Source organism: Pseudomonas sp. FW305-3-2-15-E-TSA4 (assembly GCF_058787295.1).
This window is the reverse complement of sequence record NZ_JBYSZP010000005.1, coordinates 56,130-113,257: the sequence shown is the minus strand read 5'-3', so window position 1 is coordinate 113,257 and position 57,128 is coordinate 56,130. Positions and strand designations below refer to the sequence as shown.

Here is a 57,128-nt window from a genome sequence, read left to right as displayed (position 1 = left end):
AATTCAGGCCAAGCTGAAAGATCTGAAAGTCGGGCAGAGCGTAGTTGTCACTTATACCGATGTATTAAAAGTGACCAGTCAGCATGAAAGCTGAGTATTAACTCTACAAGATGATTGTTCTTGTACAAATTATTGTATGAGAACAATCATCTGAAATGAGCTGAGCTGTGCTTTGAAAGTTTCACGAAAGGATTTCGTCGATAAATATCTATTAACTTTTTCGTACATAAAATTTACCTTTGTGTATGACGACATATCTGCCAACTTCTATTAAAATCCTTACCGTTCGCCCAGTGTCAGGGCTCTTTACCGGTGCATGGATTGCCAGGCCATTACACTGGGCGAACACCTCTTCGGAGCGGATGTATACAATTTCAGATAAAAAAAGGGCGACTTTGCAGTCGCCCTTTTTTGTGTTCGCAATTATGCCGATGCCTGCCCCGCAAAGCGTTTGAGGGTGGCTTCATACATCTTGGTGCGGCGGTGGTTTTTGCCGTACGTGCCAGCGGCGGCGACGGTTCCTGCCTGGATGTGATCCAGATAGCGGAAAATCTTGCGTGGTGACAGCAGCTTGATGCCATAGCCCAGACCGACCATTCGATCCTGCAGGGTATAACCGGGCACTCGGTCATCCATGCAAAAGTGCAGTCCATGGGACTTCATCAACTTGGCGTTCCACAAAGTGCAGAAACTCTTGAGATGAGTTTCCCGATAAGGTTTCGGCTCTTTGCTGCGCAAACCCAACGCAGTTTTCGCCCGGCGAATATAGTGTTTGCAAAACCGCGAAGTTAGTCGCCAGGTGTCTCTCAGAATCCCTCGATTGATTTGCTCGACACACCCGACTGCGGCGATGTCCGCAGACTTTGTACACTCACGCAGCATCATCGCGAAGACTTCCTTATCGTAGACAAAGGTGTCGGTGTGCAGCAGAAACAGATAGTCGGTTTCAACTTTTTCCAGCGCCAGATCCAGCGCCTTGCCATGCGCAATATGTCCCGCTTCTTTGCCGGGGGAGGGACGTTCAATCAGATTGATCCAGTCCAGCGAACGCAAGTAATCCAGGCTGGCATCCGCCGAATCATTGTCCACCACCCAAACCGGAATGCGCTGCGCCTGAACGTGCTGACGCAATAACTCCAGGCACATCCGGGTGATGTCCGGGGTTTTGTAATTTACCAATACAAGACTAAAATTCGGCTGCGTAACGGCTGGTAAATCAAACTGGCTCATTCGGTAAGCTCATCCGCGGTTGATCGGCGACAGGTATCTCTCGGGCCGGGATGCTAGCGACGCAAGCTTAGTTGAAGCTTAATTTGCCGTTCAGCAAGCCATTCGAAGTGTGTCGAGCCACGACATCTCGCGCACGACGCAAGCCGGCCCACAGGCTAAACTGCGCGCCCCTAACACGCTTCAAGGACAAAACGGCGCCTGCCGTTGCCTCACGGATGAAACCACTTTCCCTCTACCACCCGGCCCTGTACTGGCTGCGAGTGTGGCAAAAAAGACTGTTCCGCCAGATCGCTTGGCACTGTTCCAGCAAACGCTACGCACGCCTGGTTGCCGACGCTGACCGTCTGCCATTCCGCTACCTCAAACACACCTCGAAACTCATCCGCAAACTCGGCGACTCCGACCTCGCCCTGCAACACAACAAAGTCATCAACCTCAAACTCGCCGTCGCCGCCATCGACGGCCTCATCATCGCCCCCGGCGAACACTTCTCCTTCTGCCGCCTCGTCGGCCGCCCAACCCGCAAACGCGGCTACGTTGAAGGCATGGAACTGTCCTTCGGCGAAGCACGACGGGGTATCGGCGGCGGAATCTGCCAACTGAGCAACCTGATCCACTGGATGGCGATTCACTCGCCACTGATAGTCGTTGAACGCTCCAACCACAGCTTCGATCCCTTCCCGGACGAAGGACGAGTCCTGCCATTCGGTTCCGGCGCGGCGATTTTCTACAACTACGTTGATCTGGTACTGCACAACCCGACGGATCGGACGTTTCAGTTGAAGTTGAATGTGGGGGACACGCAGCTGGAGGGGGAGTTGTTGTGCGATCGGGTGCGGGAGTATCGGTATCACGTGTTTCAGAAAGGTCACCGGTTTGTGCGGGAGGGGGAGCGGGTGTATCGGGAGAATGAGATCTGGCGGGAAGTGCGGGAGAAGGGGCAGGTGGGGGAATTGGTGGAGAGGGTGAGGTTGTATCGGAATCGGGTGGTGGTTAAGTATGAGGTGATGGACGAGTTGATCGGGTAGGGCGCACCAATAGCAACATGATATTGGCGCCCACTGGTCAGTTTCTGAAATAAAGCTCATCCAGTTGGCGTTTGCGTATGGACAGATACTCTTCCCATACCTTGGGGAAGTCTTCATCTTTGGTCAGCGGGAAGGTCAGATAGATGTGCCTTCCAACCACACTGATGTATTGCCTCACACGCTTGAAGGCGGGTTGTTCGTAAGCTGCCACGCTTTCGTCATAGGCGTCATGGTAGTGATGGATGCTCACTCGGTGCGGGGCGATCATGCACCGCGAGAAATCGATCACCCAGCAGCTGTCAACGGCTGTGCTCAAATAACCGTAGACACCGTCGCTGGATAGACGAATGCACGAATTAGCCTGGGTGCCGTCGTCATCGTTGACCAAAATGATCTTGTCCGCGAAGTAATTGATATTTCTGCCGTCAGGTCCTTGCAGGAGCAAGCTCCAGCCTTCGGCTCCCATGCGGAACTCACCGTTGTTTTCGAAGGTGGCGGTCCAGTTGTTGGCGAGTGTGATTTGATGTTTATTCATGGGTGCTCATGTAAACAGAAGGGCCACAAAGTAATGGGTATAGTTTCTGCCTAGAACCAAGGAGCTCACGAGCCAGGTTTATGAAAGCATTTAGGTTGTGAGGTAATCACATCTATGTAATAAGAAACTATGATCTGTTCCCGATATCGTCGGTAGTGTCTGAATGCACTACTGTCTATAAAAGTGTCAGTGAGCGCATTGCGCTACACTGCGCCGTCATTATTGTATGCTGTAATATTGGCTATACTAATATTTTTTGCTTGGCATGTGACTGCACAGTTATTTTCAAATTTAATTGTGACTTTGTAGTCTAAGGATTTTCCCTCGATTGTTAAGGCGGTGGTGCCGCTGAAGTTAAAATTCTCTACATTAAAATTTTCTATCTCTACTATGTAGAGCTGAAACGCATACTCGTTGTAATTCTTTGTCAGCCACTTTTTAGGGGCTGCTTGCTCTATTTTGCTGGATAATTTTATGCATATAGAGTTTCCGTCCAGCATTACGTATGACGTACGCATGCTTGAGGGGGAATATGTTTCTCCGAAAATAGACGTCCACTGCTTTTTGTTCGATATTGCTGATGTCCACATGTTAGATTTCTCAAAATGCTTAGTGATCTCTACTAGATTCTTTGCTTTTACTAAGTTTTAAGTTGGTCGTAGATTTAAGTTTAGCAAAAGGGAAGTATTTGTTTTTAATGTCTTTTGAGGTATCTGTGGAATATGAATTTGTCCCCTTCGTCTCTTGATTCTTCTTCATTTATTCGATGTCCATAGCTTTTCTATATTTTTCGAATGTGATAACGCATGCTTCATCTTCATCGATTAACTTTTCATAAAAGCTGTCGTCATCAGCCCATTCGCAAAAAACGAGCTGTGTCTTGACTTTTTTGTTGTATGTGTCTTTTGAGTTTAGGACCCAATAAGAAGAAAGTTTTTGTTCGGTGATTTCAAAAAAATCTAGTGCGAACGGTTTGGGGTATTCATCGTAAGAGTCTGCGCATATATAAATCCATGGGCAATTATCCCAGAACTCTATACCGTAAACCGTATATTCTTTTCCAATTTCTATGTCTAGTTCACTGTCGCTGATCGAGATGTAACGCTCCAGTCTTGTTGCAGTATCTTGCGTAAAGCTGTTGTCTATTTTGTTTGTTTTGCATCTGACTTTCATTTTTCTTTATAGTCCCCAGGTGGCACGGATGGGTTGTTACCCCATGGTTTTATATCATCAGTGCTGTGTTTTTTTCAAAAAGGTGACAGATTTGTTTTTCAATATCTTTGAGTGCTATGGAAAATAATCTGTTTCCTTTGATCGCTGTCCTTATAGATGTAAGCGTATGGAAACTTCGCTGCTGATTATATCTATAAAAGTCTGTTGAGAATTATATGTTTGAAAATTTATTTAAGGTTTCCAAAATTTAATCCCTTCCATGTGGCGCTCAATGTCATCCATGTCATCATCTCCTAGTGTCGAATCAAAATTCTTGCTTATGATTTTTCTTACTTTGGCAAGTCGTTGGGTGACTCCTTCGTTATCAATGAAGTTAGTGGTGGCTTTTTGGTAGTTTTCGATTGGCTTGTCGGAGTAATAGCTACCCATTTTGTGCAGTGAAATTAATATGAACTCGATATCTGCTAGGACTTCGAGAGCATCTTCTCCGTTAAGAATAATTTTTTTGTTGGTTTCTAACATTATTTCCGCCGATTAAATGTGGGGTTTTCAAGCGTCACATTTCCTTTGGGTGTAAGATTTTTATGCCGTATCTACAGTTTTTTTATCCATTCAGGTTTAATAACGGGAAGTGATTTAAAGAGCGGGGTGGATTTGTTTTAGTGTTTTTTTGTAAAGTGTGAAAAATAAATTTTCCCTCTCGCTTTATTTGCTTTTGCTATATTGGTAGGTACTGGGTTTAGATGTCTGTATTTCACGATTCGATCATGAGTGATTCAATTTTTTTATAAATTCAATCTTGCTTTTGGTTCTGAACTCACCAAGAAAGACTTCGGAGTTTTTAACAGGTTTTCCTTTTTGGTCGTGATCGATTTTCAGAAAATCAATTACGAACTCTCCGTTGGGGTCGCCATCAGGTTCTACTCTAGAATCGAAGCAGTGCCCGCTACTTCGACGTACCCCGCCCAATAGTACTGAGCAGGTAAACCAGTCGGTGGTTTCTGGTGTAAATTCAACTTCAAAAAGGTTGTTGATTGTTACTGTCCAACCGCTTGGGACTCGAATCGGTTGAAGTTCATATTTGAGTTTTGGTCTAATTTTACATTGCCCATGTATTTTTTAATTAATTGAAAAAGTCGGCGGATTTATTTCCTTCAACAAAAAAATTAGCTCCCCTCTGATTGCAGTTCGGCAACTAGAACGGGTATTCACACCGCCATGGAGTGGTGAAAAGTTCTGGGTCGATGTCATACTTCTCAAGAAGGGCGTTGATTTCCGCCTCAGAGTTCATGGTTTCTATTTTTAAGAGATTGATGTCTCGGTCGTCCACGCCGTCACTTATTTAAAGTGTTTCGGTTGGGATTGTAAATATCACTGTTGCATATCGGAAATTTTTCGATTGATGGATAAAGTCGTAATACTGATATGGATCACTGGTAAAGGGGTATTTGTAAATGGCGTATACTGAAATCCATTTTCTTAGTGAAGGATCTTCGGATTTTAGCTCTTGCGCAATGTTGTTGTAACCTGTTCCGTCGAGCCCATACCATACGCTTCGTGGGATACATTTTTGTGTTGTCATTTTTGCCCCTCGAACGGATTTTGGTATTGCTTGCTCATATGTTGGTTGGGTGGATGGAGATTTCTTTTGCAATAATATCTACGTATATGGGTAGGGTATGTTTTTTTTGCTCAAGAGAAATTAGTATTATCGCATCCCCAATTTTTAATACACCGCAACCGTCGTCCTCAATAACGATTAACTCTCCTGTGATGTATGTGAATCCTAGTTCGAAGGATATGGAAGGCGTGTTTTTTGAGGAGGGGGTCAAGTTTTCTCCCCAAATGAACTCATCATCTATATTGATTTCGACATCAAGTGTTTGATTTGCGTTAGGGGGCGAACCTGTAAATACTGATAAGCCTTTTCCATAGGGTGTTGAATACTCGACAAGTATTTTATTGTGCGTACTTTTAACTATGCTTGCTATCGTAATATTCATTTATTTTGTTCCTAGTGGTACTCGTATTACGGTGTTGTCGACGTTCATTACATTGTTTATTAGATCTAGTGTCCACGTCTCTTCATGGTAGTGATGCTTATTCGGTTTGCTACTCATTTCGTGGTTACCATACCGAATACTTCTCTTGCCGTCGGCAGACACAATTCTATCGTTGTCTGGTAACCCAGTCCTAGGATGAATATTTGTATACGGCCCCTCACCTAAGAAATCTTCCCATCGTTTTACTGCATCTTGTGGTTTTACTGGTTTACTTCCATAAACCTCATTGTGATATCCCTGACCGATAGGTGGTGGTTCTGGGGGAGCGGAAGGTCCTGCGTCTTTGACTGTATCCCCTGAAGTAGACCCAGGGGTTGCACCTTGCGGTAATTTCTTATCCGCATCAGGACAGTTACCGCTCAAACCCAACGGATCCACCCACCCCGTAGGGTTAGGCACGTACTGGTAGTTATTCAACCCGCCCGCAAGCTTGATCGGGTCCGGCGTCAAAAACCGCCCAGTGCCCGGATTGTAGTAGCGGTGCCGGTTGTAATGTAACCCTGTCTCGGCGTCGAAATACTGACCCTGGAAGCGCAGCGGGTTATCGATTTCGCTGACGTCCAGCGCAGCGAGGTTACCGTAGGCGCGGTACTTCGCGGACCACATGATCTCGCCACTGTAGTCGGTGAGTTCCTGCGGTGTGCCGAGGTGGTCGAGTTGGTAGTAAAACGGCGTGGCTTTGCGCGGGCCTTCGCCATCAAGCATCGCCAGTGGACGGAAGCTGCCCGGCTCGTAAATGTAGCTGCGATAGCGATTGTCTGCGCTTTCGGCGATCAGCCGTTCGCCTTGCCACAAGAACTCGGTGGTCTGACCATCGACAGTTTTTTCGATACGACGACCGAAGGCATCGTATTTGTAGAACGCGGTGCTGCCACCCGGCAGGCTGACGCCGATTAGGCGATGCTGGCAGTCGTAGCGGTATTCGGTAACGAGTTTCTGGCCCGTGCCGCGACGTTCGCGGATCAGGTTGCCATAGGCGTCATAGTCGTAATGACGGTCGCCCTGCATCAGCAAGCGGTTGCCTTTGACGTTGGCGAGGTTGGCCGTGCCTTCGTTGTTCTGACCGAGCAGGTTGCCCGCCGGGTCGTGGGCGAAGCTTTCCGGTGTCGTGCCGCGTACGCTGACCAAGCGATCGAGCGGGTCGTAATGGTAGCTGCGATTGCCTTTGCGGCTGTCGTCAATGCCGGCGAGATTGCCGTTGGCGTCGTAGTTGTAGCGCCGCTGGAACAGGTTTTTATCACGCTGGCCGACGGTGTGTGCTTGCAGGCGGCCTTGTTCGTCGTATTGGTATTGGCTGAGCAACAGGCCTTGCTGGCGCTGTTGTTCGCGACCGGCGCTGAACTGGTGGCTGGTCAGGCGTGAGCCGTTGAGGTCGATGCTGCTCAGGCGTCCGCCGGACAGGTGACGGTAGTCGAGTGTGCTGCCGTCAGGGAGACGGCAGTGACTCAGTTGGCCAACGCTGTCGTATTCGTAACGCGTGGTGCCCCAGCCCTGGTGTTCGGTGATCAGGCGATCCTGCACGTCGTATTCATAGGCGAGCGGCCAGTGGCCGTCGTCGACATTCACCAGACGACCCAAAGCGTCGTAGCTGTAATGAATCTCTTCGCCATCGGCGAGGGTTTTTACCAGCAGACGGCCAGCGGTATCGCGCTGGTATTCGGTAACAAGTTCGCTGCCGTCATCACCGAATTCGGTTTTCTTCAGCAACTGGCCGTTGAGGTCGTATTCGTAGGCCGTGCGACGGCCGTCGAAGCCGGTTTCCTGTTGGATCAGGCCGTTCGAGTAGTAATCGAGCTGGTAATGTTCGCCGCGCTCGTTTTCGATGTCGGTGAGTAACAGACGCGAGTTGTCGTAGCGATAGCGCAGTTGGCTGCCGTCCGGATTGATGCGGCGGCTGACCAGGTGTAGGTTTTCCGCATACTCATATCGCGTGACGCGACCGAGTTCGTCGCGTTCGGCGGTGACGTTGCCATAGGCGTTGTAGGTGAAGGCACGTGTTGCGCCGCCCGGCAGCGTGACTTGTGCCAGGCGGTTGGCCGCATCCCATTGGTAGTGGGTGATGGCGCCGGATTCTTCCTGACGGGTAATCTGCCGACCCAGTGCATCGTAGCGATATTTACGCTGGCCGCCGTCCGGCAGGCGTTCTTCCAGTAACTGCCCGAGGTTGTTCCAGCCGAGTTGATGGCGGCTGCCATCGGGGTGGCGGATCTCCAGCAGGCGACCCTGGGCATCGTAGCTGTATAGCGTGGCATTGCCGTCCGGGTCGATTTGTTGGGTGATGTCGCCCTGACGGTTACGTTGGTACTTCCAGCTGGCTTTGCCGCGATGAACATCGCTGACGAAACCATTGATGTATTCATACGTGGTGGCTTCGTCTTCCGGCGGGATGACGGCAGTCATCAGTCCGTTGTCGTCGTACCGGTATTCGGTGACGGCACCCAACGGATCCTTTTCCGCGATCAACTGACCTTTGTCGTTGTACGCCTTGAGGTGTTCGGCGCCGTCCGGGTCGACCTTGCTGATCAGTCGCGCCTGGTCGTCGTGGGTGTAGACCTCTTCGCTGCCATCGGCGTTGGTTACCGTTACGCTGCCTTTATCGTCCCAGGCGTAATGCGCTTCCATCTGCGAGAAGTTGGCCCAGTGACGGATGCAACGAGACAGTTTGCCTTCGTTCTCCCACTCCCAATAGAAGGCCGCGCCGCCCGCCAGTTGGCGCTCCAGAATCACGTGCTGTTCGTTGTAGCGATAGCGCTCGGCTTCGCCGGCCGCGTTCTTCGCTTCGATCAGACGGTGCTGTGCGTCATAGCTGTACGTCACCAGCGTTTGAACGGTATTCCAGGCATCTTCCAGGTTGTCCGCTGGCAGGAACTGTTGATAGTCCACAGCGATAATGTGTTAGCGGTCGTAACGCAGCAGCAGGGCGCGACCGGCACCGTTATCGAGGCGCTTGATTAGACCGTGGATATCGCGCGTGACGTGCAGCCGATTGCCATAGCTGTCGCTGATGGCGATCAGGGTGGCGCCTTTGCTGTTGAAGCGGAAATGGTAGACGGATGAATTTTTGCCGTCTGGGGCCAGAATCAGAAAAGTGACAGATTTATTCTTGTAAGAAAAAACTGTCACCTAAGCTCGGTTCTCTTTTGTTTGCGTGTCTGTGGCGCTGAGAAGCGAAAAAGAGACAAGAGGTTAGTTTTATCATCATGGGTATATAAAATATACCTGTCAGTTCTCTTATTTCTTAATCATCTACACAGATGGAGTGAAAATTGAATGGTTCTAATTTTTTTCTGACAGAGTCTACTGCTTGTTCACTGGGTTTCTGTGTGCTGACAGATGCGTAGATGTCGTTTATGACTAAATCTGAATCGGTCTTGTTAATTTCTGAAATCAAGGAGGCTAGATTTCTATCAGAAAAATACTCATAAAGAAGAGTCAGTACAGGAAAGTAGTCTGGGGCGGATATACCTTCTGGGTAAGCCTGTTTCAACATGTGAAAAGCATCTAATAAGGACTCATCTAAATCACTTTTTGTCTTCACCTTTTACTCTCCTTTCAAAGGTACTGGGTCGTGAATGTGGACATCAAAATCAACGCCTTGACTGGATGCTCCTCGAACAAATTTGGCATCCGATGTCATTGTTTTAGCACCGATTTTATCTCCAGTACCAAAAATTATTTTATCGTTTTCGCCGACTTTTTTGGTCGTGGTTAACTTGATGGCCCTTTCAGATGGGTCGTCTGGAATGATCTTCACTTTTTCCATGAAACGTTCAGCCCGAGCTTTTTCTTGGGGGCCAGCAATTTTACTGGTGATGTTTTTAAATTCTCCAGCAGCTGTTTCAGTCATAACCATCTGTTTGCCTTGGACTTCGGCTTTCAGACCATGCCTGATAGGCGAGTTCTGCGAGACAAAGGCGTTCGCCGTTCCTGTATCGATATTAATTGGTGTTGGCTGCCCTTCATCTACTTTCACCTTTTCCGGCGGACTTTCGACCTTTCCTGACGATTGGGATGTGCTTTTAAGGCACTCGTTATTCAGGCCCAAAGGATCTACCCAGCCGGTAGGGTTGGGCACGTACTGGTAACTGTTCAGCCCACCTGCAAGCTTAATTGGATCAGGCGTCAAAAACCGTCCAGTGCCTGGATTGTAGTAGCGGTGCCGGTTGTAATGTAACCCTGTCTCTGCGTCGAAATACTGACCTTGGAACCGCAGTGGGTTATCGATTTCACTGACGTCCAGCGCTACCAGATTGCCGTACGCACGGTATTTCGCCGACCACATGATCTCACCGCTGTAGTCGGTGAGTTCTTGCGGTGTACCAAGGTGGTCGAGTTGGTAGTAAAACGGCGTGGCCTTGCGCGGGCCTTCACCATCGAGCATCGCCAGTGGGCGGAAGCTGCCAGGCTCATAGATGTAACTGCGGTAGCGGTTTTCTGCGTTTTCGGCGATCAGCCGCTCGCCTTGCCACAGGAATTCGGTGGTGTGACCGTCGACGGTTTTTTCGATGCGGCGGCCGAAGGCGTCGTACTTGTAACTCGCGGTACTGCCGCCCGGCAGGCTGACGCCGACGAGGCGGTGCTGGCAGTCGTAGCGGTACTCGGTGACGAGTTTCTGGCCTGTGCCGCGACGTTCACGGATCAGGTTACCGTAAGCGTCGTAGTCATAATGGCGGTCGCCTTGCATGAGCAGGCGGTTACCTTTGACGTTGGCGAGGTTTGCCGTGCCTTCGTTGTTCTGACCCAGTAGGTTACCCGCCGGATCGTGGGCGAAACTTTCCGGGGTTGCGCCGCGTACGCTGATCAAGCGATCCAGTGGATCGTAGTGATAGCTGCGGTTGCCTTTGCGGCTGTCGTCGACGCCGGCGAGGTTGCCGTTGGCGTCGTAGTTGTAACGACGCTGGAAGAGGTTTTTGTCACGCTGGTTGACGCTGTGTGCTTGCAGTCGGCCCTGTTCGTCGTACTGATATTGGCTGAGCAGCAGGCCTTGCTGGCGTTGCTGCTCGCGACCGGCGCTGAACTGGTGAGAGGTCAGGCGAGAACCGTTGAGATCGATGCTGCTCAGACGTCCACCGGACAGGTGACGGTAATCGAGCATACTGCCATCGGGCAGGCGGCAGTGACTCAATTGACCGACGCTGTCGTATTCGTACCGGGTGGTGCCCCAGCCCTGGTGCTCGGTGATCAAGCGGTCCTGCACGTCATATTCGTAGGCAAGCGGCCAGTTACCGTCGTCGACGTTGACCAGGCGACCTAGGGCGTCGTAGCTGTAGTGGATTTCCTTGCCGTCGGGCAGGGTCTTTACCAGCAGGCGGCCTGAGGTGTCGCGCTGGTACTCGCTGACCAGCTCACTGCCGTCATCGCCGAACTCGGTTTTCTTTAGCAACTGACCGTTGAGGTCGTACTCATAAGCCGTGCGGCGGCCGTCGAAGCCAGTTTCTTGCTGGATCAGGCCGTTGGCGTAGTAATCGAGGTGGTATTGCTCGCCGCGTTCGTTCTTGATTTCAGTGAGCAACAGACCTGCGTTGTCGTAGCGATAGCGCAGTTGGCTGCCGTCCGGGTTGATACGGCGGCTGACCAGATGCAGGTTGTCAGCGTATTCATAACGGGTGATGCGTCCGAGTTCATCGCGTTCGGCGGTTACGCGGCCGTAAGGGTTGTAAGTAAACGCGCGCGTGGCGCCTCCGGGCAGGGTGACTTGGGTCAGGCGATCAACAGCATCCCATTGGTAATGAGTGATGGCGCTGAATTCGTCTTGCCGGGTAATCAGCCGGCCCAAGGCGTCGTAGCGGTACTTGCGTTGGCCACCGTCCGGCAGACGTTCTTCGAGCAATTGACCGAGGTTGTTCCAACCTAATTGATGGCGGCTGCCATCGGGGTGACGAATTTGCAGCAGTCGGCCCTGACGGTCATAGCTGTACTGGGTTTCATTGCCGTGCGGATCGATTTGCTGGGTGATGTCGCCTTGCGGGTTGTAGTCGTACTGCCAGCGACCTTTGCCTCGTCTGACCTCGATCAGTTGGCCGTTGTAATAGTTGTAACGCGTGGGCTCGTCTTCTGGGGGAATCACGGCCAGCAACCGGCCAGCGTTGTTGTACTGATACTCGGTGATGGCGCCCATTGGGTCTTTTACAGCGATCAAACGGCCCTGATCGTCGTAGGCTTTTTGAGTTTCTGCGCCATCCGGAGCGGTTTCGCTGATCAGACGCGCATTTTCGTCATGCACGTAAACCTGTTCACTACCATCACCGTTGTAAACCGTTACCGTACCGTTGTCGTCCCACTCATAGCGTGTTTCCAGTGGCGAGTAGTTTGCCCAGTGGCGGACGCAACGGGAAAATTTGCCATCACGCTCCCACTCCCAGAAGAAGCTGGCGCCGCCTGCCAGTTGCCGCTCGAGAATCACGTGCTGCTGGTTGTACCGGTAATACTCGGTTTCACCGGCGGCGTTAGTTGCCGAAACGAGTTGATGTTGAGCGTTATACGCGTATGAGACTAGCGTCTTCAGGGTTAGCCATGGATCCTGGCGTTTCCCGGACTCGTCATATTCCGAACGTTGTTGCTGTTGATCCACGGCAATGATATGCCGGTCGTCGTAGCGCAGCAGTAAAGCCCGGCCGGCGCCATTGTCGATGCGCTGAATGCGCCCGACCAAGTCATAGCTGATGTGCACCTGGTTTTCATACGAATCACTGATGGTGGTCAGCCGGTTTGCGCGGAAATGATAGAAACGCGGTTTTGCCCCGGCCTGCGTAAGAATCAGTTCACCGGGTGCATCCCCCAGGAAAATCGCTGCTTGAGCAAGGCTGTTCGTGATGGCAGGTCTTTGCTCGGTCGGTATCGGGAACCGGGTTTGACGGTTTTCGTTGTCCGTCCACAGCACGCCTTCATCATTGATCTGCAGGCGATGAGAAAACGAGTGGCTCCAGCCCGGCCCCATGCGGTTATCGATTTCGACGGCGCTGCTGCGGTAGAGACGGGTCCACTCCAGGGGTAACAGGCCGCCCAGCTCACCGTCGGTGAGGGTGAGCAGTTCTTCACCGGTGACCATGGAAACGGGGTCACCGTTAGTGCAGGTTTTGTTGGCACACTGAGCGGGTTGATCAGCCTGGTTCTTGGCCTGGGCGGGCGCGTTTTCAACCTTCTCCTGCTGCTCGAGGCGGGTTTCGTTCTGGGTTTTGTTTCGTGCGTGGATTTGCGCGTCGTTTTCGACTTTCCCTCCTGTCGTGGGAGAGGGGCGCTTCGGAGCGGTGGCTGTTTGTGCAGGCGTATGATCAGCGACAGTAGCCACTGCTTTTTTGCCTGAATTGGTGACACCGTTGCCGTGAAACCTCAATGAAGCGGCTGCATCCGCATGGGCTTTGGAGCGAATCCTGCTGATTTCGATGAGCTTGGCGGTGACTTTCTCAACCATGTTGATCGCTTTTTGCGCTTGCAACGTGCCCTTGACCGTTTTAGCTCCTGCGCGCAATGCAACGCCCAGTCCACCTGTGAAAATGATCCCCAGCACGATATAGAGGATTTCCGACTTCAATCTGGCCAATACTTCGGTGCGGGTCTGCGGTGGCAGCATCGACACCCACGTCCAAACGGAAGAGACATAAACCCAAAGCAACGGCTCATCACTTGCGATTAGAAAACTGGTGCGAAGTGCTTCCGTGGAAGCGTTATAGATCTTCTTGATATTTTCGTCGGTGAAGAATTTTTTGAGCGTTTCATAGTTCTCGCGAGGGTGAGTCACCAGATGAAATAGCGACTTGATATCGCCCCAGATACCCATGACGAATTTCCAGAAACCATCCAGTTCGGATTGCAACTGCTGCCAGAAGCGCCCAGCGATCGAAGCGTCGTTATGTTCTTTCCACAACGGCAGGCAAGTGGTTGTCCATTCTGAAGACAACCACTTGCTTAGATCGCCGATGACGTCGTCGTAGGATTTGAACAGTCGATCGTTGTCTGCGCTGGTCAGGCCAGGGAAAAAGCTAATCCGGTACAGCTGGCGAGGCTTCAGGTCGCTGACGACTTCAATTCCGGTTGCCCCGATGGTTTTGCGCACGACTTCCCCTGCCACAGGGTTGTTCTTCGCATCGACGGGAGTCAGGACTACTGGCGTGTTGCCAATCGGCACAAAACGCGCCGATTCAAAACTATGAATCAGCGTGAGTTTTCCATTCTCGGGACAGGTAGCGAAATACACGGCTTTGTTCTTGCTGTCCGCCGCGACGGGTTTTTTGACCTCGTCCCCAACTTGAAATTGCTGCTCCATTTCCAGGCCAGGAATGACGCGGGCAGTGGAACGGTAACTTTTCAGGCAATTCTTGAACTCCGCAATGAGCGTGTTGAAGTCAGGCTGTTTAGCGGTGACATGAGCGATCGTATCCAATGGGGTCATACCACCACCTCTTTTTCCAAATAGGCCTTCAACAGCCCGGTAAAATTTTCTTCCGTGAGTGGCGTGCGTTTTACGAACCGCGCCACTTTTTGTTTCAGGTTTGATTCGGGGAAGGAGAAATACAGATCAGCATGTTCTTCTTGCAGCCACTGCAACATATTGCCGATGACGGTCGACGGGTTTTCCTTGGTCAAGCTGTCCAGCAATGGTTTCGGCACCTCCCACCACGGCCAATCCTTCACCTTCGGCAGCACCCGTGTCCCAACCTCCAGCGTCTGCCCATTAATCAGATACCGCTCAAACACCGGCAGTACTTCTCCAGCCTTCTCCCCAAGCCCCTTCAGAATCGGATAAATATGCCGCCCATCCCAGAAGCGGAAAAACACCTCAGTCCCGTCGGGCATCTTCACCTGTGTCAGGCTGCGCAGGTGCTCGAACACGTCGTTCGGTTCGGCGTATGACACCGCCAGCCAGCCCCAGTCGAGGGCGTCGGTTTCGGCGATCCACGGCAGGAATGCCGAGTTCGGTTTGAGCTCGGTGACGTAGGGCATCACTGGTTGCCAGGTGGAGTAGGGCGTGCCGCCCCAGATTGGCAGGAGCTGGGCGGTGGGTTCGGTCAGGTACAGGGTTTTCAGCGCGTCGGCATCGCTCGCTGCGCTGATGATCAGGTACAAACGCTCGCCGGTTTGCAGCGGCTGTTGTGCCAGCCAGTCCTTGGGTGTCAGTCGATCAGATGGCACAGGCACCTGCCTTGCATTTTTCGCATTCTTCGCAGAACGGCGCGTTACGTTTGAGGGTGTTGATCTGGGCCGGGGTCAGGACCTGGCCGGCCTTGTCGGCGTCGGCCTGTTTCAGCACGCCGGGCATCAGCGGGGCGGCCCCGGTGCCGCTGCCGGGGCTGCCGCCGGAGTTGATGTTGATCGTCGGGCCGCTCATGGTCACGCCGCCGGCGTCGATCTTGATGAAGCTGCCGCCGCCGACCAGAGTCAACTCGGCGCCGGCTTCGAGCACGACTTTCATTCCGCTGCTGAGGTGGATTTCCTGGCCGGCATCAATGAACTGGCCGGTGCCGATCTTGATGTGCTGGTTGACGCCCACGGTCAGGTGGTCGTTGGCGCGGGCTTCGACTTTGCGGTCTTCGTAGACGGTGTGATGTTCTTCGGCTTTGAATTCCGTGTAGCTGTTCTGCTCGACGGTGTCGTGGCGTTCGTTGCCGACGCGGATCTTCTGGTCGTGCTCGATGTTCTCGTCCCAGTCGCGCTGGGCGTGGAGGAAGATCTGCTCCTGACCTTTTTTGTCTTCGATGCGCAGTTCGTTGTAACCGCCGCCACCCATCGAGCTCAGGGTCTTGAAGGTGCTACGGGTCTTGTTTGCCGGCAGCTCATACGGGACGGTGTTTTCCTTGTGGTACAGGCAGCCGCTGATCAGCGGTTGATCGGGGTCGCCCTCAAGGAAGGTGACCAGCACTTCCATGCCGATGCGCGGGATGGCGATGCCGCCGTACTGGGCGCCGGCCCAGGCGCTGGAGACGCGCAGCCAGCAACTGGTCTTGTCGTCGGCCTGGCCTTCGCGGTCCCAGTGGAACTGGACTTTGACCCGGCCGTACTGGTCGCAGTGGATCTCTTCGCCTTTCGGGCCGGTAACCACTGCGCTCTGGCTACCGAGGATGCGCGGTTTCGGGTGGCGCAGCGGTGGACGGTTCGGCACGTCCCACGGGGTCGCCTGGAAGCGGTTGCGATAGCCCTGATGGAAATCGTCTTTAAGGGCAGTGGTGTCGCTGGTCACCGACTCTTCCAGCACTTGCGGCTGTTTGCCTTCGTGCAGGACTTCGGTGAGTAGCCACAGGTCGTTCCATTTGGCTTTCGGGTGTTCGGTCAGGGCGAGGAAATGGCCGCTGACCAGCAGCGGCTGATCGCTCTTGCCTTCGGCGAGCTGGAAGTCGCTGCGGTGGCGTTCGAGGGCGCGTTTGGCCAGGTGTTTGCCGCGCTCGCGGTCGATGAACCGGCCCGGGTAATCGTAGTCTTCGAGGTCGGGAAGGGCGTCGCCGCGGTTTTCGCTTTCCAGCGTCAGGCGTGGTTTTTCGAAGTCGTAATCGCGGCGCGTGGTGCGGCTGGTGCGGGTTTCCAGGCGCAGGTCGAAACGCTTGATCACCGGGTTGCTGGCGACCATGCCGGAGTCTTGCTGGTAGGCCACAGGCTTGAGTTTCGGGAACACCGTCTGGTCATCGCCGAAGACGAGCTTGTGCGCTGTAGCGCTGTGCTGGAAGTGGTAGTGAATACCTTCTTCCTCGCACAGGCGCTGGATGAAATGCAGGTCCGATTCATCGTATTGCACGCAGTAGATGCGCTCGGGATAGATCGAACCGGTCTTGAATTCGTAGGCGTTGCTTTGAATGCCGTGCTCTTCGAGAACCATGCCGATGATTTTCGGCACCGTGAGGTTCTGGAAGATCCGTTGGTTGACGCGGTGCGCCAGGTACGACAGTTGCGGGCGCAGGGTCACCGAATAGCGCGTCAGGCGCTTGCCGGAATCGCCTTGCGCGGCGCGATAGATCTGGCCGTGGATGCCGCTGCCATCGGGCGACAGCTGCAGAAAGGCCGGTTTGTGCAGCAGGGTTTCGAGGTCCAGCGACGGCTGCTCACTGACCAGCTCCACCTCAAACACAAAAGGCTGGCTGATGGCTTCCCGGCCGGTCAGGGTAAATACCTGAAAATCGGCGGAGAGCCCTTCGATGGTCAGGGCAAAGTGGGTTTCATTGGCCGGCGCGAACATCCCTTGTTCCTCGTGCTGTACAGCGGCGCTCGTCGACGGCCGCAAAAAAAGCGGCTCAACGTACGCGAAATTCTGGAGGGGCGTAAACAACATCGACCAGCAGGGCTGGTCGATGCTTGTAACGATCAGCCGTAATTAAACGACTGGAGCACGCCAGTCATCGGAACCCGAAGTACCGGATACTTCGTGGGTCCAAGTGATTTTGCGGTAGGTGAACTGCACTTCTTCCAGGTGGGTGAAGTGCGAGTTGCCTGGATCCTGGCAGTTGTGCATTTTGTTGTTGATGGCGACGATGATCGCGTCTTCCAGTTTGGTGGTGTAGTAGTGCTCTTGAGTACCTTGAGCAGAAGTACGGTACCACTGGATAACGATTTCGCTCATGCGCTCGCCGGAGGTCAGAGCAGCTTGCAGCAGAGGCGAAGCCTTGTCGTAGACCTTGGTGATGATCACTGGCTTGTGAACGCGCTGACCGGTTGGCTGACCGGATTGTGGGTCACGCGGGATGATCACGTCGTGGCTGAACGCCTGAACCATGACCTGGTCTTCGTGGCCTTCCTGGTAGGTGTTGCCAACGGAGTCGGCGGTGAAGGCGCCGGCAGTGATCAGGCCTTGTTTTTCGCCGGTAACCGACATGTACGCTGGTGTTGCCATGGGGTGCTCTCCTTGCGGATAAATTTAGGGTGCCCGGGAGGCGAAATCGCCCGGTGGGTGCCTGACTGTTATCAAGGAGCGTGCCAGGTTTGCCGAAGGTCCCGGCAGCCGGGGGTGAAGCGGCTCTAGCCTGCGTTATGACCGATGTTTTTTGCTGAATCGAGAGGGAAAGTGCGCAACTTCTTGCGCAGTACTGCGCAAGAAGTTGCGCACTTGGCTGTAAGCCACGCCAGTCAAGGCCTGCAGCGCGATGAGTCGCCTTTTTCACCGAACAAGTGCGCAAGAAGTTGCGCAGTAAGGCCAAGGGCCAGCGTCGAGCGTTTCGCCTTGTTGTCGCGACTGCGCTAGAGGCAACATTTGATTCTGTGGCGAGGGAGCAAGCGCCCTCGCCACAGTCAGAACAGTTTCAGGCCCAAAACCTGGGCACACTCCTCGATCGAACGCCGCTGCGTCTCGGCATACAACTCCAGCTCATCAATCGTCGCGCGGCCCAAGGCCTGTTCGAATACCTGGCGGTTCGAGTGCTCGCCATAGTGCGTCTGCGCCGCGTCCCCAAGGTTTGACTGAAAAATCCCCGCCGCACTCACCGGCAGGAAATCTTCGTACACCAACGGTTCAGCTTTCACATGGCCCTCACGGAGCAAATCCTCCAGCGATGCCGACGTGAGGCTACCCGCTGTCAGGCCTTTTTCCGTAGGGAAGTAGCGAAAATACGCCAGCTCCTGTTCGCGCATGCCTTCGACGCTGTCAGGAAATTCGCCAAAGTGCTGGGTCATCAGCGCGTTGTAGCGTACGGCGTTGCCTTCGTTGGGGAAGTCACCGAGTTCATCGCGGGCGGCATTCAGCAATCGGTCATACAGCGCTCGCCCCTTGGGCGTCAGCGCCGCGCCGCGTTGTTCGATCTCGCCGAAGCGCGCGCTGTGGCTGCCACGGGTGTTGTGCTGGTCGGTGAAAGTGATCGGCTCATCCAGCGCTTTGAAACTGGTCTGGCGCAGCAGGATGGGGCAGTGCCGACGCGGCGGCCCTTCGATTACCGCTTTCGGGGTGATGCCGTGCACCGGCATTTGCGCCTGAACCCTGTCGATGTCCAGCGTGCGCGGGGTCAGGTGATTGATATGCGGGCCTTTGAACGCCACCACATCGGCGATCAGACGGTGCTGAGCGCTGAGGGTCTGGTACTGCGCGGCGGTGACGGTTGCGCTGTGGTGCCAGCGAAAGGTCTCCAGGGCCTGCAGGACAAATTCCTCCGTTTCAGGCTCATTCAGCCCACCCGCTGACTCAGCCTGCTCGATCAGGTGCAAGACAGTAGGGGTAAAGATCGAACGCTGATTCAGTACCGATTCGGCAAACGCGCGCAGCTCGGGATCTTCGATCAGTTCCAGACGCAGCAACGAAGTGAACACCCGAAACGGACTGACCTGCAGCGCCGCTTCATGCACCGCGCGAAACGCCGTGGAGTGCACCGGCACGCCCGCCGGGGTCAGGTCGTAATAACCCACCGGTTGCATGCCCATCACCGCGAACAAACGGGCGAGGGTCGCCAGCTCCTTGGCCGTACCGACGCGGATGGCGCCGTGGCGCTCCATGTCCAGCCGTTGGATTTCACCGGTGCTGTCGAGCTGCCGTGCGATGTCCGGCTGAGCCGCCAGCACTTCGCGGTTGGTCTGATCCACCAGCTCCATCAGCGCGCCGTACAGCGGCACTTCTTCGCGGTACATGTCGGACATCGCTTTGGAGAAGCGTTGGCGGATCAGGTCGGGGCTGACGAAAGGCTGCACGGTCATGAAAAAAATTCCTGCCACGGTCACGGTTTGGATGGAGGAAAAGATCGCAGCCTTCGCTGGCGGCGGCAAACGAAGAATCCTACGAACTTCATTCTGCCAACGACTGATCCACCAGTTCGATCCAGTGCAAAACCTGGGTGCGCCCGGCGCCGGCCAGATGATTCTGGCAACCGATGTTGGAGGTGACGATCAGGTCCGGGCGATCGCTTTCCAAGGCGTTGAGGCGGTTGTCGCGCAGTTGTCGGGCGAGAGTGGGTTGGGTCAGCGAATAGGTGCCGGCCGAACCACAGCACAAATGCCCGTCCGGCACCGCCGTGAGGTTGAAGCCCAGCCGGGTCAACAGTTTCTCCACCGCGCCGCCGAGTTTCAGCGCATGTTGCAAGGTGCAGGGGCAATGCACGGCGATCCGGCGTTGGCTGGCGGCGCACAGTTTCTCCAGGGGCTCCCGGGCCAGGATCTGCACCAGATCCAGCGTCCGCTCGCTGATCTGCCGCGCCTTGTCGGCATAGCGCGGATCCTGCGCCAGCAAATGCCCGTAATCCTTGATGAACGCGCCGCAACCGCTGGCCGTCTGCACGATGGCTTCCGCGCCGTTTTCCAGGTGCGGCCACCACGCGTCGATGTTCTGCCGCGCGCGGTCGAGGCCCTTGGCCTGGGCGTCGAGGTGATAGTCCAGCGCGCCGCAGCAACCGGCCTCGGCCACCGGCGTCACGCTGATCCCCAACCGATCGAGCACCCGCGCCGTCGCATCATTGGTGTTCGGCGACAGGCCCGGTTGCACACAACCCTCGAGCAGCAGCACCCGCCGTGCATGGCGCGGCGCTGGGCGTGTGCCAGACGCTGGCGAGCGCTGGGGCAATTTGCTTTCGAACAGGCGCGGCAGCAAAGGCCGGAACGTCGTGCCGACCCGCAACAAGCCCTTGAACACCCCGGGATTCGGCGCCAGTGCGCGCAGACCCTCGCGTAACAAGCGCTGGGCAGCGGGGCGCGGCACCGCCTGATCGACCACTGCACGGCCGATGTCGAGCAGGTTGTGATAGTCGACACCGGAAGGGCAGGTGGTTTCGCAGTTGCGGCAGGACAGGCAGCGATCCAGATGCAGTTGTGTCTGCTCGGTAGCGGGAGCGCCTTCAAGCACTTGCTTGATCAGATAGATGCGCCCGCGCGGCCCGTCAAGCTCATCGCCGAGTAACTGATAGGTCGGGCAGGTGGCGTTGCAAAAACCGCAATGCACGCAGGTACGGAGGATTTTTTCCGCCTCGGCCGCACGCGGCAGTTGTCGGGACTCTTCGCTGAGGGTGGTTTGCATGGCTAGAACTCCGCGTACATCCGGCCGGGGTTGAACAGCCCTTGCGGGTCGAGTTGCGCCTTGAGTTGCCGGTGATAACGCATGAGCGTCGGGACTAGCGGCTGGAACGGCGTGTCGCTGGCACCATGGGTAAAGCAGGTGGCGTGGCCGCCGAGTTCCTGGGCGAGGATCTGAATGTGCTCGTGATCGGACTTCAGCCAGCGTTGTGCGCCGGCCCAGTCGAGCAACTGCTGGCCGGGCAAGTCCTGCGGCCCGAGATTGTTCGGCAGCGACAGGCGCCACAGCGGCAGGCCTTCGTCGAAAAAGCTCAGGCGTTGCTCGTTCAAGTCGCGCCAGAACGTCGAATCCAGCGGCTCGCCGCCGAGCCGTTGATGCGCGGCGGTGACCGAGCCTTCGCCGCCCTCAAGGCGCAGATACAGGCTTTGCCCGTCATGGCAGGCGCCGCTGATCGGCAACGGTTGCTGGCCCCATTCGGCCAGTCTGGTCAGCGCCCGTGCGCAATCGATATCGAGGCGGATGCTCAGGCATTGACGCGGTTTCGGCAGGACTTTCAGCGAGACTTCGGTCAGCACCCCAAGACAACCAAAACTGCCGGTCAACAGGCGCGAGAGGTCGTAGCCGGCGACGTTTTTCATCACCTCGCCACCGAAGCGCAGGTGCTCGCCGAGGCCGGTGATGACCCGAGTGCCGAGGACAAAATCGCGCACCGAACCTGACCATGGCCGCCGTGGCCCGGACAGTCCGCTGGCGATCATCCCGCCGACAGTGGCGCCTTCACCGAAGGCCGGCGGCTCGCACGGCAGCATCTGCCCGGCCGCGTCGAGCGCCGCGAGCAGCTCGCGCAACGGCGTACCGGCGCGCACGCTGACTACCAGCTCGGTCGGTTCATAGCGCACGATGCCGCGATGTGCGCGGACGTCGAGCACTTCACCGGCCACTTCGCGGCCGAGAAACGCCTTGCTGTTGCCGCCCTGAATCTTCAGCGGCGTGGCGTTGGCCCGGGCCTGGTTGACCTGATCGAGCAGCGCGCTGCTGGCGTCGAAATCAGCCATCAGAAACGCTCCAGTTCGGGGAATGGCAGTTGTCCGGCATGAATGTGCATCGCGCCGAATTCGGCGCAGCGGTGCAGGGTGGGGATGTTCTTGCCGGGGTTGAGCAGGCCTTGCGGGTCGAACGCGGCTTTGACCGCGTGGAACAGGCTCAGCTCAGCGCTGTTGAACTGCGCGCACATCTGATTGATTTTCTCGCGGCCGACCCCGTGTTCACCGGTGATGCTGCCGCCAACCTGCACGCACAGTTCGAGAATCTTCCCGCCTAACGCTTCGGCGCGATGCAGTTCGCCGGGCTGGTTGGCGTCGAACAGAATCAGCGGGTGCATGTTGCCGTCGCCGGCATGAAACACGTTGGCCACGCGCAAGCCGTATTCGGCGCCGAGGCGGGCGATGCCGTGCAACACGCCGGGCAATTCGCGGCGCGGGATGGTGCCGTCCATGCAGTAGTAATCCGGCGACAAGCGGCCAATCGCCGGAAAGGCGTTTTTGCGCCCGGCCCAGAAGCGCACGCGCTCGGCTTCATCGCGGGCCTGCCGCACTTCGCTGGCGCCGGCCTCGAGCATGACCTCGCGCACCCGCAGGCAATCGTCGTGGACATCGGCTTCGACGCCATCGAGTTCGCACAACAGAATCGCCTCGGCATCAACCGGGTAACCGGCGTGAATGAAGTCTTCAGCGGCGCGGATCGCCAGGTTGTCCATCATTTCCAGGCCGCCGGGAATGATCCCCGCGGCAATGATGTCGGCCACGGCGCGGCCAGCCTTTTCCACCGAGTCGAAACTGGCCAGCAAGACCTTGGCGACTTGCGGTTTGGGCAGCAGTTTGACCGTGACTTCGGTGATGATCCCCAGCAATCCTTCGGAGCCGGTGAACAGCGCCAGCAAATCGAAACCCGGCGCATCGAGGGCGTCGCTGCCCAGCGTCAGACGTTCGCCCTCGATGGTCAGCACTTCGATTTTCAGCAGGTTGTGCACGGTCAGGCCGTACTTGAGGCAATGCACGCCACCGGCGTTTTCCGCGACGTTGCCGCCGATCGAGCAGGCAATCTGCGACGACGGATCCGGCGCGTAATACAGACCGAACGGCGCGGCCGCCTGGGAAATCGCCAGATTGCGCACCCCGGGCTGGACCCGCGCGGTACGGGCCGCCGGGTCGATGTGCAGAATATTGTTGAAACGCGCCATCACCAGCAGCAGGCCTTTTTCCAGCGGCAGCGCACCGCCCGACAACCCGGTGCCAGCACCCCGGGCCACCACCGGCACGTTGTGTTGGTGGCAGAGCTTGAGCAGGGTCTGCACCTGATCGAGTCGCCGGGGCAGGGCGACCAGCATCGGCGTGGTGCGATAGGCCGAGAGACCGTCGCATTCGTAGGGTTTGAGCTCGTCTTCGCGCCAGAGCAGGTCGAGATCCGGGAGGGCGCGCTGCAGGGTTTTCAGCAGCGCAGCCTTGTTCACTTCCGGTAGCGGGCCGTCGAGGCGTTCGTCGTAGAGAATGTTCATTTCGACCCCATCGGCGGACGTGATTAGCTGTGGTGAGGGGATTTATCCCCGATGGCTGCGCAGCAGCCCCAACCCAGAGAATGCGGTGTGTCTGATTCAGCTTAGTGCTGGAACTGGGGCTGCTGCGCAACCCATCGGGGATAAATCCCCTCACCACAATAAATTCCCTCATCACAAGGATAGTGTTGGGACTCATCGCTGGTTTCCCAGAAACTCCCGATACAACCGCGCGGTGCTCCCCGGTTGTTCGACCATCGGCATGTGGCCGACGCCATCCCACACCTCGACCCGCAGATTGGCGATGCCCTTGCTCCAGATCGGCACGCTGCTGACGTCGATCAAGCGGTCCTTGCGGCCCCACAGCAGCAGCGCCGGGCACTTGATGTCTGCGAGTTTCGGCTCCATCGGCGGGCTGGCGCGAAAGTCGCGGAAGATCTCTTCCAGTTCATCGCGCTGGCGTTCGTATCGCTGGGCGATGGCGTCCAGCACCAGTCCGGGCACCCAGGGTGGCGAGGCCATGGTCATCGCATAAAACTGGCGGAACTCTTCCCGGGAGTGGATCAGGAACGGGTTATGCCCACGGGCGAGGTGGCGCTCCATGTCGCTGGCCTGCGGTGCAGTGACGCCGGCCGGGTCGATCAGCGCCACCGAGGCGATCCGCTCCGGGTAAGTTGCTGCCAGCCATGCCGCGATGTAGCCACCCATGGAGTTGCCGATCACGTGGACTTTCTCCACGCCGCACACGTCCAGCAGCTGGATCATGCGCTTGGCCTGCAGCGCAATGTCGTAGCCGCCACCGGGCTTGAACCCGGTTTCCCCATGACCGGCGATGTCCGGAATGATCACCCGGTACTGGCGGACAAAATGCCTGGCGAAGCGCAGCCACAGATTTTTCTCGGCACTGTAGCCGTGCAGCATCAGGATCGCGCTGGCCGCTTCATAGGGACCACCCTGCCAGGTCGAGACGGTCATTTCGGCAATCGGTACCTCGATTTTGTGCAACTTGTACAACTTGGCCTCGAGCGCCGTGCTCAGGTCGTACAGCAAATGGCCGACCGCCGGGTAACTCAACCAGCTCCAGGCCACGAAAACCGCGAGAGCGACAAACAGCACAAGCATCGACGTCTTCCTTTTACGTTGTTCAGGACAGAATGTGGTCAGCCGGTTTCAGCGCCCGGGTCAACCGGTAGTAGCTGAAACTGAAGCCGGGAAATATCGCGATCACATGACCGCTCTTGCTCTGATACCAACTGTGACAGCCGCCGGACTTCCACACCGTGCGTTCCATCTCACGGTGGATCATTGCAGTGTAGGTACGTTCCGCTGCGGGGCGCACTTCGATGCTGCGCAGGCCTTTTGACTGCAGCGTGTGGATGCAGTCGAGGATGTAATTCATCTGCGCTTCGATGATGAACAGCGCCGAGGTATGCCCGATGCCGGTGTTGGGCCCGGTGACGATAAACAGGTTGGGAAAGTCCGGCAGGCTGGTGCCCAGGTAGGCGCGCGGGTACTGCGCCCAGACATCCTTGAGTTGCACGCCGTGCCTGCCGGTCACCGGATAGGAGACCACGCCGTCGGTGGCGTCGTAGCCAGTCGACCAGATAATCAGATCGACATCGATGTGCTGGCCGTCCTGAGTGACGATCCCGGTTTCATCGAGCGCGGCGATGCCTTGTTCGCGGCTGTGCAACGTGACGTTGGGCCGGGTCAGCGCCGGGTAATAGGTGCTGGACAGCAGAATGCGCTTGCAGCCGATGGTGAAGTCCGGGGTGAGTTTTGCGCGCAATACCGGGTCCGGCACCTGTTGCTTGAGAAAACGCAGCGCCTGACGCTGAACCAGGTGAATCGCCGGTTTCGAGTATTTGAAGGCGATCACCCGGGTTTCGAATTGCCAGTAGAGCAGCCAGCGCAGCAGCTTGTACGCCGGTTTGACACCCAGCAGCCAGCGCTGGAAAGGCCCGAACGTGCGATCGGCGCGCGGCAGGACCCAATGTGGCGTGCGCTGGAACACGTGCAATTGCTCGACTTCGGCAGCAATCGCCGGAATCACCTGGGCGGCACTGGCGCCGCTGCCGACGATGGCCACGCGTTTACCGCGGTAGTCGTAGCTGTGATCCCAATTGTTGGTATGAAAAGTCTTGCCCTGAAAGCGATCCAGGCCGGGGAAGGGAGGGATTACCGGTTGGCTCAACGGCCCGGAGGCGTTGATCACGAACTGCGCGTAAAAAATCCCCTTGCTGGTATGCACCGCCCAGCGCTGTTCGGCGTCGTCCCATTCGATGCGTTCGACGTTGGTTTGCAGCGCCACGCGCTCGCGCAGGCCGAAGCGCTCGATGACATGTTCGGTGTATTGGTGCAGTTCAGCCTGGGCGGCGAACATCTGCGTCCAGCGGTACGGCGCGAAGGACAGCGAGTACAGCGGCGACGGCACATCCACCGCCGCGCCGGGGTAGGTGTTCTGGCACCAGGTGCCGCCGAAAAAGTCCCTTCTTTCCAGCAAGCGAAAATCGTCGATTCCGGCCTTGAGCAAGTTGACCGCCGCGCATTGGCCGCCAAATCCGCTGCCGATGATCAACACTCGGTAGGTCTGCATGGGCCTCCTTCTTATAGTCGTTTTTCCGTTTTCGTCCTTTCAGGTATAGCTAAAAATTTGCCTTGTGCGCGACGGCGATGGCGCGGTATTCAGCGGCTGGCCGGTGATAGCTATTTAACGGCTGCCTGTTAGACTTCCAGCACATCCGTCTGACGGTGTTCGCAGGTTCCGTTGAGTGGTCGAGGCCCTTATGCGAAACAAGGGGGGAAAGGGACTTTCATTGGCCAGGAGGCTTTATACATCGCGAACCCTCGGGCTGGTGCTGGGGCTGTTGTGCGTGAGCGCGGCGATGTACCCGCTAGACCCGCCGCTGTGGGTCTGGGCGTTGATGCTGTTCAATGGCCTGCTCTGGCCGCACCTGGCGTTTCAATGGGCCCGTCGTGCCAGCGTTCCTTACCATGCGGAACACCGCAATCTGTTGGTTGATGCCTTTATGGGCGGCTTCTGGGTCGCCGCCATGCAGTTCAATCCGCTGCCCAGTGCCACCACCATTTCGATGATGGCGATGAATAACGTCGCCATCGGCGGATTACGTTTTCTCGCCGCAGGCCTGGCGGCGCAGATCCTCGGTATCGGCGTCGGCCTGGTGGTTTTCGCCCCGGCGTTCATCCCGCAAACTTCGCCTCTGCAGCTTTATGCCTGCCTGCCGTTGCTGATGCTGTACCCGCTGGCGCTGGGCTGGATCTGCTTTCGCCAAGCCTACACGCTGGGCCTGCACAAGCGTGAGCTACTGGCCCTGAGTCGCACCGACAGCCTCACCGGACTGCTCAATCACGGCGCGTGGAAGGATCAACTGGAAATCGCCTTTCAACGTTGCCGCCGGCAGCAGCAGGGCGCAGCGATCGCGTTGATCGACATCGATCACTTCAAGGCGATCAACGACACCTACGGGCATGTGGCGGGTGACATCGTGCTGCGCCAGTTGAGCAAAATGCTCAAGCAGAACCTGCGCGCTGCGGACGTCGCCGGGCGCTATGGCGGCGACGAGTTTTGCGTGATCCTGCCTGACCTGCCGCTGTTCAATGCCGCGCAGGCGATGGAAGCCTTGCGCGAACGTTTCGCCACCCTCGGTTACGAACAGAACCCGGCGCTCAAGGTCAGCCTGAGTATTGGTCTGGCGGCATACGATCCGGCGCATGGCGACGCGACACGTTGGCTCAATGATGCGGATCAGGCGCTGTACGAGGCCAAGGCCACCGGGCGCAATCGGGTGATCTGCAACAGTGATGATCTACCGAAGCAGGAACTGCTCGATTCGGTCTGACTGCCCAGCACAATTTCCTCCTACAGGTGTTCGGTGTCGGCCGCAGAGATGTCGCATCCGGTATAGAGCCTTGCGTCGATGTCAGGTACGGTTCAATTCCCCCCGACGCGAAACAAGGATCGATTCATGACGTTCTCATTTTCCCGCTCGCTGCTGGCCGCCAGCCTCGGCCTGTCCCTCGTCCTCAGCTCCGCCAGCGCCTTCGCCGAACCGCACAAGCAAGTACTGGCCGATGCCGAGCAGTATCAACCCGAAGCTCTGAAACTGCTGGAACGGCTGGTCAACATCGACTCAGGTTCCGGTTATGAACCGGGCTTGAAACAAGTCAGCGAGATCGCCATCGATGAGCTGAAGAAGCTCGGCGCCACCATCGAACTGGTGCCCAATACCCCGGAAAAATCCAATCATGTGCTGGCCACCTTCAAAGGCACCGGCAAGGCAAAAATCCTTTTGATGGCGCACATGGACACGGTGTTCAAGGAAGGCTCCGCGGCCGAGCGCCCGTTCCACATCAAGGACGGCCGCGCCTACGGGCCGGGGGTGATGGACGACAAGGGCGGCATCGTCGCCGGGATCTACGCGCTGAAGATTCTGAAGGACCTCGACTTCAAGGACTATGCGCAAATCACCTTCCTGCTCGACGCCAGCGAGGAAACCGGCTCCGACGTCGCCACCGACCTGATCAAGAAAACCGCCAAGGCTCACGACGTGACCCTCAACCTCGAACCGGGGCGTCCGGCCGATGGACTGGTGGTGTGGCGCAAAGGCAGTGCGACGGCGCTGGTCGAGGTCAAGGGTAAGGCGGCACATGCCGGAGTCGCGCCGGAACTGGGGCGGAACGCGGCGATGGAAGCGGCGCACCAGATTCTGCAACTGGGCAAACTCGGCGACGAAGCGAAGAAAACCACCATCAACTTCACCGTGCTTCAGGCCGGTGATCGCACCAACGTGATCCCGGATCAAGCCACCGCCAAGGCTGACGTGCGTGCGGCGGTGCCGGAAGAGTTCGACCGGATCGAGAAAGACCTGGCGCGAGTGTCGCAGGACAAGCTGATCGCCGAAACCGAAGTCACCACCAGCCTCAAACGCGGACTGCCACCGATGCCGCAAACGGCGGAATCGGATCGCCTGATGGCCATGGCGCAAGGGATTTACGGCGAGATCGGCCGCAAGCTGACCGAAGAGGGCAGTGGTGGCGCGGCGGATGCCAGCCTGTCCGCCGGGGTGGGTACGCCGACGCTGGACGGTTTCGGGATTGTCGGCGGCAATATCCATACGCCTGAGGAATACGCCGAAGTGGCGAGCGTGGCGCCGCGGATTTATCTGTTGTCGCGGATGATCATGGAGTTGGCCAAACGCTGACTCCCTCGGATTGGCGGAGCTGCAACTGACGCCTTCGCGAGCAAGCTCGCTCCCACAATGGATCTGTGCCGAACACCGATGCTGTGTTCACTGAAGATCCACTGTGGGAGCGGGCTTGCTCGCGAAGGCGGCGGGTCAGGCTAAATGAGTGTTGAATGTGCCGACGTCATCGCGAGCAGGCTCACTCCTACATGGGATCTGTGTTCAACACCAATGCTGTGTTCACTGAAGATCCACTGTGGGAGCGGGCTTGCTCGCGAAGGGGCCAGACCTGACCGCAGCTTATTCCTTGACGCTCATGTATTCCTTCGCCCACAGAATGTAATCCTCAGGCTGGGTATAGGTGTGCGTCAGTTCGGTGGCGCTCAGGTCCGAGGCCTGGGTGAAGATCTGGCGTTGTTCGCGCAGGCTGTCGTAGGTGGCCTTGATCGCCGCGAAGTACGCACCGTGGCCGTCGATGGTCACGCGCACCCCGAGTTCGGCCAGGCGCTTGTCGTCGCGCAGCGCCGGGTTGCCGTAGGTCACCAGCATCAGCGGGACCGTCAGGTGCTCGGCAATTTGCTCGAGCTGATCGAAGTCCTGCACCCCGACCATGCAGATGCCGTCGGCACCGGCGGCCTGATACTGCTTGGTGCGGCTGATGATTTCCTGATTCGGCAGAATCCCGGCATTGGTGCGGGCGATGATTGCCATTTCCGAATCGACCCGGGCTTCCAGCGCCGCGCGGATCTTGCCGACGCCTTCGGCGACCGAGATCAGGTCGGTGGACTTACGGCCGAATTGCGCCGGCAGCAGGGTGTCTTCGATGGTCAGGGCGGCGACGCCGGCGCGTTCCAGTTCGACGATGGTGCGCATCACGTTGAGGGCGTTGCCGTAACCGTGGTCGGCGTCGGCGATCACTGGCAATTGGGCGACGCGGCCGATGCGGGTGGCCTGTTCGGCGAATTCGCTGAGGGTGATCAGGGCAAAGTCGGGGGCGCCCAGCACCTGCAGGGAGGCCACGGAGCCGCCGAGGATCCCCACTTCAAAACCCAGGTCTGCGGCAATGCGCGCGGACATCGGGTCGAACACCGAGGCGGTGTGGTAGCAGGTGTCGGAAGCCAGCAATTGACGGAAGTTACGGCGCAAATCTTGATGGGAAAGCCTGGTCATACGAGTTCCACCAATACAAAGGAATGGAACGGCTTGAGCAAAGGTGTCAACGCCGAAGAATGAAAAGGCTATCACGCGAATGGGTCAAGGTTCATGACGAATTTGCGAGTGAGGCGTTGATGAAGGATCCAGCGGCTGAAAGGTTTCATCGGTAGTCAGCGGATTTTCACTGGCTAAACCGCAGATCAGGCCGCTACCGCCTGTTGCTGTTGCCTGGGCAGCAGCACGGCGCGCACCGAATTGCCCGGTTGCAGTTGCAGGCGCTTGGCGGTGAGGCGATCGACCACCAGGGTATTGCCGACCAGACGACCGGGGGCCACGGTGATGCGGCAGTTCTCCAGGCGCCGGTTGTGGATCAGCCACAACGGTGCCTGATCGTCCGGCGTGCCGAGACTCAGGGTCAGCGCCAGGCTGTCGCGCACGGTACGAATGTTGCCGATCGGTGCTTCGATCACCGGGCCACCGTCGAAGATGTCGATGTAGCCCTTATGCACAAATCCTTCTTCGCGCAGGATCTTCAGCGCGGGCTCGGTATTGGGATGCGCCTGGCCGATGGCCGCCTGTGCCTGTTCGGTGAGCATGCAGGTGTACAACGGCTGGCGCGGCATCAGTTCGGCGATGAACGACTTGTTGCCCAGACCCGACAAGTGGTCAGCATGGCTGAAGTCCATCTGGAAGAAATGCCGGCCCAGACTGTCCCAGAACGGCGAGCAACCGAGTTCATCGGCACTGCCGCGCAGTTCGGCGATCATCTTCTCGCCAAACAGTTGCGGAAACTCGGCCACGAACAGCAGCCGCCCGAGCGACAGCAGCCGGCCATTGTTGCCATGGCGTTGCTCATGCTGAAGGAACAGAGAACACAGTTCCGACTGGCCGGTCAGCTCGTTATTGAGAAACAGTGTGGGGATCTGCCGCGAAATGCCCAGATCCGGTGCCGAACTCACGGTCAGGCCGACTCGGTAGTTGTACCACGGCTCGCGCAGGCCTACCGCGCCGGTCAGGGCGCTGACGCCGACCACCCGCAGGTCGTCATCTTCAAGCACGAACAGATAATCGGCGTCGGCCCGTTCCACTTGTCCGGAAAACGCGCGCTGGGCCCAACGCACCCGGTGGGCGAGGCGATCCTCATTGGCCGGGAGGGTGGTGAACCCCGGGCCGGCCTGTTGCACCAGAGTCATCAGTGCTGGCAGGTCGCTGACTTTGACCGGACGGACGATCATGCGGTAACTCCTTGTACGCGCCGGTTCGGGCACTGTCGTTGGGTATGCAACCGGGCGCGGTTCACAGGGCGGTCAGCCTGATCGTGCAGCCATCGGTGACCTTCAGCGCCGCGCACAGGGCCGGCGTCAGCGACAGCGGTTGATCGGGCTGGTAATCCAGTTCGGCGACGATGGCCCGGAAGCCATGCAGCGCGTCGTTGCTCAGCAGGTAATGGCCGCGGGCGTCGATCTGCGCCTGCTCGCGCACGCTGGCGGTCTGGCTGTGGGCGATCGAACGGATGTTCGCGGTGCGCGCATACAGGGTCGGACCGGCATCGAACAGATCGATGTAGCTGTTGGTTTCAAAGCCTTCGCGTTCGAGGATGTCGAACGCTTCCTGACCGTCCGGGTGAATCCGGCCGATGCATTCCTGTGCTGCCGGAGGCAGCATCGGTACGTAAATCGGGTATTGCGGCATCAGTTCGGCGAGAAACGTGCGGCTTTGCAGACCGCACAGGCGCTCGGCCTCGACGTAGGGCAGGTCGAAGAAGTGCTTGCCCAGTGCGTCCCAGAACGGCGAATGACCGTTCTCATCGCTATAGCCGACGATCTCGGTGATCACCGCATCGGCGAAACGTTGTGCGTGAGCGGCGATGAACAGCAGCCGTGCCCGCGACAGCAATTCGGAAAAGGCGCTGCGCACCAGCGCGTTGTCGATGTGAAACCCGCGCAACAGCGTGTGTCCACTGAGATCGTGACACAGCGACAACGCCGGCACCCCGTGCTCGATGTTCAGTTCCCGCGAAGCACTGGTGAAGTGGCGATTGCGCAAGCTGTAGAACGGTTCGTTGAAACCGGCCGTGGCGAGGATCTCCGAGCAACCGACCAGCCGTTGAGTGTCGAGGTCTTCCAGCACGAAGAAGTAGTTCTCCGGGCCTTGCGCCTGAATGTCGTTGTCGAACGAGGCACAGGAGCCGGCGATTTTTTCGCGCAGGCGTTCGACGTCGTCAGGCAGCGACGTGACGCCGACCAGGCTGTCGCGGGCCAGCTGCTGCAATTGCGGCAGGTCGGTTGTCTCGACTGGGCGTAAGACCAGCATGGATGCACTCCTGTATCAAAGGGTCCGGTGATCCCCACCGAACCTGACTATCACTGTCGGTTGCCACGCTTTAAAGCGGCGGTCGCCTGATTTGATGTCAGACGCCGCTCTTTTTCTTGTCAGCCATTGCTCGGGTCAGGCAGCGCTGTGCTGGCGCCGAGCTTGTTCAGGAAGAACAGGTACACCAGACCCAGCGCAATCCAGATCAGGCCGAGTTTCTGCGCATCGACGCCCATGTTGTACATGATGGCGGCGACGATGATGAAGCCGATCACCGGACAGATCAGATGGCGTACGACCTGACCGGACTTCTGCCGACGCCAGTAGTAGTTGATCACTGTCAGGTGCAGCAGCATGAAACCGCTGAGGGCACCGAAGTTGACCAGCGAAGTCAGGGTGTCGACCGAATTGATGAACAGGTAGCAAATCACCAGCGACAGCACTGCCACCAGATAAATGCTCAGGTACGGGGTGTTGTGCTTCGGGTGCACCTTGGCCAGCACTTTCGGCAACTTGCCATCGCGGGCCATGCCGAACAGCAGGCGCGACACTGCCGCTTGCGAGGTGATCGCCACCGCGACGCCCCAGGCCAGCGCCGTGGCGACACCGGTCAGGGTGGCCAGCCAGCTGCCAGCGGCGATTTCGGCGATTTCATAGAATGCGGTGTCGGCGGACTTGAAACCCATGCCAGCAGCCAGATCGGTGGCGATCCAGGTCTGTACGACGAAAATCACGCCCATCACCACCAGAGTGATCAGCGCTGCGCGGCCGACGCTGCGGCCGGGATCGCCCTTGATTTCTTCGGCGAGGGTCGAGATCGCATCGAAGCCGAGGAATGACAGCACGGCAATCGACACCGCTTGCATTAGCAGGGCGAAATTGAACGTTTCCGGGTGATACAGCGGCGCCAGGGTCAGCTCGCCGTTGCCGCCGCCGTTGTACAGAGCGTTCCAGGCGTAGAACAGGAAAATCCCCAGCACCACCAGCTGTGCCAGCAGGAAGATGATGTTCATCCGTGCGGTAAAGGTGATGCCGCGCAGGTTGACGAACGTCGCGCTGACCAGAAACGCCAGAATGAAGCCGACCTTCGGAATGTCCGGGTACAGATGGTTCAGGGCCATCGCCGCGTAGACGTACAGCAGCGGTGGAATCAGCAGGTAGTCGAGCAGCATCAGCCAGCCGGCGATGAAGCCGACGTGTTGATTGAGGCCGCGTTGCGCGTAGGAATACACCGAACCGGCGACCGGAAACGCCTTGGCCATGCTGCCGTAGCTCAGCGCGGTGAACAGCATCGCGACCATGCCGATGATGTAGGCCAGCGGCACCATTCCGGGCGCCTCGGCATTCACGTAGCCATACACGCCGAAGGGGGCGATGGGGATCATGAAGATCATCCCGTACACCACCAGGTCGGTCAGTGTCAGGCTACGTTTCAACTCCTGTTTGTAGCCGAACTCTTCTATTTCCATGAAGCGCAACTCCTTGTCAGCCTATCCAGCGTTTTAGTTGTTATGTCGATCCATCGTTACAGCGTCAGCAGTCTTGCAGCATTCTTTACAGCAGCGGTGCCAGGCGCTCGGCCCACAGCGAAACCGCTTCCGGGCTGCGCAGCAGATCGTTGCGCACCTCGATCAGCACCGACTCCAGCCCCCGGGCATCGCCGTGCACTGGCACGGTCATGTCGCCCAGCGGATCAACCCGGTACGGCTGGTTGCCCGCGACGTTCAACGGGTGCTGGCCGAGGCCATCGATCACCCGTTGCGCATAGGCGCCGGCCTGACCGAACAGCACGCCGACTTCCAGTGAGCGCGGCTGGCCGTAATACACCGGGGTAAAACTGTGAATCCCCACTACCCGTACTGCTTGGCCTTGTGCAACGCGCTGGTCGATCAGGGTCTGCAGCCGGGCGTGAAACGGTTTGAACAGGGTCTGGCGCCGGTATTCGCGCGTGGCTTCGTCCAGCTCGCGGTTACCGGGCACCTGATAAATCTCGCTCTGCCCCGGAATGCTGTCGGGGGCATGTCGGGGCCGATTGAGGTCGATCAGCAGCCGTGAATAGTTGGCGCTCAACAGTGTCGCGCCGAGTGTCTCCGAGAGCTTTTCGGCCAGTTGCAGTGCGCCGATGTCCCAGGCGATGTGTTCGCGCGCGGCGGCATCGTCCAGGCCCAGATTGTTCAGGGCCTCGGGGATGTAGCGGCTGGCGTGCTCGCACACGAGGATCAACGGATGCGATGAATCTTCGCGGCTCAGGTTGTAGACCGGGCGGGTGTACAACCCCAGCTCGGCGGATTCAGTACAGGCGTGCATAGTGCTCACACAGGTCAGCGGGCGAGAGCTGTTCCGTCAGCGCCAGTTCCTCGGTTTTAAGGGCGTGGTACGTGTCGAGCAACGGCTTGGGCAGCCATTGATTGAAGGCTGCACTGTCACGCAGGCAATCCAGCGCCTGGGCCAGCGAGGCGGGCAGGGCCACAATGCCCCGGGCCTTGCGTTGCTCGTCGTTGAGTGAATCGGGAATTTCATCGGTGATCGCGTTCAGCGCCAGACGCTGTTCGATGCCCAGCCGGCCGGCAATCAGCAGCGCGGCCATTGCCAGATGCGGCGAGGCGGTGGCGTCCATGGCGCGGAATTCCAGGTTGTACTGCGCCGCCACGGATTTGCCGCCCAGGCTCACGGTCGGACAAATGCGCAGCGCCGCTTCACGGTTCTGCTGCCCCAGACACGCATAGGACGCGCTCCAGTGGTGTGGCTGCAAACGCTCGTACGACACCGGTGTCGGCGCGGTGAACGCACACAGCGCCGGCAGGTAATGCAGGATCCCTGCGGCCCAATGCTGGCCGAGGGTCGACAGACCGTTGCTGGTGCCGGCGTCGTAGAGCAGTGGCAGACCTTGCAGGTCGAGCAGGCTGATGTGCAGGTGCACGCCGTTGCACACCGCGTCAGCCTTGGTTTTCGGCGCGAAACTGACGTCGACGCCCATTTGTCGGGCGATTTCGCGGGTGATCTCGCGCACGTTGACCGCACGATCCGCCGCCGCCACGCCGAGGGTCGGCCGGCAGGTGATTTCGTATTGGTGCTTGCCGTATTCGGGCAGGAACATTTCCGGCTCAACGCCACCCGCGCGCAGCGCGCTGAGCAGCCAGCCGCCGAACTCGGCCCCCTGCCGCTGGGCTTCAAGGGAAAACGCCAGATGCTCGGCAAAACCGGCATGCAGGTTGAATTCGTGTTCGAACGCCGCGTTGACCTGCAAACCGAGGTCGTCGCGATAGCGCTCGATTTCATCGCGCAACAACGTGCGCGGGCAAGCGCTCCACGGCCGGCCATCGGTCTCGCGGATGTCGCCATGGATGAAGTCCAGCGCCGGTGCTGCGGCGTCCGGGCCATTACCGACCGTCACGCGACTGGCCGGATCGGGAATCAATCGCAAATCACCATAGGCGCCCCATGGGTTGGTCGAGGCGATGATGTCCTGAGGCGTCAGTGCGCTGTTGGCTGGCACCCAGCCGCACCCGGCCGCTTGATAATGTTCCAACTGATCGGTGGGAAACGAGCGGCCACGGGTGATGCCGATCAGGTCGGTGGTGACGATGGTGGTCATCGGCAACGGCGTCAGACGCTCGCTCATGGACGCATCTCCTGCAAGCGGCCGAGCACGGTTTGTGTGTCAGTGATCCAGCAGTAACCCTTGATCGCGTTCAGGCAGGCGTCATGCCGCGCCGGGGTGTAGGTGGCGCAGGCGTCTTCGACCAGCGTCACCAGATAGCCACGGTCGGCGGCATCGCGCACGGCCATGTCGACGCACTGGTCGGTGACGATGCCGGCAATGATCAGGTGGCGGGTTTCGAGGTTACGCAGGACGTAATCGATGTTGGTCGAGTTGAACACCCCGGACGAGGTTTTCGGCAACACGATTTCGTTTTCCACCGGGGTCAGGTCGTCGATGATCCGCGCCTGGGTGCTGCCCTTGGGCAGGTGCATGTCCGACAGTTTGTGATCCAGCGAGCGGTCGCGACCGTCGGCGGTCAGGCTTTCGATAATCGTATGCAGCACATTCTGCCGCGCTTCGCGAAAGGCACTGAGCAAACGGCGCTGGTTGGGCACCACCTGCATGTGCGCGCGGGTCAGGAAATACTCGGCATCCGGGCCGTTCAGGTGCGGGTCGAACTGCGGTTCGAGCCAGGCACGCTGCATGTCCACCAGCAACAGAGCGGTGTGACCGGTGACGAACGGCAAATCCCGCGGCGAGCGGTGGGGAAGACTGAACATCCTTATTTATCCTCCAGCAGATGGGTGTTGAAGTCGTTGCGCAGGGCGTCGATACCTTCCAGGCGATCGGCCAGATCGGGGCTGCGCAGGGTCAGGCAGGCAATCAGCGCCTCGACCTGGGCCAGCGCCGGCACCATGGTGTCGAACGGCGAGGCCGATTCCACCGGAGCACTGATGATCAGGTCAGCCAGTTCACGCAGTGGCGAGGCATAGATGTCGGTGAACAGCACCACCCGCGCGTTGTTGTTCTTCGCCGCCGAGGCCACCCGCAGGGCCTGGGACTGGTAGCGGCGGTAGTCGAACAGCAGCACCACGTCCTGGCGTTGCAGATCGAACAGGCGGTCGGGCAGTTGCGCGTTGTCTTCCAGCGCAAAGCAGCCGGGTCGCAGCAGGCGCAAGTGGTTGAGCAGGTAGTTGGCCATCAGGCTGCTGAAGCGCCCGCCGAAGCAGTAGATCTGGTGCCGGGTATCGAGCAGCCAGTCGAGCAGAATGCGCACGTCTTCGGGTTGCGTCAGAACCTGGGTTTCCACCAGCAGGCGTTGGCTGTCAGCCAGATAATGGCCCCAGGCATCGTCTTTATTGAGGTGCGAGCGTGGCTGCAACAGGGTGCGCGGCGAACGCAGGCGGTGGTCCATGTCGCTGAGCAGGGCGTCCTGAAACTCGGCATAACCGCCAAATCCGAGCTTCTTCACCAGCCGCACGATGGTCGGATCGCTGACGCCGGCGTGTTCGGCCAGACGCGCCATCGGACCCAGGCCGTTGCGTGGATACTGGTCGAGCAGGGCGCGAATCACTTTGCGCTCCGACGGCGTCAGTTCCAGGCCGGGGTCGGTGATCAAGTCTCTGAGAGGGGGCATCCGGGCTCCTGCTGGATGAAGGGGGGGGGGTGTTGAATTCGTTTCACAATCCGTTAAAACAGTATTTATGTAACTCAGGTTACATGTCTAGTGAATTTTTAGCGTTGGCGATTCGACGTTTAAATAAGCTCACAACCCTGAGTAACAAGGGCTACACCTGAGTCTGTGCCTCTTGTAGTCCATTGCCTCCAAGCGTGTCAGACATTGCCGCTTTTTCTACTTCAGAGTACTGGGCTGGAGGTTCACGAGATCCCCTGAAGCGACCGGGTTACGGCACAATTGCCACAAGACCGGCGATTTACCGCCGATTCAGCTGATGTTCATCGAGTGAAATCCTGTGCAGTCCACCCGTTTGACTTTGATTTGCCACGCGCGAACCGTCGCACAGAAATTGTCGCGCTTTCCTACGAACGAGCCTGTTGAAAATTCGCCATTGGCGGCCGGCGCGTTCGCCGCGAAATTCAGCGGTGCCAGCCGTTTGTTGTGCGGGCCGGAATTGCGTACGCGCCAGACCGCCGAATGGTTCGGTGCGCCGCCGCAGGTGGACGAAGCGTTGCGCGATTGCGATTTGGGACGCTGGCACGGGCAAGCGATCAAGGATCTGCAGGTGCGCGAGGCCGAGGCCTTGCAAGCGTGGATCAGTTACCCGCAGGCGGCCCCCCATGGTGGCGAGTCGGTAATGCAGTTGAGCGAACGCGTGGCGGCATGGCTGACCAGTCTGCAAGGCATTCCGGGGCACATCGTCGCCGTCACCCATCCGTTTGTGGTGCGTGCGGCACTGATGCAGGTGTTACAGGGCGTGGCGTTCAACGCGATTGATGTTGAACCGTTGTCCGTGGTTGAACTGCGGTTCAACGGCATCTGGCGGCTACGCTTGGCGAGTATCGATCTTGCGGGAGCAGTGAGATGAAACGACTGCTGGTAATTGGCATCGGCGCCGGAAATCCCGACTACATCACGATGCAGGCGGTGAAGGCACTGAATCAGGTCGACGTGTTCTTTCTGATGGACAAAGGCCCGAGCAAGGACAAACTGATCGATCTGCGGCGCGATATCTGTGCGCGCTACATCACCGATCCTGCGTATCGCTTCGTCGAAGCCCACAGCCCGGAGCGCGAACGCGGCGAAGTGGACTACACGCGCGCGGTCGATGATCTGAACCGCGCCAAGCAAGAAACCTTCGAGCAGCTGATCAATGCAGAATTGGCTGATGAGCAATGCGGCGGTTTCCTCGTGTGGGGCGACCCTGCGTTGTACGACAGCACGATTCGTATCTTGCAGGCGATTCTGGCGTCCGGCCGCTGTACTTTCGAGTTTGAAGTGATCCCCGGCATTACCAGCGTTCAGGCGCTGGCGGCGCAGCATAAGGTGCCGTTGAACAGCATTGGCCGGTCAATTGAAATCACCACGGGCCGGCGCCTGGCGGCGGGGCAGGTGAGTGACACGGACAGCCTGGTGGTGATGCTCGATGCGGAAGATTCCTACCACCATGTGGCGGATCAGCAGACCGAGATTTACTGGGGCGCTTACCTCGGCACGCCGGATGAGATTCTGATCAGCGGCAAGCTCAAGGATGTTGCGGATCAAATCGAGCGCACGCGTAAAGCGGCGCGGGCCGAGCATGGGTGGATCATGGATACCTATCTGTTGCGCAAGCCCTAGATTATGTCTGTCTGGGCTGGCCTCTTCGCGAGCAGGCTCGCTCCTACAGGGGACCCATTTCAAATGTGGGAGCGAGCCTGCTCGCGAAGGGGTCATCACAGCCACCTCAGGAAATCGCTTTGACCCCACGCCCAAACCGCTCCCGATACACCGACGGCGGCACCCCGACCACGCTGCGAAACGCCACGCGAAAACTTTCCACCGAGCGATAACCGCAGCGCAGGGCAATCTGCTCGGTGTTGTGCACGCCGCTCTCCAGTAATTCCCGCGCCCGGGCCAGTCGCTCGTGTTGCAGCCACGCTTTGGGCGATTGTCCGCTGGCTTCGGTGAAACGGCGCAAAAAGGTGCGCTCGCTCATCGCCGCTTCGCTGGCCAGATCGCGCACTTCCAGCGGTTGGTGCAAGCGCTCGCGGGCCCACTGCATCACCCGCGACAAGTCGTTGCGCGGCGTCGCGCTGACCGGCGTCGGGATGAACTGTGCCTGACCGCCAGTGCGTTGCGGCGACATCACCAGACGCCGGGCCACTGAATTGGCGACCTGGGTGCCGAAGTCCCGTGCCAGCAGATGCAGGCAGGCATCGATCCCGGCGGCGCTGCCCGCCGAGGTGATCAACTGGCCGGAGTCGACGTAAAGCACATCCGGATTGACCGCGATCGCCGGGTAGCGTCGCGCCAGTTCATCGGTGTAGCGCCAGTGGGTGGTCGCACCGTGGCCGTCGAGCAAGCCACTGGCGGCCAGCACAAACACCCCTGAGCAAATTGACAGCAACCGCGCACCCTGGGCGTGGGCCTGTCGCAAGGCGTCGATCAGCGCCGGCGGCACCGGGGCCTCGCGGTCGCGCCAACCGGGAATGATGATGGTGCGCGCCTGCGCCAGCAGCTCCAGGCCGCCGTCGGCCAATACGTGAATCCCGCCCATGGCGCGCATCGGCCCTTGATCGACGGCGACGATGCAGTGCTCGTACCACGGGAAATCGAATTCCGGCCGGGGCAGGCCGAAAATCTCCACGGCGATGCCGAACTCGAAGGTACAGAGGCCATCGTAGGCCAGAATCGCGACCAATCCAGGTGAGTCAGGCATTTGGCGGAAAATTCCCGGTGAGTGTCTTGCGCGCCACTGTAGCGCCAAGTGCCGGCCCGATAAAGTCTGCTCACACCCCAACAGATGAAGGAGCCACACAACATGACCAGCCTGGTTCGCGAAATTCCTGCCGCACCGTCGGCCATTGCCCTGATGCATTTCAGCAACCGTCTGACGTTTGAAACCGATTGTTCTGACGTGTACAGCAGCCAGGAGGCCGGTGAAGTCGATTTTGTCCTGGTCGATGTGCGCGGGCCTTTGGCGTTCGAGCGCGGTCACGTGCCGGGCGCGATCAACATTCCGACCCGCTTGCTGACCGCCGAAGGCCTGGCGGAGTATTCGACGAGCACGTTGTTCGTGGTCTATTGCGCCGGCCCGCACTGCAACGGCGCCAACAAGGCTGCGGTGAAACTGGCGGCGTTGGGTTACCCGGTCAAGGAGATGATTGGCGGCGTGACCGGCTGGCTGGATGAGGGTTTTTCGCTGAGTGTCGAACAGCCTGCCCGAGTTGTCATTGCCTGCGAATGCTGACAGTTTTTTCAGCCATTTCCTGAGCAGAATCGGAGTTTGTCCTACAGCCTTTGCACCATGTCGGCGCACCGTTGATCCCGGTCAACGCGTGCGCCGATTTTCTGTAAGTATTTGTCGCCTAAACACAATTTGCCCTGTGCGCGCCGCCATAGACTGCCGGCCACGTCGGTTTTTGCTGCTCAATGGCCATGACCGAACGCCAATCGAAAGCTGCCAATAAAAGCCTCCGCACACAGGAGTAATAAATGAAGAAGCTAGTGATGTTCGGTGCCCTGGCACTGTCGATGTTGTCCCTGACCGCAGTGGCCGAAGACGCCAAACCGATTCGTCTGGGGATCGAAGCCGCTTACCCGCCATTCTCGATGAAAACTCCTGATGGCCAACTCACCGGGTTCGACGTCGAAATCGGCGATGCCCTGTGCAAACAGATGGATGTCAAATGCGTGTGGGTCGAGCAGGAATTCGACGGCCTGATCCCGGCACTCAAAGTGAAGAAGATCGACGCAATCCTGTCCTCGATGACCATCACTGACGACCGCAAGAAAAACGTCGATTTCACCATCAAGTACTACCACACCCCGGCGCGCTTCGTGATGAAGGAAGGCTCCGGTGTCAAAGACCCGCTGACCGAGCTCAAGGGCAAGAAAGTCGGCGTGCTGCGCGCCAGTACTCACGACCGCTATGCCACCGATGTGGCCAAGGACGCCGGGTTTGAAGTGGTGCGCTACGGCTCGCAACAGGAAGCCAACCTGGATATGAAATCTGGTCGTCTTGACGCGATGCTGGCCGACTCGGTCAACCTCAGCGACGGTTTCCTGAAGACCGACGCCGGCAAAGGTTTCGAATTCGTCGGCCCGACCTACGAAGACGCCAAGTACTTCGGCGGCGGCGCGGGCATCGCGGTGCGCAAGGGCGATACCGAGCTGGCCGAGAAATTCAACAAGGCCATCACCGAAATCCGCGCCAATGGCGAGTACAAGAAAGTCCAGGACAAGTACTTCGACTTTGACGTGTACGGCCATTAATACGCTGTAGAAAAAAGTGGTCCCGTTTGCGCGGTGGCCACTTTTTTTGTGCTCTCTTTCTGAGACAAAGATCCCCTGTGGGAGCGGGCTTGCTCGCGAAGGCGGTATAACATTCAAACAATCATTGACTGCTACACCGCCTTCGCGAGCAAGCCCGCTCCCACAGGGGATTTTTGCCGATTCAATTTTCAGGAGTTACCCATGCAACGCATCGACCATGTCCTGCCCTGGAGCCATCTGGGCAGCGAACGTTCCCTCAGCGTCTTCCGTTACGGCGCGGGCAGCCGCAAGGTGTACATCCAGGCCAGCCTGCACGCCGACGAGCTGCCGGGGATGCGCACCGCGTGGGAACTCAAGCAACGCCTCAACGCGCTGGAACAGCAGGGTCGTCTGCAAGGCGTGATCGAGCTCGTGCCGGTGGCCAACCCGATCGGCCTCGACCAGCATCTGCAAGGCAGCCACATGGGGCGCTTCGAGTTGGGCAGCGGCAAGAATTTCAACCGCGCGTTTGTTGAACTCAGTGCGCCGGTGGCGGCGCGAATCGGCGAGCAACTGGGCAGCGACGCCGAGGCCAACATCGCGCTGATCCGCCAGACCATGGGCGAGGTGCTCGATGAGCTGCCAGCCCCGGCCTCGCAACTGGAAGCACTGCACCGCTTGCTGCTGCGCCACGCCTGCGACGCCGACATCACCCTTGATCTGCATTGCGATTTCGACGCGGCGATCCACATTTACGCATTGCCGCAACACTGGCCGCGCTGGCAATCGCTGGCGGCGCGACTGAAGGCCGGTGTGGCGCTGTTGTGCGAGGACTCCGGTGGCAGTTCGTTCGATGAATCGTGCTCATCGCCGTGGCTGCGTCTGGCCCGAGCGTTTCCGAGTGCGGCGATTCCCCCGGCGAACCTCGCCACCACCCTGGAACTGGGCAGCATGGGCGACACCCGGGTCGATCAGGCGCAGGCCAATTGTGAAGCGATTCTCGGCTTTCTCGCCGAGCAGGGTTTTATCAGCGGCGAATGGCCGGCGGCGCCGAGCGAATGCTGCGAAGGCATGCCGTTCGAAGGCACCGAATACCTGTTCGCGCCGCACCATGGCGTGGTCAGTTTCCTGCGCAATGCCGGGGAGTGGGTCGAGCAGGGCGATGCGCTGTTCGAAGTGGTGGATCCGTTGAATGACCGCCTCACCACCGTCCGCGCCGGCACCAGTGGCGTCCTGTTTGCGATTGATCGCGGGCGTTATACCCAGCCGGGGATCTGGCAGGCCAAGGTGGCGGGGCGTGAGCCGATTCGGGTGGGCAAGCTGATCAACGACTGACAGATCTTCGGTGTTTCTGCTGGCCTCATCGCTGGCAAGCCAGCTCCCACAGGTTTTGTGAGCACCACCGCTCACTGTGGGAGCTGGCTTGCCAGCGATGGCGGCATCCGCGACACCACACCTTTCAGACAATGTTAGGCTGCCTCCGAACCCGACACTCCGCGAAGGAAGGCTCTATGTTGAAGGCGTTTGCCCTGTTAACCCTGCTGGCGTCCAGCGCCGTCCATGCGCAAACCACGCTGCAAAGCGACTTGCCACTGAAATACATCGAACAGGTTCACCCGGACGCGAACACTCGGCCGCTGGTGATTTTTCTGCACGGTTACGGCAGTAACGAAGCCGATCTGATCGGCATGAAGTTTCAGCTGCCGGCGCAGTACAACTACCTTTCGGTGCAGGCGCCGTTGGCGTTGGGCGAAGGGCGTTTCCAGTGGTTTCGCAAAAAAGGCGAAGGCGCCTACAACGGTGAGACCGATGATCTGAAGGCCAGCGGTCAGAAACTGCGGGAGTTTGTCGCCCAGGCGGCGAAGAAATATCACGCCAGCCCGGACAAGGTGTACCTGATCGGCTTCAGCCAGGGCGCGATGATGACGTACGAGGTGGGCCTGCGTCCGCCTGTGGCGGTCGGCGGCATTGCAGCGTTGAGCGGACGGCTGTTGCCGGTATTGAAAACCGAGCTCCAGGCGCAGCAACAACCGTTGCCGCTGAAGATCTTCATCGGCCATGGCACCGCCGATGATCGGGTGCCGTACCGCGACGGCACCGCGGCCAATGCGCTGCTGCAAAAACTTGCCTACAAACCCGAGTTTCACGCTTATCCCGGTGTCGGCCACAGCATCAGTTCTGCCGAGCTGCGGGACTTGAACGCCTGGCTGCAGCAGCTCAATCCGTAAGGATCACTTGTCCTTGAGGATGGTTTTCACCAGCGCATCGTGACCGCTCTTGTCGCTGGCCCGGGAAATCACCTGAACCAGCGCCATGCGCTTGCCGGAGGCGGCGAGCAGGGTGGTATTGAGGGTCTGGCCGCCGCCCTGAGTGGCGGTGCTGTCGACCTGACGCACGCCGAGGCCGCTGCTTTTCTGGGTCAGGCTTTTTTCGCTGAGCTTGTTGAAGTCCGGCAGGGCCTTGCGCTGGTCATCGATGAAACTCGCCAGGCTGCCATCGAGAAATTCGTTGTCGTTGTCCTTGACGCTGGCGCCGCCGGCGATCTGGTTTTCCGCGGCGATGACCACGGTCTTGGTCGCCTGATTGGTGTACATCGTGCCCTTGGCACCGGTTGGCCCGGCCGGCAGCGGGTCGGCGGTGAAGCCTTTGGGCAGGACGAAGGTGAACTTGCCGTCGAGCATCGACACGTTGTTGGTCGAGGCCTTTTCCTTGGGCTTGGCTGCCTGGGCGTTGAGGGCGCCGAGGCCGGCGACCGCCGCCAGCAACAGGACGACGGCTTTCTTACTGAGCAATGACATGTGAATCTCCGAGGGATGGTCGCGCCAGGGCGGCGATGATCCCACGGAGCATGCCTGGCATTCCAGCGCGGTTTGTCAGGCTGCCTCAGCCTTGAGGTTGTGGGCTTTTGGCGGGAGTCGGTCGGGCCAGCAGTTTGCGGGTGACCCCGAGCATGGCCACCGACACCGCGACACCGGCGATGAATCCGCTGAGGCCCAGACTCGGCAGGGTCAGCGCCGTCACCAGGCAAAATGCCGAGAACGAGTACATGCCGGTCGCCGTCGCCCGCAGCAATGCCGCGGTAAACGCTGGGCCACGAGTCTGCTGAGAGAATACCGCCATCACACTGCCGAGCACCGGGAACACCGCGAGCAAGCCGCTCCAGCGCTCGCCCACAGTACTCGCGAGCATGGTCACCAGCAGCGTCAGCGCCGCACCGGCAATCATCCGCCAGAGCAGTTTGTCCGACTTCGGTGCCGGGCCGTTCAGCACCGGCTGCACGTCGGGAAACAGGTACGGCGCGGCGAGCAGGGCAATCGCCGCCGCAGCGACCGAGAACGTCAGTGACGGCGGAACCAGCGACAACACCAGCGCCAGTCCCGCCCACACCGCCAGTGACGCCGTCAGCGCCAACGGCCAGTTCGCCCGCTGCGCCACCTGCGCGTAGGTGATGCAGAAGGCGATCATGGCGAACATCGCTGACAGCGCCGCCACCGCCGATTGCGCGGCAAACTGCGGCCCCTGTTCGATGGCGAGGAAAAACAGAATCGGCCCGACCACCACCGGCAGCCCCGACAGCCAACCGGCGACGCTTGGTCCCCAGCGCTTGCCGGCGAGAGAAATCAGCAGCAGAAAAGCGGGGATCAGCAGTAATTTGAGGATCAGCACGCGCGAGGCCTCCGGGGATGGAACGGCCAAGGTAACCGATTGCTGCATTGATCGACAATTTTTGTATACAAAGTCTGCGAGTGATATCCGCTATGCTCTGAAGATCAGGGTTTACCGGAGTCGATGCCGCGATGAGCAAACCATCGAAGTTGCTGCGTGGGTGCTGTGGCATCGGCTTGTGGGCGTTGTTGCTGACGCCGACCTGGGCCAATTGGCAGGACGCCGTGCCCGGCGCGCAAATCATCGGCACCGGCGATTTCAGTGTGTTCGGCTTCGACGTCTACAACGCCCGGTTGTGGAGCGCGGCACGCCCGTTGTCCACCGAACAGCCCTTCGCTCTGGAGCTGATCTATCGGCGCAAGATCTCCCGCGATGATCTGGTGCAGGCCAGTGTCGATGAAATCAAACGCCTGGCAGGCTCGGGCGTCAGTCCCGCGCAACTGGCCAGGTGGCAAGGACAAATGCAGCAATCGTTCGTCGATGTGCAGGCCGGCACGCGGATTACGGGCGTGTATCTGCCGGGGCAGGGCGCGCGGTTTTTTGTCGGTCAGCAGTTGCAGCATGAAATCGATGATCCGCAATTTGCCCGGGCGTTTTTCGATATCTGGCTGGATCCGCGTACGCGCAATCCCGAACTGCGTGAGCAACTGTTGGGCATGAGCCGATAGAGTTTTTGTTCTTCAAGGCGCTGACTGAAACCTCTAAGCTGCGTCTTTCGAACTTGTTTCTGGATGTGTGCGTGAAATTCAGCTTACCCAAAATCGCCACCGCGCCGTTCTGCCCGCCGGAGGTGGCCGGCAGTGTCGCGGTGGATCCGAGCGCTTCGTTCTTCAAACGCGTGCTGCGTTTTGCCGGGCCTGGCTTGCTGGTGTCGATCGGCTACATGGACCCGGGCAACTGGGCGACCGCGATCGAGGCCGGTTCGCGTTTTGGTTACAGCCTGCTGTTCGTGGTGTTGCTCGCAAGTCTGGCAGGAATGGTCGTGCAGTGCCTGTGCTCGCGTCTGGGCATCGCCACCGGTCGCGATCTGGCGCAATTGTCCCGCGAGCGCTACAGCACCCCGACCGCACGCCTGCAATGGGTGCTGGCGGAAATCTCGATCATCGCCACTGATCTGGCCGAAGTGCTCGGCTGCGCCCTGGCGTTTCACTTGTTGCTTGGCTGTTCGCTGACCTTCGGCATTGCCCTGACCGCCTTCGACACGCTGCTGGTGCTGGCCTTGCAGAACCGTGGCTTCCGTCGGCTGGAGGCGATCATGCTGGTGCTGGTGGCGACCATCGGCGTGTGTTTCTTCGTTGAACTGGTGCTGATCAAACCCTACTGGCCGGATGTGTTCGCCGGTTTCAAACCGTCGCTCTCGGCGATCAGCGATGCCTCACCGCTGTATCTGGCGATCGGTATTCTCGGCGCGACGGTGATGCCGCATAACCTCTACCTGCACACTTCGATCGTGCAGACGCGGATGATCGGCAAGGACCTGGCCAGCAAGCAGGACGCGGTCAACCTGGCGCGCATCGACACTATCGGCTCGCTGGCGCTGGCGCTGCTGGTCAACGCGGCGATCCTGATTCTGGCGGCGGCTGCGTTTCACCAGTCCGGGCATACCGACGTGGTCGACATTCAGGACGCCTACCACCTGCTCGACCCGCTGGTCGGCGGCGCGCTGGCCAGTGTGCTGTTCGGCGTGGCGTTGCTGGCGTCGGGGCAGAGCTCGACGTTCACCGGGACCATCGCCGGGCAGGTGATCATGGAGGGGTATTTGAACCTGCGGATTCCCTGCTGGCAGCGGCGGTTGATCACTCGCGGACTGGCACTGATCCCGGCGTTCCTCGGCGTGTGGCTGATGGGCGATAACGCGGTGGGCAAATTGCTGGTGCTGAGTCAGGTGGTGTTGAGCCTGCAGCTGCCGTTTGCGCTGTACCCGCTGATTCGCATGACCAGCGACAAGCAACTGATGGGGCCGTTTGTGAACCGGCTGCCGACCCGGGTGCTGGCGTGGGGCTTGTTTGTGGTGATCAGTGGCGCGAATGCCTGGTTGATTTTGCAGATGGTGGTGTGATTTTCAAAGCACCCTGTGGCGAGGGGATTTATCCCCGATCCAGTGCGAAGCGCTGGCAAAGATGTGTGTCGAGGCAATAAAAACTGGGGCTGCTGCGCATCCCATCGGGGATAAATCCCCTCGCCACAAAAGCGATGAAACCAGGCAGCGAGCGGATGTCGTGGATCCGTCCGCCGCCTGTATTGCTCCTTCGGGTTAACCGCGTTCCAGCGCCAGCGCCACACCCTGACCGCCGCCGATGCACAGGGTCGCCAGACCTTTTTTCGCATCACGCTTGATCATTTCGTGCAGCAGCGTCACCAGCACGCGGCAGCCCGACGCACCGATCGGGTGACCGAGGGCGATGGCGCCACCGTTGACGTTGACCTTGTCCAGATCCCATTGCAGATCCTTGGCCACTGCCAGCGATTGCGCGGCGAACGCTTCGTTGGCCTCGATCAGGTCCAGTTGGCCGATGTTCCAGCCCGCCTTGTCCAGGCAGCGACGGGTGGCCGAGACCGGGCCGATGCCCATGATCGCCGGGTCAACACCGGCGTTGGCATACGCGGCGATTTTTGCCAGCACCGGCAGGCCCAGGGCCTTGGCCTTTTCGGCGCTCATCAGGATGACTGCGGCGGCGCCATCGTTCAGCGAGGAAGCATTGCCGGCGGTGACGCTGCCGTCCTTCTTGAACGCCGGACGCAGTTTCGCCAGCGATTCGGCGGTGGTGTCGCCACGTGGTTGTTCGTCGACCTTGAACGCCACCGGATCACCTTTGCGCTGCGGGATCAGAATCGGGGTGATCTCATCGACAAAGCGCCCGGCTTCGATGGCAGCCGCAGCTTTGCGCTGCGAGGCGGCGGCGAAGGCGTCCTGCTGCTCGCGGCTGATCTCATATTTATCGACCAGATTCTCGGCAGTGATGCCCATGTGGTAATCGTTGAAAGCGTCCCACAGGCCATCGCTGATCATGGTGTCGACGATTTGCGCGTGACCCATGCGCAGACCGGTGCGTGCGCCCGGCATCACATAGTTGGACAGGCTCATGTTCTCCTGACCGCCGGCGATGATCACCTCGGCATCGCCGCAACGGATCGCTTGCGCGCCCAGGTGCAGGGCTTTCAGGCCCGAGCCGCAGACCTTGTTCAGGGTCATGGCCGGCACGGCGTGGGGCAGGCCGGCCTTGATCGCCGCCTGACGCGCCGGGTTCTGGCCGGCGCCGGCCGTCAGCACCTGGCCCATGATCACTTCATCGACCTGCGCACCGTCCAGACCGGTCTGTTCGAGCAACTGGCGAATCACCGCAGCGCCCAGATCCACCGCAGACACGCTGGCCAGCGAACCCTGGAAACTGCCGATCGCGGTGCGGGTGGCGGCAACAATTACGACGTCTTGCATTTTCGAATTCCTCACTGGGCAGCGAACTGCATTTCCGGTACGTGATCCGGGACGATCAGTTTACCAGCGGTTTTGGCGACGATTTCCTCGACGCTGACGCCAGGTGCGCGTTCCTTGAGGACAAAAGCGCCATTTTCGATTTCCAGGTAGGCGAGGTCGGTCAGCACGCGCTTGATGCAGCCGGCGCCGGTCAGCGGCAGGCTGCACTTGGCCAACAGTTTGGACTCACCGTCCTTGGAGGCGTGGGTCATGATCACGATGATGTTGTCGGCGCCAGCCACCAGATCCATCGCGCCGCCCATGCCCTTGACCAGTTTGCCGGGAATCATCCACGAGGCGATGTTGCCTTCGACGTCGACTTCGAACGCGCCGAGCACGGTCAGGTCGACATGCCCGCCGCGAATCATCGCGAAGGATTCGGCGGAGTTGAAAATCGATGCGCCGATGCGTGCGGTCACGGTCTGTTTGCCGGCGTTGATCATGTCGGCATCGATGGTGTCTTCAGTCGGAAACGGACCCATGCCGAGCAGGCCGTTTTCCGACTGCAGCATGACTTCCATGCCTTCGGGAATGTAGTTGGCGACCAGGGTCGGAATGCCGATGCCGAGGTTCACGTAGTAGCCGTCCTGCATTTCGCGGGCGACGCGCTGAGCCATTTGTTCGCGGGTAAGTGCCATGTTTTTATTCTCCGTCAGCCTGAATTATTTGCGGATGGTGCGCTGTTCGATGCGCTTTTCGAACGTGCCGCAAATGACCCGGTCGACGTAGATGCCGGGGGTGTGGATCTGCGACGGATCCAGCTCGCCGGGCTCGACGATTTCTTCGACTTCGACCACGGTGATCTTGCCGGCGGTGGCCGCCAGCGGGTTGAAGTTCTGCGCGGTGTGACGGTAGACGACGTTACCGAAATGGTCGGCTTTCCAGCCTTTGACGATGGCGAAGTCGCCGGTGATGGACTCTTCCATCAGGTACTTGCGCCCTTTGAATTCACGCACTTCCTTGCCTTCGGCGACCGGGGTGCCGACGCCGGTGGCGGTGAAGAAGGCCGGGATGCCGGCGCCGCCTGCACGCATTTTCTCGGCGAGGGTGCCTTGCGGGGTCAGGATGACTTCGATGTCGCCCTTGAGCAATTGCTCTTCGAACAGTTTGTTTTCGCCGACGTAAGAGGCGATCACCTTGCTGATCTGGCGGTCGGTCAACAGTACACCGAGACCGAAACCGTCGACGCCGCAGTTGTTGGAGACCACAGTGAGGTCGCGCGTGCCCTTGCGTTTGATCTCGGCGATCAGGTTTTCCGGGATGCCGCACAGGCCGAAGCCGCCGGCGATCACGGTCATGCCGTCTTCAAGACCGGCCAGAGCTTCCTCGTAGGAACTCACGCGCTTGTCGAAACCTGCCATATGCACCTCTTTTATTGTTTGTCGGGCGGCTGGCTAGCCGAATGACTGGAGTGTCTCGCTGGAGAATATATTTGTTAAGTTGATTTTTAAGGTTGATTGATTGATAAAGCTCAACAATTGACTGATTGCAGATACGGAAGCATAGCGCTCATGACCATCAAACAGATCCGTGCTTTCCTCGCTGTGGCTCAGAGCCTGAGCTTCGCCGTGGCCTGCGAGCGTCTGCACCTGTCGCAATCGGCACTGAGCCTGACCATCAAGGCGCTGGAGGAGGGGCTGGGCGGGCGGTTGTTCAGTCGCAACACGCGCAATGTGGCGCTGACCGCCGAGGGCGAATCGCTGCTGCCGCTGGCCCGGCGTCTGATTGCCGACTGGGACAACGCCGAAGACGAAATGCGTCAGCGCTTCAGCCTGCAACGCGGGCGGGTGACGCTGGCGGCCATGCCGTCGTTTGCCGGCAACCTGCTGCCGCCGATCCTCAAGAGCTTTCGCGCGCGCTATCCGAACGTCAACGTCACAGTCAACGACGTGATCAACGAGCAAGTGCTGGAAATGGTTCGCGACCGGCAAGTTGAGCTGGGTGTGGCGTTCGAACCGATGCAGAACACCTCGCTGACGTTCACCCCGCTGTACATCGATCGCTTCGTCGCAGTGGTGCCGCAGGATTCCGCGCTGGCCGGGCGCACAGAGATCGACTGGCAGACTCTGCTGCAGGAACCGTTCATCACCCTGCAACGGCCGTCGACGGTGCGGGTGATGCTCGAAGAGCACTTGCAGGCCCGGGGCATGAAACTGCCGGTGGAATTCGAGAGTCATCAACTGGCAACCGTCGGGCGCATGGTCGCCAGTGGCCTGGGGGTGAGTGCGGTGCCAGCGTTGTGCGCCGAGCAGATGCTGGAGCTGGGCGCGCATTGCCTGACCTTGAATGATTCAGTGGAGCGGGCGATTGGTGTGCTCACGGAGCCGGGCAATGAGCTGTCGGCGGCGGCGCAGGCACTGTTCGACATCCTCAAAGCCGAACATTGATCCTGTGGGAGCGGGCTTGCTCGCGAAGGCGGGGTATCAGTCGAGGAAAGTTTGGCTGAAAGGACGCTATCGCGAGCAGGCTCGCTCCTACAGGGGATTTCGCGAGTCAGGAAGTCAACCGTTGCACCAGCAGCGGAAGCAGCTGTTCGCATGACGCCTCGATCTTCAGATCCAGCAGATCATCGGCGCGGGTCTTGCCCAGATTGATCGCCAGCAACGGCCTGCTCCGATCGGCGATCACCCGGCACAGACGAAACGCCGAATACGCCATCAGCGACGAACCCACCACCAGCAATCCCGCAGCATTCTCTGCCGCCGCCATGGCCCGCGCCGCCGTCGGCTGCGCCACGTTCTCACCGAAAAACACCACGTCCGGCTTCATCCGCTCACCGGCGCAATACGGGCACTGCGGTGTCTGGAAGCGTGCTTCGAAGGCCGGATCGAGCAGGGTATCGCCGTCCGGCGCCTGCACCGCGTCGACCCCGGCCAGATACGGATTCTGCTCGACCATCCGCTGCTGAATGGCGTCACGCGCGCTGCGCTGGCCGCAATCCAGGCACAACACCCGGTGCAGGCTGCCATGCAGTTCGATCACGTCCTGACTGCCAGCCTGATCGTGCAGGGTGTCGACGTTCTGCGTGATCAAGGCGCTGATCAGACCCCGGCGCTGCAAATCGGCCAGTGCTTGATGCGCGGCATTGGGTCGCGCCTGACGCACCCGCGACCAGCCAAGCATGGCCCGCGCCCAGTAGCGGCGACGGGATTCCGGAGCGGCGAGAAATTCCTGATACATCATCGGCTGCCGGCCACGGCGTACACCCTCACTGTCGCGGTAATCCGGGATGCCCGACGGCGTGCTGATGCCCGCGCCGGTCAGCACCACAAAGCCGCCATCGGCCATGGCCTGGTGCAGGGTGTCGAGGTGTTCGCGGGTCGGGCTGTCGAGCATGGTCAGCACTCCGGGGAGGACGATGCCCGCAGGTTAGCATTAACCGTGTGGCGAGGTAGCTTGCTCCCGCTGGACTGCGCAGCAGGCCTCTGTTTTCAGGGTCGCTACACAAACCGACGGGAGCAAGCTCCCTCGCCACAGGTGATAGCGGTGATTTATTTGCGCGCCTCCAGAATCAGATTGAACGGCGTCTGCGTCGCCCGGCGAAAATGCTTGAACCCGGCCTCGGTAAACACCTTGCGCAAGCGCATTTCACCGGCCTGCGCACCCAGCCCCAGGCCAACTTCCTGGGACAGCGAATTCGGCGTGCAGATAAAGGTCGAGGCCGCGTAAAACAGGCGTCCGACCGGGTTGATGTTGTCGTCCAGCGCATCATTGGCAAACGGCTCGACCAGCAGCACCGTGCCGTCGTCCTTCAATGATTCGAACGCATGCCGTGCGGCGCCGACCGGGTCGCCCATGTCGTGCAGACAGTCGAAATAGCAGATCAGGTCATAGTCGTCGCCGGGGTAGCTTTTGGCGTTGTTCTGGAAGAATTTTGCCCGGCTGCTGACGCCGCCTTCTTCGGCGCGCTGGGTGGCGACGGTGATTGACGGCGCGTGGTAGTCGAAACCGACGAAGTGTGAGTTGGGATAGGCCTGGGCCATGATCACCGTCGACGCGCCGTGGCCGCAGCCGATGTCGGCGACTTTGGCGCCTGCTTCGAGTTTGGCGACCACGCCGTCCAGCGCCGGCAGCCATTCAGCGATCAAGTGACCTTTGTAGCCGGGGCGAAAGAAGCGTTCGGTGCCGCTGAACATGCACGGATGGTGATCGCCCCAGGGCAGGGCGCCATTGCCGCGCATGGCTTTGACCAGTTTGTCCTTGTCGTGGAAAAACGAGGCCACCACACCGAGTCCCCCGGCGACGTATACCGGCGAGTCTTCCACGGCCAGTGCCAGCGCCTGCTCTTCCGGCAACCGAAACTGGCCATCGTGATGCTCCATATAGCCGGACGCGACATGCGCGCTGAGCCATTCGCGTACCAGACGCGGGTTGCAGGTGGTTTTTTCGGCGAGGGCTTGCGGGGTGACCGGCTGACTGTCGGCCATCGCCCGGTACAGCCCGAGTTCTTCGCCAACGATGACGTTCGCCAGCATCGCGGCGCCGCCCATGTCGTTGACCAGTTTGCCCATGAATGCGTTGAGTCGTGTTTCGTCCATCACGAGTGCTCCTGATACAGGATCACCGTCCGGTGGCAGAACGTTGTCGAGGCATGGGCCGCTGGGCGGTGGTCACAGAAGTGGGCAGGGCACAGCTGACGTCGTCCTGCATTCCCCCTCGACTGGGGCATGAATCAGTCTAGTCGGGCTGGGGCAAGATGCAGTGTTTGTGCTCCATGCAAATTCCAATGTGGGAGCGGCGGTACGAAGATTCGACTTGCTCGCGAACGCGGTGTGTCAGTCGATGCATCAGGGGCTGATACGCCGCTTTCGCGAGCAAGCCCGCTCCCACAGGTGATTGGTGTGCGGATCAGCGCAGGGGCAATTTCAACTCCGCGCACAGGCCTCCGCCCTCGCGGTTGCTCAGGGTCAGTGATCCGCCGAGGGCCATGGCCAGTTGCTGGGCGATGGCCAGGCCCAGGCCGGTGCCGCCGGTGCTGCGGTTGCGCGAGTTTTCCACCCGGTAGAACGGCTGCATGACCTGTTGCAACTCGGCTTCGGCAATGCCTGGCCCGCGATCGAGGATTTTGATGCAAAGACCGTCGTCGATATCGACCTGCAACTGCGCAGCACCGGCGAATTTCAGTGCGTTGTCGGTCAGGTTCACCAGCACCCGGCGCAGGGCCTGGGGACGGGTATCGATCACCGCCGCGCTCTTGCCGCTCAGCTGCACGTCCTTGCCCATGTCCTGATAGTCGAACACCAGGCTGTCGAGGAACGAGTCGAGGTCGGTGCGCCGGCTTTCCTCGGTCGAGCCGTGGATGCTGCGAGCGTACGCCACGCCTTCGCGCACCAGATGCTCCATCTCGCCGAGGTCGTTCCACAGTTTGTCTTTCTCGACCGAGTCGTCCATGAACTCTGCGCGCAATTTCATGCGGGTGATCGGGGTTTGCAGGTCATGGGAAATCGCCGCCAGCAGTTGCATGCGCTCCTTCAGATACGCAGCGATGCGCGCCTGCATCGCGTTGAAGGCCCGTGCGGCGTAGGCCACTTCGGTCGGGCCGTGTTCGTCGAGCATCACCGGGTGCGCGTTGGGGTCGAGGGATTCCACGGCATTGGCGAGGCGGGCGAGGGGGCGTATGGCAATGCGCACCGCCAGCCAGGTGCAGGCGATCAGCAGCGCCAGTTGCCCGAGCAATACCCCCGGCAGCCACGGCGACAGCGGCGGCATGGCCGGACGCACATCGATGGTCAACGGGCTGCCGTCGCTGAGGCGCAAATGGGCCTGGAAGTGTTTTTTCTCTGCGGAAAAACGGCTGAAGGACAGCGGATGGGCGCCGCCGATCGCACTGCTGATCGAGGTCGCGGCCACCGGTACCTCCTCGGCGTCGAGCGGGGCGCCGGGATCGCCGTCGTTCAACCGATAATCGTAGTTGGTGCGAGCCAGTCGTGGCAGCCAGGCGGGGCGTTCCTGCGCGGGCAAGCGGTCGAGGATGGCAACCGACGTCGAAACGTCGTTTTGCATATTGCTGAGCATGGTGCTTCTGGCGCTTTGGAAACGCTCGTAATACTGCGCGCCAAACGACAGGGCCTGGGCCAGGATCAGCCCGATCAGAAAGATCAGCGACAACCGCGAAGCCAGGGTGCGTGGCCAATGCAGCTTGAGGCTCATGCCGAGGCCCCGAGGATTTCCACCGGTAGCGAAAAAACATAACCCTCGCTGCGCACGGTTTTGATGTAGGCCGGCTCACGCGCATCATCAAGCAGGCGCTGGCGCAAACGGCTGACCAGCAGATCAATCGAGCGATCAAACAGATCGGCTTCGCGGCCCTGGGTCAGGTTGAGTAACTGATCACGGCTGAGCACCCGTTGTGGATGATCGAGGAACACCCGCAGCAAACGGTATTCGGCACCACTGAGGGCGACCAGTGTGCCGTCATTGTCCAGCAGATGCCGGGCCGAGGTGTCCAGTTGCCAACGGCCGAAGGCCAGCAGGCGACCGCTTTCGGTGACCACCAGATTCGGTGGCAGCATGCGCGTGCGCCGCAGCACCGCGTTGATCCGCGCCAGCAGTTCGCGGGCGGCGAACGGCTTGGTCAGGTAATCGTCGGCGCCCATTTCCAGGCCGATGATGCGGTCGGTTTCATCGTTGCGCGCCGTGAGCATCAGCACCGGCGTGGCCTTGTGCTTGCCCACGCGCAATTCGCGGCACAGCTGCAGGCCATCGTCGCCGGGCATCATGATGTCGAGCACAATCAGGTCAACGGTGTTGGCTTCGAGAAAACTGCGCATCTGCCGGCCATCGGCGACCACGGTGGTGCGCAGTCCGTTCTTCTTCAGGTAATTGCCGACCAGCTCGCGGATCTCGCGGTCGTCGTCGACGATGAGAATGTGATCGACATGTTCCATCGGTGCAGAACCTCTATCAAAGGGCAATGCCATGCAGTCTATCGAGCCTGCGCCGGCTTGCCTGCCCGGGTTTGTATTGCAGTGTATCTGGCGTAATGGCGGATACACACACATGCAAAAACGCGATTTTTTCAGGGTTTTGTATCGCTGTGTATCTCCGGGCGGTGGGGATACACAGTGATTGATAGCGGTCGTTTCCTGACACAGACGCGATACCTCACGCGCCTCAAATAGGCTCCATCGAGGCCCACACAGTTTGCCTCGGCTCAACCCATACAAGCCTTGAGGAAACCACCATGACGCACAAAACCGTTGTCGCCGCCTGCCTGTTCGCCGCCCTGAACATCTGCACCCTGTCGGCCCGGGCCGAAGCCGATGTCAGCCCGCACACCTACACCTACGGCACGCACCTGGACATCCAGAAAGTGCTGTCGATGACCGAGGACAACGCGGTGAACTGCGGCATTATCGATGCGCGCATGACGTACCTGGATTCGGCCGGAAAAACCCAGGTGCTGGATTACCGCAAATTTGCCGATGGCTGTAACAACCAGAACTGAGTGCTCAGATGCATCGACAGTCACCGCCCGCGCATATCAATGGCTCACAGGTCGCGCACCATGAGCCATTGCTCGTTGTCCCAGGCGCGAAAGCGCTCCAGCACTGTCCAGCCGCGTTTGGCGTAGTAGTCCTGCTTGTTCTGTGTGTGCAGATAGAAACGTGCGAAACCGCGCTGTTTCGCCGCCTGGCTGATGCCATCGATCAACCGCTCTGCCAACCCCTGGCCACGAGCTTGCGGGCTGACAAACACGCACGCCAGCCAAGGGCCGAGATCCGGACGCAGGGCCAGATCCGCCCGGGCCAGCGCCGCACCGCCGAGCAGACGCTCGCCGTCCAGCGCAATCAGGCATGACCAGTCGCCATTGTTCTGGCCGGCAGCGAACTCGCGTTGCCAATCGGTCAAGGGTTGCTCGGCATATTCGTAGGCGAACTGGCGGTGAATCCACGCGGCGTAAGTGTCGCTGTGCTGCGGGTGATCGACGAGCCATTCAAGACGCAGGGACATGATGGAATCCATTCACGGAAGACGGGAAGGCATAAAAGCCGATTGCCCCACGCAATGGCAATCTCGGAGTGTCTCGAGGCCTTTACAAAAAACCGCCACTCATCGGCCCGGCCGTTGTTTTGCCGGCTCTTCGGACGATTGGCAGGGACGCCATCGACCCTCGGCGCGATAGTGGATGAGCAGGGCCACTGTCGGCCCTGTCACTGATAAAAAGAACGCGAGGTTGCCATGCCGAAATTCGTGATTGAACGCGAGATTCCAGGGGCCGGAAAGCTGTCGCCGCAAGAACTCCAAGCCGTATCGCAAACCTCCTGCCAGGTGTTGCGTGAACTCGGGCCACAGGTGCAGTGGCTGCAAAGTTACGTCACCGCCGACAAAATCTATTGCGTCTACATCGCCCCTGACGAAGAGCAGGTGCGCGAGCACGCCAGGCTGGGTGGATTCCCGGCCAACAGCGTGGCGCGGGTGATGACGGTCATCGA

Annotated in this window: 51 protein-coding genes and 1 pseudogene (2 of these 52 cut by a window edge); 15 read left to right on the top strand and 37 right to left on the bottom strand. The window is 59.0% G+C overall.

The genetic code is table 11. From position 1 onward, the window contains the following. A protein-coding gene (locus AC3WMV_RS08405; RefSeq protein ID WP_103367659.1) for a hypothetical protein crosses the window boundary here: on the top strand, positions 1-94 show its 3' end. It extends 491 nt beyond the left edge of the window; only the last 94 of its 585 coding nucleotides appear in the window; the start codon falls outside the window, past its left edge; the stop codon is at positions 92-94. A 329-nt stretch (positions 95-423) separates the two neighbouring features. Here AC3WMV_RS08405 and AC3WMV_RS08400 read toward each other — a convergent pair whose 3' ends face one another. After that, a complete protein-coding gene (locus AC3WMV_RS08400) occupies positions 424-1,230 on the bottom strand; it encodes a glycosyltransferase family 2 protein (protein ID WP_103367660.1) in 807 nt (268 codons plus the stop codon). A gap of 215 nt (positions 1,231-1,445) precedes the next feature. Here AC3WMV_RS08400 and AC3WMV_RS08395 point away from each other — a divergent pair, with 215 nt between their 5' ends. Further along, complete coding sequence (locus AC3WMV_RS08395; protein WP_103367661.1) at positions 1,446-2,258, top strand: VanW family protein; 813 nt, start codon at positions 1,446-1,448, stop codon at positions 2,256-2,258. Positions 2,259-2,295: 37 nt separating this feature from the next. Here the strand turns inward: AC3WMV_RS08395 and AC3WMV_RS08390 are convergent, their stop codons facing one another. The 17 genes and pseudogenes from AC3WMV_RS08390 to AC3WMV_RS08310 all read right to left on the bottom strand — a co-directional run bounded on the left by AC3WMV_RS08390 (position 2,296) and on the right by AC3WMV_RS08310 (position 26,078). Further along, a complete protein-coding gene (locus tag AC3WMV_RS08390; protein ID WP_097088777.1) occupies positions 2,296-2,793 on the bottom strand; it encodes a hypothetical protein in 498 nt (165 codons plus the stop codon). A 203-nt stretch (positions 2,794-2,996) separates the two neighbouring features. After that, positions 2,997-3,383 (bottom strand): Imm50 family immunity protein, encoded by a 387-nt coding sequence (locus AC3WMV_RS08385; protein ID WP_103367662.1) that lies wholly within the window; start codon positions 3,381-3,383, stop codon positions 2,997-2,999. A 169-nt stretch (positions 3,384-3,552) separates the two neighbouring features. Beyond that, entirely contained in the window at positions 3,553-3,966 is a 414-nt protein-coding gene (locus AC3WMV_RS08380; RefSeq protein ID WP_103367663.1) for a hypothetical protein, read from the bottom strand. Positions 3,967-4,197: 231 nt separating this feature from the next. Next, positions 4,198-4,488 carry a hypothetical protein gene (locus AC3WMV_RS08375; protein WP_027611622.1) on the bottom strand — a complete coding sequence of 97 codons (291 nt, stop codon included), beginning with the start codon at positions 4,486-4,488 and terminating at the stop codon, positions 4,198-4,200. A 1,094-nt stretch (positions 4,489-5,582) separates the two neighbouring features. Further along, positions 5,583-5,969, bottom strand: a complete 387-nt coding sequence (locus AC3WMV_RS08370) for a hypothetical protein (protein ID WP_027611624.1) — start codon at positions 5,967-5,969, stop codon at positions 5,583-5,585. A gap of 404 nt (positions 5,970-6,373) precedes the next feature. Next, positions 6,374-9,086 (bottom strand): annotated as a pseudogene (locus tag AC3WMV_RS08365) (RHS repeat-associated core domain-containing protein); the annotation flags it as partial. Positions 9,087-9,267: 181 nt separating this feature from the next. Beyond that, positions 9,268-9,567, bottom strand: a complete 300-nt coding sequence (locus tag AC3WMV_RS08360; RefSeq protein WP_103367665.1) for a DUF3349 domain-containing protein — start codon at positions 9,565-9,567, stop codon at positions 9,268-9,270. Between the two features lie 3 nt (positions 9,568-9,570). Beyond that, complete coding sequence (locus tag AC3WMV_RS08355) at positions 9,571-14,418, bottom strand: DUF1308 domain-containing protein (protein ID WP_103367666.1); 4,848 nt, start codon at positions 14,416-14,418, stop codon at positions 9,571-9,573. Next, positions 14,415-15,158: a DUF4123 domain-containing protein gene (locus AC3WMV_RS08350; protein WP_103367667.1), complete on the bottom strand. Its 744-nt coding sequence runs from the start codon at positions 15,156-15,158 to the stop codon at positions 14,415-14,417. Before AC3WMV_RS08350 ends, AC3WMV_RS08355 begins: the two co-directional genes overlap by 4 nt. Further along, on the bottom strand, positions 15,148-17,190 hold the full coding sequence (locus AC3WMV_RS08345; protein WP_103367668.1) for a type VI secretion system Vgr family protein: 2,043 nt from the start codon (positions 17,188-17,190) through the stop codon (positions 15,148-15,150). Before AC3WMV_RS08345 ends, AC3WMV_RS08350 begins: the two co-directional genes overlap by 11 nt. Positions 17,191-17,325: 135 nt before the next feature. Next, complete coding sequence (locus AC3WMV_RS08340; protein WP_003226246.1) at positions 17,326-17,841, bottom strand: Hcp family type VI secretion system effector; 516 nt, start codon at positions 17,839-17,841, stop codon at positions 17,326-17,328. A gap of 395 nt (positions 17,842-18,236) precedes the next feature. Continuing rightward, complete coding sequence (gene hglS, locus AC3WMV_RS08335; protein ID WP_103367669.1) at positions 18,237-19,625, bottom strand: 2-oxoadipate dioxygenase/decarboxylase HglS; 1,389 nt, start codon at positions 19,623-19,625, stop codon at positions 18,237-18,239. An 88-nt stretch (positions 19,626-19,713) separates the two neighbouring features. Continuing rightward, positions 19,714-20,934 carry a glycolate oxidase subunit GlcF gene (gene glcF / locus AC3WMV_RS08330; RefSeq protein WP_103367670.1) on the bottom strand — a complete coding sequence of 407 codons (1,221 nt, stop codon included), beginning with the start codon at positions 20,932-20,934 and terminating at the stop codon, positions 19,714-19,716. 2 nt (positions 20,935-20,936) lie between these two features. Beyond that, on the bottom strand, positions 20,937-21,986 hold the full coding sequence (gene glcE, locus AC3WMV_RS08325) for a glycolate oxidase subunit GlcE (RefSeq protein WP_103367671.1): 1,050 nt from the start codon (positions 21,984-21,986) through the stop codon (positions 20,937-20,939). Further along, entirely contained in the window at positions 21,986-23,485 is a 1,500-nt protein-coding gene (gene glcD, locus AC3WMV_RS08320; RefSeq protein WP_103367672.1) for a glycolate oxidase subunit GlcD, read from the bottom strand. The genes glcE and glcD overlap by 1 nt, the downstream gene beginning before the upstream one ends. 192 nt (positions 23,486-23,677) lie before the next feature. After that, on the bottom strand, positions 23,678-24,604 hold the full coding sequence (locus tag AC3WMV_RS08315) for an alpha/beta fold hydrolase (protein WP_103367673.1): 927 nt from the start codon (positions 24,602-24,604) through the stop codon (positions 23,678-23,680). A gap of 22 nt (positions 24,605-24,626) precedes the next feature. Further along, positions 24,627-26,078, bottom strand: coding sequence for a flavin-containing monooxygenase (locus tag AC3WMV_RS08310; RefSeq protein WP_103367674.1), 1,452 nt, complete (start codon positions 26,076-26,078; stop codon positions 24,627-24,629). Positions 26,079-26,268: 190 nt separating this feature from the next. Between AC3WMV_RS08310 and AC3WMV_RS08305 the strand changes: the two genes are divergently transcribed. Then, complete coding sequence (locus tag AC3WMV_RS08305; protein ID WP_103367675.1) at positions 26,269-27,342, top strand: diguanylate cyclase; 1,074 nt, start codon at positions 26,269-26,271, stop codon at positions 27,340-27,342. Between the two features lie 126 nt (positions 27,343-27,468). Beyond that, on the top strand, positions 27,469-28,704 hold the full coding sequence (locus AC3WMV_RS08300; protein WP_103367676.1) for a M20/M25/M40 family metallo-hydrolase: 1,236 nt from the start codon (positions 27,469-27,471) through the stop codon (positions 28,702-28,704). 282 nt (positions 28,705-28,986) lie between these two features. Here the strand turns inward: AC3WMV_RS08300 and AC3WMV_RS08295 are convergent, their stop codons facing one another. The 8 genes from AC3WMV_RS08295 to AC3WMV_RS08260 all read right to left on the bottom strand — a co-directional run bounded on the left by AC3WMV_RS08295 (position 28,987) and on the right by AC3WMV_RS08260 (position 37,274). Beyond that, positions 28,987-29,856, bottom strand: coding sequence for an isocitrate lyase/PEP mutase family protein (locus AC3WMV_RS08295; protein ID WP_007968750.1), 870 nt, complete (start codon positions 29,854-29,856; stop codon positions 28,987-28,989). A gap of 185 nt (positions 29,857-30,041) precedes the next feature. Beyond that, positions 30,042-31,076, bottom strand: coding sequence for an arginine N-succinyltransferase (gene astA / locus AC3WMV_RS08290; protein ID WP_027611635.1), 1,035 nt, complete (start codon positions 31,074-31,076; stop codon positions 30,042-30,044). A 61-nt stretch (positions 31,077-31,137) separates the two neighbouring features. Further along, entirely contained in the window at positions 31,138-32,154 is a 1,017-nt protein-coding gene (locus tag AC3WMV_RS08285; protein ID WP_103367677.1) for an arginine N-succinyltransferase, read from the bottom strand. Between the two features lie 119 nt (positions 32,155-32,273). Continuing rightward, entirely contained in the window at positions 32,274-33,623 is a 1,350-nt protein-coding gene (locus tag AC3WMV_RS08280) for an APC family permease (protein ID WP_103367678.1), read from the bottom strand. Positions 33,624-33,708: 85 nt separating this feature from the next. Further along, entirely contained in the window at positions 33,709-34,461 is a 753-nt protein-coding gene (locus AC3WMV_RS08275; RefSeq protein WP_096796506.1) for an N-formylglutamate amidohydrolase, read from the bottom strand. After that, positions 34,445-35,776: a type I glutamate--ammonia ligase gene (locus AC3WMV_RS08270; protein WP_027611639.1), complete on the bottom strand. Its 1,332-nt coding sequence runs from the start codon at positions 35,774-35,776 to the stop codon at positions 34,445-34,447. Before AC3WMV_RS08270 ends, AC3WMV_RS08275 begins: the two co-directional genes overlap by 17 nt. Beyond that, on the bottom strand, positions 35,773-36,417 hold the full coding sequence (locus AC3WMV_RS08265; protein WP_027611640.1) for a cysteine hydrolase family protein: 645 nt from the start codon (positions 36,415-36,417) through the stop codon (positions 35,773-35,775). The genes AC3WMV_RS08270 and AC3WMV_RS08265 overlap by 4 nt, the downstream gene beginning before the upstream one ends. A gap of 2 nt (positions 36,418-36,419) precedes the next feature. Next, the gene (locus tag AC3WMV_RS08260; RefSeq protein ID WP_027611641.1) at positions 36,420-37,274 is read right to left on the bottom strand and encodes a MurR/RpiR family transcriptional regulator; all 855 of its coding nucleotides are present in this window, start codon (positions 37,272-37,274) and stop codon (positions 36,420-36,422) included. 337 nt (positions 37,275-37,611) lie between these two features. Between AC3WMV_RS08260 and AC3WMV_RS08255 the strand changes: the two genes are divergently transcribed. Beyond that, positions 37,612-38,184, top strand: a complete 573-nt coding sequence (locus AC3WMV_RS08255; RefSeq protein WP_103367679.1) for a histidine phosphatase family protein — start codon at positions 37,612-37,614, stop codon at positions 38,182-38,184. Continuing rightward, a complete protein-coding gene (gene cobF / locus AC3WMV_RS08250) occupies positions 38,181-38,936 on the top strand; it encodes a precorrin-6A synthase (deacetylating) (RefSeq protein ID WP_103367680.1) in 756 nt (251 codons plus the stop codon). The genes AC3WMV_RS08255 and cobF overlap by 4 nt, the downstream gene beginning before the upstream one ends. A gap of 106 nt (positions 38,937-39,042) precedes the next feature. On the opposite strand, the gene ftrA is transcribed toward cobF, so the two are convergent. After that, on the bottom strand, positions 39,043-40,017 hold the full coding sequence (gene ftrA, locus AC3WMV_RS08245) for a transcriptional regulator FtrA (protein ID WP_103367681.1): 975 nt from the start codon (positions 40,015-40,017) through the stop codon (positions 39,043-39,045). Between the two features lie 102 nt (positions 40,018-40,119). Here ftrA and AC3WMV_RS08240 point away from each other — a divergent pair, with 102 nt between their 5' ends. The 4 genes from AC3WMV_RS08240 to AC3WMV_RS08225 all read left to right on the top strand — a co-directional run bounded on the left by AC3WMV_RS08240 (position 40,120) and on the right by AC3WMV_RS08225 (position 43,780). After that, the gene (locus AC3WMV_RS08240; RefSeq protein ID WP_103367682.1) at positions 40,120-40,548 is read left to right on the top strand and encodes a rhodanese-like domain-containing protein; all 429 of its coding nucleotides are present in this window, start codon (positions 40,120-40,122) and stop codon (positions 40,546-40,548) included. Positions 40,549-40,793: 245 nt separating this feature from the next. Beyond that, the gene (locus AC3WMV_RS08235) at positions 40,794-41,573 is read left to right on the top strand and encodes an ABC transporter substrate-binding protein (RefSeq protein WP_103367683.1); all 780 of its coding nucleotides are present in this window, start codon (positions 40,794-40,796) and stop codon (positions 41,571-41,573) included. 201 nt (positions 41,574-41,774) lie between these two features. Next, entirely contained in the window at positions 41,775-42,887 is a 1,113-nt protein-coding gene (locus AC3WMV_RS08230; protein ID WP_103367684.1) for a M14 family metallopeptidase, read from the top strand. Between the two features lie 176 nt (positions 42,888-43,063). Continuing rightward, on the top strand, positions 43,064-43,780 hold the full coding sequence (locus tag AC3WMV_RS08225; protein WP_027611647.1) for an alpha/beta hydrolase: 717 nt from the start codon (positions 43,064-43,066) through the stop codon (positions 43,778-43,780). A 3-nt stretch (positions 43,781-43,783) separates the two neighbouring features. On the opposite strand, the gene AC3WMV_RS08220 is transcribed toward AC3WMV_RS08225, so the two are convergent. Further along, positions 43,784-44,350, bottom strand: a complete 567-nt coding sequence (locus tag AC3WMV_RS08220; protein WP_086792572.1) for a DcrB/PsbP domain-containing protein — start codon at positions 44,348-44,350, stop codon at positions 43,784-43,786. A gap of 85 nt (positions 44,351-44,435) precedes the next feature. After that, positions 44,436-45,218, bottom strand: a complete 783-nt coding sequence (locus tag AC3WMV_RS08215) for a hypothetical protein (RefSeq protein ID WP_103367685.1) — start codon at positions 45,216-45,218, stop codon at positions 44,436-44,438. A 131-nt stretch (positions 45,219-45,349) separates the two neighbouring features. Between AC3WMV_RS08215 and AC3WMV_RS08210 the strand changes: the two genes are divergently transcribed. Next, a complete protein-coding gene (locus AC3WMV_RS08210; RefSeq protein WP_096796498.1) occupies positions 45,350-45,886 on the top strand; it encodes a chalcone isomerase family protein in 537 nt (178 codons plus the stop codon). A gap of 71 nt (positions 45,887-45,957) precedes the next feature. Next, entirely contained in the window at positions 45,958-47,277 is a 1,320-nt protein-coding gene (locus AC3WMV_RS08205; protein ID WP_103367728.1) for an Nramp family divalent metal transporter, read from the top strand. 195 nt (positions 47,278-47,472) lie between these two features. Here AC3WMV_RS08205 and AC3WMV_RS08200 read toward each other — a convergent pair whose 3' ends face one another. Genes AC3WMV_RS08200 through AC3WMV_RS08190 form a run of 3 tightly spaced genes read right to left on the bottom strand, consistent with a single transcriptional unit; the run spans position 47,473 to position 50,054 of the window. Continuing rightward, complete coding sequence (locus AC3WMV_RS08200; RefSeq protein ID WP_047601805.1) at positions 47,473-48,654, bottom strand: acetyl-CoA C-acetyltransferase; 1,182 nt, start codon at positions 48,652-48,654, stop codon at positions 47,473-47,475. An 11-nt stretch (positions 48,655-48,665) separates the two neighbouring features. Further along, entirely contained in the window at positions 48,666-49,331 is a 666-nt protein-coding gene (locus AC3WMV_RS08195) for a CoA transferase subunit B (protein WP_003226176.1), read from the bottom strand. Positions 49,332-49,355: 24 nt separating this feature from the next. Beyond that, positions 49,356-50,054 carry a CoA transferase subunit A gene (locus AC3WMV_RS08190; protein WP_007919568.1) on the bottom strand — a complete coding sequence of 233 codons (699 nt, stop codon included), beginning with the start codon at positions 50,052-50,054 and terminating at the stop codon, positions 49,356-49,358. A 150-nt stretch (positions 50,055-50,204) separates the two neighbouring features. On the opposite strand from AC3WMV_RS08190, the gene AC3WMV_RS08185 reads away from it, so the two are divergent. Then, entirely contained in the window at positions 50,205-51,080 is an 876-nt protein-coding gene (locus AC3WMV_RS08185) for a LysR family transcriptional regulator (RefSeq protein ID WP_027611654.1), read from the top strand. Positions 51,081-51,186: 106 nt separating this feature from the next. Here the strand turns inward: AC3WMV_RS08185 and AC3WMV_RS08180 are convergent, their stop codons facing one another. From AC3WMV_RS08180 to AC3WMV_RS08165, 4 genes are all read right to left on the bottom strand, one after another. After that, positions 51,187-52,029, bottom strand: a complete 843-nt coding sequence (locus AC3WMV_RS08180; RefSeq protein WP_103367686.1) for an NAD-dependent protein deacetylase — start codon at positions 52,027-52,029, stop codon at positions 51,187-51,189. A 155-nt stretch (positions 52,030-52,184) separates the two neighbouring features. Further along, the gene (locus tag AC3WMV_RS08175; protein ID WP_103367687.1) at positions 52,185-53,231 is read right to left on the bottom strand and encodes a class I SAM-dependent methyltransferase; all 1,047 of its coding nucleotides are present in this window, start codon (positions 53,229-53,231) and stop codon (positions 52,185-52,187) included. A 310-nt stretch (positions 53,232-53,541) separates the two neighbouring features. Beyond that, on the bottom strand, positions 53,542-54,843 hold the full coding sequence (locus tag AC3WMV_RS08170; RefSeq protein WP_103367688.1) for an ATP-binding protein: 1,302 nt from the start codon (positions 54,841-54,843) through the stop codon (positions 53,542-53,544). Further along, on the bottom strand, positions 54,840-55,580 hold the full coding sequence (locus AC3WMV_RS08165; protein WP_027611658.1) for a response regulator: 741 nt from the start codon (positions 55,578-55,580) through the stop codon (positions 54,840-54,842). The genes AC3WMV_RS08170 and AC3WMV_RS08165 overlap by 4 nt, the downstream gene beginning before the upstream one ends. Positions 55,581-55,876: 296 nt before the next feature. Between AC3WMV_RS08165 and AC3WMV_RS08160 the strand changes: the two genes are divergently transcribed. Next, entirely contained in the window at positions 55,877-56,140 is a 264-nt protein-coding gene (locus tag AC3WMV_RS08160; protein ID WP_027611659.1) for a DUF2790 domain-containing protein, read from the top strand. Positions 56,141-56,184: 44 nt separating this feature from the next. Here AC3WMV_RS08160 and AC3WMV_RS08155 read toward each other — a convergent pair whose 3' ends face one another. Then, positions 56,185-56,646: a GNAT family N-acetyltransferase gene (locus tag AC3WMV_RS08155; RefSeq protein WP_103367689.1), complete on the bottom strand. Its 462-nt coding sequence runs from the start codon at positions 56,644-56,646 to the stop codon at positions 56,185-56,187. A 228-nt stretch (positions 56,647-56,874) separates the two neighbouring features. Between AC3WMV_RS08155 and AC3WMV_RS08150 the strand changes: the two genes are divergently transcribed. Beyond that, positions 56,875-57,128, top strand: partial view of a DUF4242 domain-containing protein gene (locus AC3WMV_RS08150; RefSeq protein ID WP_007962415.1) — the 5' portion only. Its footprint extends 19 nt past the window's final position; 254 of the gene's 273 nt are visible here — the first part of the coding sequence; it begins with the start codon at positions 56,875-56,877; its stop codon lies off the right edge, out of view.

Excerpts from the sequence above, each read along its gene's own strand:
- cobF (WP_103367680.1), top strand. The coding sequence starts at position 38,181 with ATGAAACGACTGCTGGTAATTGGCATCGGCGCCGGAAATCCCGACTAC.
- AC3WMV_RS08180 (WP_103367686.1), bottom strand. The coding sequence starts at position 52,029 with ATGCTCGACAGCCCGACCCGCGAACACCTCGACACCCTGCACCAGGCC.
- AC3WMV_RS08400 (WP_103367660.1), bottom strand. The coding sequence starts at position 1,230 with ATGAGCCAGTTTGATTTACCAGCCGTTACGCAGCCGAATTTTAGTCTT.
- glcF (WP_103367670.1), bottom strand. The coding sequence starts at position 20,934 with ATGCAAACCACCCTCAGCGAAGAGTCCCGACAACTGCCGCGTGCGGCC.
- AC3WMV_RS08355 (WP_103367666.1), bottom strand. The coding sequence starts at position 14,418 with ATGACCCCATTGGATACGATCGCTCATGTCACCGCTAAACAGCCTGAC.
- AC3WMV_RS08170 (WP_103367688.1), bottom strand. The coding sequence starts at position 54,843 with ATGAGCCTCAAGCTGCATTGGCCACGCACCCTGGCTTCGCGGTTGTCG.
- AC3WMV_RS08160 (WP_027611659.1), top strand. The coding sequence starts at position 55,877 with ATGACGCACAAAACCGTTGTCGCCGCCTGCCTGTTCGCCGCCCTGAAC.
- AC3WMV_RS08220 (WP_086792572.1), bottom strand. The coding sequence starts at position 44,350 with ATGTCATTGCTCAGTAAGAAAGCCGTCGTCCTGTTGCTGGCGGCGGTC.
- AC3WMV_RS08275 (WP_096796506.1), bottom strand. The coding sequence starts at position 34,461 with ATGCACGCCTGTACTGAATCCGCCGAGCTGGGGTTGTACACCCGCCCG.
- AC3WMV_RS08190 (WP_007919568.1), bottom strand. The coding sequence starts at position 50,054 with ATGGCAGGTTTCGACAAGCGCGTGAGTTCCTACGAGGAAGCTCTGGCC.
- AC3WMV_RS08265 (WP_027611640.1), bottom strand. The coding sequence starts at position 36,417 with ATGTTCAGTCTTCCCCACCGCTCGCCGCGGGATTTGCCGTTCGTCACC.
- hglS (WP_103367669.1), bottom strand. The coding sequence starts at position 19,625 with ATGACCGTGCAGCCTTTCGTCAGCCCCGACCTGATCCGCCAACGCTTC.
- AC3WMV_RS08200 (WP_047601805.1), bottom strand. The coding sequence starts at position 48,654 with ATGCAAGACGTCGTAATTGTTGCCGCCACCCGCACCGCGATCGGCAGT.
- AC3WMV_RS08225 (WP_027611647.1), top strand. The coding sequence starts at position 43,064 with ATGTTGAAGGCGTTTGCCCTGTTAACCCTGCTGGCGTCCAGCGCCGTC.
- AC3WMV_RS08285 (WP_103367677.1), bottom strand. The coding sequence starts at position 32,154 with ATGCTGGTCTTACGCCCAGTCGAGACAACCGACCTGCCGCAATTGCAG.
- AC3WMV_RS08295 (WP_007968750.1), bottom strand. The coding sequence starts at position 29,856 with ATGACCAGGCTTTCCCATCAAGATTTGCGCCGTAACTTCCGTCAATTG.
- glcE (WP_103367671.1), bottom strand. The coding sequence starts at position 21,986 with ATGGCTGATTTCGACGCCAGCAGCGCGCTGCTCGATCAGGTCAACCAG.
- AC3WMV_RS08195 (WP_003226176.1), bottom strand. The coding sequence starts at position 49,331 with ATGGCACTTACCCGCGAACAAATGGCTCAGCGCGTCGCCCGCGAAATG.
- AC3WMV_RS08240 (WP_103367682.1), top strand. The coding sequence starts at position 40,120 with ATGACCAGCCTGGTTCGCGAAATTCCTGCCGCACCGTCGGCCATTGCC.
- glcD (WP_103367672.1), bottom strand. The coding sequence starts at position 23,485 with ATGAACATTCTCTACGACGAACGCCTCGACGGCCCGCTACCGGAAGTG.
- AC3WMV_RS08260 (WP_027611641.1), bottom strand. The coding sequence starts at position 37,274 with ATGCCCCCTCTCAGAGACTTGATCACCGACCCCGGCCTGGAACTGACG.
- AC3WMV_RS08345 (WP_103367668.1), bottom strand. The coding sequence starts at position 17,190 with ATGTTCGCGCCGGCCAATGAAACCCACTTTGCCCTGACCATCGAAGGG.
- AC3WMV_RS08155 (WP_103367689.1), bottom strand. The coding sequence starts at position 56,646 with ATGTCCCTGCGTCTTGAATGGCTCGTCGATCACCCGCAGCACAGCGAC.
- AC3WMV_RS08375 (WP_027611622.1), bottom strand. The coding sequence starts at position 4,488 with ATGTTAGAAACCAACAAAAAAATTATTCTTAACGGAGAAGATGCTCTC.
- AC3WMV_RS08340 (WP_003226246.1), bottom strand. The coding sequence starts at position 17,841 with ATGGCAACACCAGCGTACATGTCGGTTACCGGCGAAAAACAAGGCCTG.
- AC3WMV_RS08370 (WP_027611624.1), bottom strand. The coding sequence starts at position 5,969 with ATGAATATTACGATAGCAAGCATAGTTAAAAGTACGCACAATAAAATA.
- AC3WMV_RS08165 (WP_027611658.1), bottom strand. The coding sequence starts at position 55,580 with ATGGAACATGTCGATCACATTCTCATCGTCGACGACGACCGCGAGATC.
- AC3WMV_RS08280 (WP_103367678.1), bottom strand. The coding sequence starts at position 33,623 with ATGGAAATAGAAGAGTTCGGCTACAAACAGGAGTTGAAACGTAGCCTG.
- AC3WMV_RS08305 (WP_103367675.1), top strand. The coding sequence starts at position 26,269 with ATGCGAAACAAGGGGGGAAAGGGACTTTCATTGGCCAGGAGGCTTTAT.
- astA (WP_027611635.1), bottom strand. The coding sequence starts at position 31,076 with ATGATCGTCCGTCCGGTCAAAGTCAGCGACCTGCCAGCACTGATGACT.
- AC3WMV_RS08185 (WP_027611654.1), top strand. The coding sequence starts at position 50,205 with ATGACCATCAAACAGATCCGTGCTTTCCTCGCTGTGGCTCAGAGCCTG.
- AC3WMV_RS08235 (WP_103367683.1), top strand. The coding sequence starts at position 40,794 with ATGAAGAAGCTAGTGATGTTCGGTGCCCTGGCACTGTCGATGTTGTCC.
- AC3WMV_RS08300 (WP_103367676.1), top strand. The coding sequence starts at position 27,469 with ATGACGTTCTCATTTTCCCGCTCGCTGCTGGCCGCCAGCCTCGGCCTG.
- AC3WMV_RS08310 (WP_103367674.1), bottom strand. The coding sequence starts at position 26,078 with ATGCAGACCTACCGAGTGTTGATCATCGGCAGCGGATTTGGCGGCCAA.
- AC3WMV_RS08175 (WP_103367687.1), bottom strand. The coding sequence starts at position 53,231 with ATGGACGAAACACGACTCAACGCATTCATGGGCAAACTGGTCAACGAC.
- AC3WMV_RS08385 (WP_103367662.1), bottom strand. The coding sequence starts at position 3,383 with ATGTGGACATCAGCAATATCGAACAAAAAGCAGTGGACGTCTATTTTC.
- AC3WMV_RS08315 (WP_103367673.1), bottom strand. The coding sequence starts at position 24,604 with ATGCTTGTGCTGTTTGTCGCTCTCGCGGTTTTCGTGGCCTGGAGCTGG.
- AC3WMV_RS08380 (WP_103367663.1), bottom strand. The coding sequence starts at position 3,966 with ATGAAAGTCAGATGCAAAACAAACAAAATAGACAACAGCTTTACGCAA.
- AC3WMV_RS08395 (WP_103367661.1), top strand. The coding sequence starts at position 1,446 with ATGAAACCACTTTCCCTCTACCACCCGGCCCTGTACTGGCTGCGAGTG.
- AC3WMV_RS08230 (WP_103367684.1), top strand. The coding sequence starts at position 41,775 with ATGCAACGCATCGACCATGTCCTGCCCTGGAGCCATCTGGGCAGCGAA.
- AC3WMV_RS08390 (WP_097088777.1), bottom strand. The coding sequence starts at position 2,793 with ATGAATAAACATCAAATCACACTCGCCAACAACTGGACCGCCACCTTC.
- AC3WMV_RS08210 (WP_096796498.1), top strand. The coding sequence starts at position 45,350 with ATGAGCAAACCATCGAAGTTGCTGCGTGGGTGCTGTGGCATCGGCTTG.
- ftrA (WP_103367681.1), bottom strand. The coding sequence starts at position 40,017 with ATGCCTGACTCACCTGGATTGGTCGCGATTCTGGCCTACGATGGCCTC.
- AC3WMV_RS08270 (WP_027611639.1), bottom strand. The coding sequence starts at position 35,776 with ATGAGCGAGCGTCTGACGCCGTTGCCGATGACCACCATCGTCACCACC.